The following is a 44,463-nucleotide window of genomic DNA, read 5'->3' as shown; positions in this document are numbered from 1 at the left end:
GGTGCTTTGGGACATTCTTTTCATTTTGGAATTGCAATTTGTGGAAACTCAAGCCACCCTTTAATCTGTTTTATCTGTTCTGCCCGTTCGGGATCTCTGTGATACTGTAGCTTGAATTGAATCGTCTCTACTACTTCTTTCCGTGCTTCATCATCTAACTGATAAAAGGAAGTCAGTAAATTATCCACATCCGGCATACTGTTTTTCCCGAAGAGATACATAAGCGGGTACATGGAATTTTTTAAATACGTTTTTACACGATTTTCGTCAAGAGCACCATTCAATCCGCTTGGTAATGTAGGATATATTTCTTCTTCTGTGATTGCACCGGAAAAGGGACTGGCAGAGCATATCTCATTTACGTCAATTTCTAATTCATTTGCCAGTCTAAGTGCAAAGTCAAATCGGATATTAGAATCCTTTTGAATAATAGAATAAAAGCTGAGCAGATACGCACAGATAATCGGTACCGTATCATGTGGAATCAGACGGTGGACAGGGCACTCGTCAGCGGTGTGCCGGAGAAACAGATTTTAGAAGTAAAACAGAATGAAATCGGACAGAAAGCAAAGGCTTCCATTCAGAAGTCGGGGAGAAATCCGGCACTGTTCAAAAGCCTGATTATGACGGCGATATATGCTTTGGAGCTACTGATTAGTAAGGTATTTAGAATGGCTTTGGAAAAGGCTGATAATGTGACGGAAGCGTTTGTAAAGTCAGAGCCGGAGCAGACGAAAGTTCGGGTAGTTAATGAGCCTGTGATGGCGAAAACGGAACTGATTCCGGAAATGCCAAAGAAGACCGAGCTTGTTTCCAAGTATCCAAGGCTTGCGGATATTTATAATAAGATGGAAAAGCAGAACAAAGTCATTTGTCAAAGGGATCAACAGCTTGCAAGTGTTGAGAAGGAGATTGCCGTAACAAAAGGGATTTTCAAGGGAAAACAGCGTAAGGAGTTGCAGGAGCAGGCAGAACAGTTAATGATACAGATAGCCAATATGAAACAGTATTTGTCAAGTATCGTGCAGAGTTATGGATATAAGAATGTGAAGGAGTTCTTGGTTAAATTTAAGGCTTCTAAAGCAGAATATACCTATTATCAGTCGGCGATTGCAAAGTGGGAACAGCAGGCCGGAAATAAGGCAGAACCGGACAGCTTAAAGGCAAGGATTCAAAGAAAGGCGCAGGAAGTAAAGGAACGAGAAAACAACAGACAGAGCCATCATTACAGGAGCGATAGAGGTGGCAGATAGGAAATTATATAATCATATTGACAGGCAAGACCACAAGCGGTAGTCTATAAATAAGACCACTGCTTGTGGTCTGTTGCGTTAAAGGAGGATACTTTATGGAAATTCAATTAGGTGTGATTGAGGCAAGATATGCAGATATGATTTGGGAGCATGAACCGGTTACTTCATCGGAACTGGTAAAGATGACGGCAGTGCAGTTTAACTGGAAGCGCACAACTGCACACAATGTTTTGAGAAGATTGATTGATAAGGGATTGTTTCAGAATGAAAACGGACTGGTAACAGCCGTAATATCCAGAGAGGAATTTTATGCCAGACAGAGCAGACAGTATATAGAAGACACCTTTGCGGGTTCTCTTCCGGCATTTATTGCAGCATTTACGCAGGATGCAAAACTGACACCGGAAGAAGCTGAGGCAATTCGTAAGATGATTGACCAGGCGGAGGAAAAGTGAGTATGGGAGATATTTTTTTAAAACTGCTGAATATGAGCATCACAGCCAGTTGGCTGATTTTAGCAGTATTATGCATTCGCCTTTTATTCAGGAAAATACCTAAGTGGATTACCTGTTTATTATGGGGTGTGGTAGCAATCCGACTGATATTTCCGCTTTCCATAGAAAGTGCATTTAGTCTGCAACTAAGTGCAGAGCCTATCAGAACCAGTACTATGGTAGAGGGAGAACTGATACCTTATGTACCGTCCGTAGACAGTAACATAGGTGTTGTAGAAAATACTGTAAATCCCTTATTGGCAGAAGCCTTTGCATATCAGGAAACAGAAAGTGTGGCTCCATTACAGATAGCGACAGAAATCGCAGGAAGTGTCTGGCTGTGCGGAATGGTAGTACTTCTTATTTTTGCACTGGTGAGTATGATAAAATTGCGCCTACGTGTAAGGGAAGCGGTGCGCTACAAAGAAAACATCTATATTTGTGATGCAGTAAAGTCCCCATTCATTTTGGGTATTATCAAGCCAAGGATTTATCTTTCCTCTGCTTTAAGTGAGGAAGAGATGGATTATATTATTGCACATGAAAGGGCGCACCTAAAAAGAAAAGATCATTTATGGAAGCCTTTTGGATACCTGCTTTTGTGTATCTATTGGTTCAATCCGTTGTGCTGGATTGCCTATATTATGCTGTGCAAGGATATTGAACTGGCTTGTGATGAAAAAGTAATTAAGGATATGAGTTTTGGGGATAAGAAGGAGTATTCCAGAGTATTGTTGTTTTGTGCAACGCAGAGACATCTGGTAATGGCGTGTCCCTTGGCGTTTGGAGAAGTGGGAGTAAAGGAAAGAGTGAAAACAGTATTGAATTATAAAAAGCCGACCTTTTGGATTACGATTGCCGCAATCGTGGTATGTGCTATTGTAGCAATTTGTTTTCTGACGAATCCTGCAAAAGAATATCAAATCAGAATCACGATTCCGGCAAGAAGCGAAACAGGCTTTTATTATTCTGATGAAGAAATATGTCCAAAGAGAAATACGTTGACAATTGCAAAAGGTGGACATCTTGGAGATACGGAAGTGATTCTTTTGCCGGTCGAAGTAAAAGAAGAAAATGCTTATGATGAACCTATTTATATTACAGCGGTCGCACCGGCAAAAATGGATGTAGAGAAAGGTGCGTGGTTTAAAATTGGTGTAAATATGCAGAATCCCACAGCAGAGGATATCGATGTTTATGTTATGGTTCGCGGTGTAGAGGTAAGAATTGCATCTAAAACAAAGGGTGATAATGATTCCAATGGAGAAAGTGCTGAAGAGCAGAATTCAGTAACACCTCAGAATTTGGAAGGACCACAAGAACCGGATGCGAATGAGGACGCAGTTTATGAAGAATTGAACCGGGTGGTTAGTACCATTGGTTTGGAGAATGCTTATCCATGGAATAATACAGTAGAGTTTAAACCGAATGCGGATGTTCTCATTAAAATGGCAAGTGATGGGTCAGGTCGGTTTGAAATCTATGGTATTATGAGTGAAAAATATGGAAGCTACGGGCTTTTGCTGAATGATTGGATAGGTGGAGAGCAGAATTGGAACTTCGCCCTTGTTCCCTGGTATTATTCAGGTGCTCCTTCTGATCAACCCATTTTAGAATCAGACGGAAAGGGAAGATACATCTTTGCATATGTGTATGATTACGATGATGTCCCATTGTGGCATGAGTGTGTTTTGGATTGCGGATATGATACCGGGCATATGCAGTTAATTCCTGAGAATGAATATCGTACCATGTTGTTGGAAGAAGAGCAGACAGCATTACCTTTTGAAAGTCAAGGAGAAAATGGTAATAATCCAGAAGAAAAACCTATAGCCCAAACTGCTATGGTAGATACTTCTAAAGTTTTCAGTATTGTAGTGACAAACGGGAATACGGGAGAACAGATAACACTTACTGCAGAAACTTCTGCATATAATGATTTAATCAAACTCTATTCGCAGTTGGATTTTACAGCAGAATGTGCAGAAAATGCAAGGGTTGGTTATCAATATAGCATGAAACTGCAGGATGCAGAGGAAAATAAATTGCAGTCGGTAACGCCCTATAAGGATGGTTTGACAGTTGACAGCTTTTTTTATCAGTACGGTCTTGCAGACAATGGGGCAGATGCTTCGTTAAGACTAATGGAGTATTTGGAGCACATTTTCTATCCGGAGAAAACATCAATGGCAATGTCTTTCAACGAAGCTCCGGTGAATACTTTGCCGGATGTGACTATGATAATGATCAAATATAAAAATTATGAGGGAGATATTGAAATTATTAATGGAAGTGACAGTGAACTTCAAACAGGTGAATGGTTTTGCATTCAGAAGTGGGAGGAGGGATCTTGGCATCGGGTAGATGAACTGATAGACGGAATATGGAAAGAGGTTGCCTATATTTAGGTCATATTTAGGGCACACTTCCGTGCCAGATATTTCAATATTAGAACTTGGTTTGGACAATCATACTGCTCTCGGCTTGCTTGCTACCTAATCGTACTGCTCGAAACACGAAAGATAAGCAAAAGCAGTAAAAATTAGTCAGAAAAGCATAAATAAAGCTTTTACTGCCTGAAACAGAAAAAGTAATTGTGAGGTGGTATAAATAGGGTGTTAAATAGAACAGGTACCCTGGGGATATCAAATATATACTGCCTATAAAGAGAGAAGGAGTAGATAAGCAGTAATAGTGTTAGAGCATATATATGTAGGGCAAGAATATTTACTGCCCCAGAAATAAATGAAGAATAAATAGCCGTATTCTTCTTGACAAGTAAATATGTCTTGAAAATGAACTTAAGGGTTTGCCAGGCGGAACGCTACGGTGTACAAGCAGTAATGGAACAGATCAATTTTTTATAAACGGGAAATATGCAAATAAAAAGCAGATGAATACAATACAGGGAATCATACAGAGAGAATATGATGAAAAATTGCAGGTGGCGCTAAAAAAGAGGCTGCAGATTTTACGTGAACTTGAGAAAAACTATAGTTCCAGAGAACTTGAAAAATGTTTTGAAAGCTTATGTAAGGCTCGTAAAAAGCATGTGAAACCGCTTTTCAAGACTGTGGAAGAGCAGATTGAGGAGTTTTTGAACGAAGAATAGTGACATGCAGACCTGATTTTACTGTTATAAATAAAAGGACAGGAAAAATGTTTCTTTATGAACATCTTGGGAAAATGGATGACGAGAATTATGTTGCTTCCAATATGCGTAAACTTGATTTATATGAAAAGAACGGATACTTACTGGGAGAGAGCCTGATTATTACACATGAAACGAGTACAGCTCCTTTAAATATCAAAGTTGTAGATTCCTATATCAAAACCTATTTTCTTTAATGATTCAAAGGACAAAGAATTCAGGACAGGAGAAATTGGCAAGGAAATTGACAATAAAAAGTGGTAAGAAAAATTGACGAGAGAAACCGGGCAGGATATTGAGCAGATACAGCAGAAATGATAATATAAAAAAGAGTTATGACAATTGGTAAGACGTAAGAAAGAAATAAATACATTCAAGTCTGTTTAAATATATTCGAATACACTCAAATATAAGCATGTAGGAGGTTACTATGGGCACAAAGTTAAACTGGGTAGTTCTTGGAACGGGAGTTATTGCAAACCAGATGGCACAGGCACTGCAGAAAATGGGAAAACCGTTATATGCGGTAGGCAACAGAACCTACGAAAAGGCAGTAGAGTTTGCAAAGAGGTATGGCATTCAGAAGGTGTACCCGCAGATCGCTGATATGTTTGAGGATGAGGCAGTGGATATCGTTTATATCACAAGCCCTCATAATACCCATTATGGATTTATGAAAAAAGCACTGGAGCATGGAAAGCATCTCCTGGTGGAGAAATCCATTACCCTGAACAGCGAAGAGCTGGATGAGATGATCGCCCTTGCCAGAGAAAAACATCTGATTCTGGCAGAGGCTATGACAATCTGGCATATGCCGATCTATAAAAAGCTTTGGGAGATTGTGGAAAGTGGTGAGCTTGGCAAAGTCCAGATGATCACTGTGAACTTTGGAAGCTTTAAGGAATATGATATGAAGAACCGTTTCTTCAATATGAATCTGGCAGGAGGTGCTCTTCTGGATATTGGTGTTTATGCCCTTTCTATCGTGAGGAGCTTTATGACAGAGAAGCCTGCTGATATCGTAAGCCAGTGGAAACCGTCTCCGGCAGGGTCGGATGAGCAGGCGGCGATCCTTCTGAAGAATAAAGACGGGCAGATGGCGACAGTTGCCCTTTCCCTGCATTCCAAGCAGCCCAAGCGTGCTATGATCAGCTGCGAAAAGGGATATATAGAAATCATGGAATACCCAAGAGCGGACAGGGCAAAGATCGTGGATGCAAGTACCGGTGAGAAGAAAGAAATCTCCTGTGGTAAGACCGAGGATGCACTTTTTTATGAAATGACAGATATGGAAAGAGCTGTTGAGAGTGGGGATGAAACAGAAATGTATCTGAACTATACAAAGGATGTAATGGATATTATGACAGGACTCAGAAGGGAATGGGGACTTAAGTATCCAGAGGAGATGTGATGAAGATACAGGAACAGTTATTTGCACTGCAGGATAAGGAATACAGGGATTTTCAGAGTAAACTGATTCCTGAAATTGACAGGGAAACGATCATAGGGGTAAGAATACCTACGATGAGAAAGCTGGCAAAGAGCTATGCAAAGGAGCAGGAGAGTAGAGAGTTTCTGCAGTGCCTGCCGCATACCTATTATGATGAAAACATACTGCACGCACTGTTGGTTTCGGATATAAACGATTATCAGGAATGTGTAGAGGCAGTAGACAGATTCCTGCCTTTTGTGGATAACTGGGCAGTCTGCGATATTTTTTCTCCAAGGGTATTTAGAAAGAACAGAGAAGATCTGATAGGCAGGATCAGAAAATGGTCCGCATCCAGGGAACCTTATACGTGCCGGTTTGGCATGAAAATGCTGATGACGCATTTCCTTGAGGGGGATTTCAGAGAGGAGTATCTGGAGATACCTGCCGCAGTCCACTCTGATGAGTATTATGTGAATATGATGACAGCCTGGTTTTTTGCAACAGCACTTGCCAGACAGTGGGAAAAAACAATTCCCTATATAGAGGAGAAAAGACTGGACCGGTGGGTTCAGAATAAGACAATACAGAAGGCAAGGGAAAGCTACCGGATTACAGATGAGCAAAAGGAGTATTTGAAAAAGTTTAAGATAAAATGTCAAAAGTGCAACGCTATATTGAAAAATGACGGTCAATATAGTATTCTTAAGAAGAAGTAAATCATGGGGGGTAAGAATCATGAAATCAATTAAAGCAAAAATTATTGCAGGCATTATCATATGCACATTGCTTTCTTCTGCTTCTATTGGATTTTTGAGTATCAAGGATATTTGTCAGACTTCCGATCAGGGTGCAGAAAAAGAAATGACACTGACATGCCTGAATGGACAAAGCGAGATCAATGCACAGATCGCCCAAATCGCCCAGTCAGTGGATACCTTAAGCAGCATTGCAATGGAAAGACTGGATTTTTCAAAATTTAAAGGAAATAATACATATGTAACACAATATACAGAATCTCTGATGAGTGATGTGGTTAAATTTGGAGAAAACACCAATGGTGCAATTTGCGTTTATGTACGGTATAATCCTGATTTCACAGCTCCTACATCAGGGATTTTTCTGACTAGAAACAGTACAGAGGAGCCATTTACCAGTTCAACACCAACGGATTTCACTATGTATGAGAAAACAGATCTGGAACATGTGGGCTGGTATTACATACCGGTGCAGAATGGTGCGCCGATCTGGATGGAGCCCTATCTGAATGGAAATGTTAATATTTATATGATTTCCTACGTGGTTCCACTATATGCTGACGGGGAGTCTGTAGGTATCATAGGTATGGATATTGATTTCTCCAAGATTACCGGAATGGCAGAAAGTGTAAAAGCGTTTGAAACAGGATATTCCTTCCTGTACAATGCGGATGGAAAGATCATGTATCATCCGGAGCTTGATAATGGGACAGGGCTGGACCAGCTCGGATTTACACAGGCAGATCAGGAATTCCTGTGTAATCCTGAAAATGCCGGTAAGATCATGGATTATACTTCCCAAAAAGAAAAAGAAAATATTGTTTTCTATGAGCTTAGTAATGGCATGTATCTGGCACTGACGGCACCGCGCGCAGAGATCACAGAAGGTGCTGTAAGCCTGTCAGCAGGTCTTAGTGGGATTGTACTGGTATGTCTGCTGCTCAGTATCGTACTTGGAGTGATCATAAGTATAAATATTGGCAAACCGATTTCGGGAATTACAGCAGTCATAAGGCAGACTGCGGATCTGAATTTTAAAAAGACTGAAAACGGAGAGAAGCTTACCAAAAGGAAGGATGAAACCGGCATGATGGCCTGTGCTGTCGGTGATATGAGAAAGGTATTCCGCAGCTTTGTGAGTGATATTACAGAAACTGAAACGGCTATCCTGACAGATATGGACAAGCTGAATGAGATTATGCAGACAAACAGTGAAATGGCAGAGGATAATTCAGCCACGACACAGGAAATGGCTGCCGGAATGGAAGAAACTACTGCAAGTACCTCGATGATCACAGAGAATATCAACGGGATTAAGCAGAGTACGGAGGAGATCAGAAGTCTGTCAAAAGAAGGAAAGGAAACCTCCGGAGAGGTAAAGGGAAGAGCAGACAGACTGCAGCGTACTACCGTGGATTCCAGCAACAAGGCAATGGAAATCTATCAGGAAATGAAAGGTAAGACGCAGGAAGCCATAGAAAGATCAAAGGCAGTGGAACAGATCAATAATCTGACTGATAATATCAGACAGATTTCCTCTCAGACAAATCTGCTTGCACTGAATGCAAACATTGAAGCAGCGCGTGCAGGTGAAGCGGGAAAAGGATTTGCAGTCGTGGCAACAGAGATTGGTAATCTTTCCAACCAGACCTTTGAAACAGTAAACGGTATCAATGAAATGGTGGAAGAGGTTAATGGTGCGGTTGAAAATATGACGGACTGCATTACGAGGATCATGGACTTCCTTGAGAACACAGTTGTGCTGGACTATAATTCCTTCAGACAGATTGGAGAAGAATATCAGACAGATGCCAATACCTTTGCGGAAGCAATGAGCAGGATCAATCAGGAAATTGCAGATCTGGATAGTAAAATAAGCGATATAGCAGAGTCTATTGAAAACGTCAGTGAAACGGTAAGCCAGTCTGCAGAGGGGGTAAATCAGATTGCAGAGAAATCTACAGAAGCAGCGTCCAAAACAGCAGAAGGATATGCACTGCTTAATGAGTGCAGGGAAAGTATCGGCCAGCTCCGCAAGATAATAGAAAAATTCCAGATGTAGAAACAAGATGGGAAAAACCGTATCTGAAAGAGTATTGTATTTTTATATTTTTCTTGACGGAAGATGAGGAAGAAATTAGAATAGAATCTATAGATGAAGCTAAGACAAAAGGAGCGATGACAAATGAAAAAAATTGAAAAAATGATAAAGGACAGGCCGATAGCGAAGAAGCTCAGTCTTATATTCCAATTTATATTGATTGCATATCTTATGCTGGCAGCAATTGGATTTGTTGGTATGATCCAGGCTAAGAATTATGTAGGAATGGCAATTATTGTCGTGATCGTGTTGGTAAGTATCTGGTTTAACAATGTGCGGTTACAGAGTATTCTGAGTAAAACACTGGTTGAACCGATCAAAAATCTGGTTGTGGCATCCGAGAAAATTTCTTCCGGTGATTTTGAAATAGGAGTTCCCTATGAGGCCGAGGATGAGCTGGGAGAACTGTCAGACAGCTTTGAAACAGCAGCAGGGGTTCTTGATAAGGTTGTTCTTGATCTGTATAGTATTGTCAGACAGTTTTCTGATGGAAATTTTGATGTACAAAGCTCCTGTCCGGATGCTTATGTAGGAAGGCTGCGTAGCGTTCTGGATGAACTGAATGCAATGGTTGATAAGGTAAGCTCTACGATGCACGGTATTCAGGATTCTGCTGAGCAGGTATCCGCAGGAAGTAACCAGCTTGCTGAGAGCGCACAGGATATTGCAGAGGGGGCTACAAACCAGGCGGCAGCGGTTGAAGAACTGGTAGCAACCGTTGATGAGGTAACCAATCAGGTATTAGAGAACACTAAATCTACTGATATTGTACATGATAAAGCTAAGCAGGTAGGGGTGGAGGCTGCTAACAGCCAGAAGAAGATGGACGAGCTTGTTGATGCTATGAAGAAGATCAACATCACTACCCAGAATATTGAAAAGATCATTGCTGATATTGAAAATATCGCATCTCAGACCAATCTCCTTTCCCTGAATGCTTCTATCGAGGCAGCACGTGCAGGAGAGGCAGGACGTGGATTTGCAGTAGTAGCTGACCAGATCAGACAGCTTGCAGAAGAAAGTGCAAATTCTGCAGTAGAATCGAAGAAACTGATTGAAGAGTCATTAAATGAGGTTGAGGTTGGTAATAAGGTTACCAAGGAAACCGGTGATGCCATGAAGGAAGTCATGAATGAGCTCGACAAGATCATTCAGGAGGTTGCCAATATCAGAACTGCATCTGACAGACAGGCTGTATCTGTTAAGGAGATCCGTAAGGGTGTAGAGGATATCAATGATGTTATCCAGTCTAATTCAGCAGCAGCTCAGGAAACTTCAGCAACCAGTGAAGAGCTTTCCGCATCAGCAGCTACCTTAAATGAACTGCTTGACAAGTTTAAGCTTCGTGCTTAATGAAAGATAAAATAAGATGGAGAGACCTGGAGAGATCCGGGTCTTTCTTTTTTTGTACACAAAATGAACTGGTTGATGTCCAGAAATGAAAAAAGCTTCAGCGACCTTGATATGGGTGGAAAGCATATCCGGAACAGAGAGAATTCTTTACGGCGGGAGAGGATAGATTCCACGAAAGAGAGAGTAGCTCTCCCAACTGTAGGTTGATTCTATGGTCAGCTGCCGTTATACTGACAGCAGAAGCAGAAAGAGAGGAAAAGCAGATGGATCAGAAAAAGATAGGAAACTTTATTGCAAAGCTGAGAAAAGAAAAGGGGATGACACAAAGGGAACTTGCAGACAGACTATGCGTCAGTGACAAGACGGTTTCTAAGTGGGAATGCGGCAACAGTCTGCCTGAGATCACGCTGCTTGGAACTCTCTGTGAAGCATTGGACAGTAATGTTAATGAATTATTGTCCGGAGAAAAAATTGTGGATACGGAGTATTCAAAGAAAGCGGAGGAAAATATGATGAATTTAATTGCAGACAGCAGGAAGAATGGAAAGGCAGAATTTATTTTTGGAATTATCCTGGCAGTTGTACTGATCATACTGCTTGGACTTGGTGTACAGAGCGTTGGGGGTGGAAGTGGAGTTAAAATTGGATATTATATCGATGTGCCAAGCCTCTTTTTTCTGGTACTTGGATGTCTTGCCTTTGGGATGATCGCAGTGGAAAAGACACTGATGGGATTTCTGAGGGTAGCAGAAGCGCTGGTGATCCCGTTTAGTGTCATGGAAACAATGATTCAGATGCTGTATGTCCTGCATCATGTGAATGAAATTACCAAGCTTGGACCAAATGTGGCTGTCGCACTGTGCTCGACTCTGTATGCATTGATTATTTATGTGGTCGTAAGACTGATCAGGTTCCGGAAGGAAAGACAAAAGGTATGCTAAGATTCACAAAACAGCGTAACAGAAGTGATAACGACTTTGCAAAACACGAAATGAGAAGCACAGATCTGCTTGATGAAAGAACTTCAATGACTTATAATTTTTGTTGAAGTTCTTTTTTGTATAGGAAAGTTGATTCAGGAAGATAATTTCTGATCTGTCATACAGAAAGGCAGAAGAGGTGAAGAATGATAACCATAGATTTAATTACGGGCTTTTTGGGATCTGGAAAAACAACCTTTATCAAAAAATATGCCAGGTACCTGATGGATCAGGGACTGAAGATAGGTATTCTGGAGAATGATTTTGGGGCAGTAAATGTAGACATGCTGCTTTTGCAGGAGCTTCTGGGAGAGCAGTGTGATCTGGAAATGGTGTCCGGCGGATGTGATAAAGACTGCCATATCAGAAGATTCAAGACTAAGCTGATCGCCATGGGAATGAGCGGCTATGACAGAGTGATCGTAGAACCGTCCGGCATTTTTGATGTGGATGAATTTTTTGATTCTTTAAGGGAGGATCCACTGGATCAGTGGTATGAGATCGGAAATGTGATCACGATCGTAGATGCCCTGTTAAATCTGCGGCTTTCCGAGGAGTCAGATTATCTGCTGGCTTCTGAGGTGGCTGATGCAGGAAAGGTTATCATAAGCCATGCAGATGAAGCTGATCCGGGGCAGATTGACGGAACGGTGCAGCATCTGAATCAGGCGCTTGCGAAGATCAAATGTAAAAGACAGCTGACAAATGAGGATGTCATTGCTGAAAATATGGAACAGCTTTCTGAAAAGGCACTGGATGCTGTTTTTCACTGCGGCTACCGGTTGGAAAGCTATTGCAAGCTGGATGCTGGGGATTACAGGGGATTTGATTCTGTTTACTTTATGAATGCAGAGATTTCAGAGGAAAAGCTGAAGGAAGCAGCAGTGAAGATCCTTTTGGATCCAGCCTGTGGCAACGTATTCCGTATTAAGGGATTTATTAGGAAAGGCAGTGGATGGCTGCAGCTGAATGCTACACGTAGCGTGGTCGAACTGAGGCCGATCGGAACCGGACAGGAGGTTCTTATTGTGATCGGTGAAAATCTGAAGGCGGAAGTTATCAGCGATATTCTTGGAGCGAAGCCTGCTGTATAGGAAGGTATAGGAAAAAGAAAGGAAAATACAGATGATTAAGATATTAGAGGCACTTCTGCCGGTTCTGCTGATGATGGGACTTGGTGCCTTCTGCAAGGCCAGAGGCTGGCTGAAGCAGGAAAGTATAAATGGATTGAAATTTCTTGCCACAAAGATTATTCTGCCGGTAGCAATTTTTCATGCACTGTCTACGGCAGATTATAGCAGCAGTATTTTTAAAATTGTACTGATCATGTTCTGCATGCTGCTTATCTCCTTTGGGGCAGGTTTTCTGGTTAAGGGGTTTGTAAAGCCGCCATACCGGAAGTATGTACCGTTTCTGGTCAGCGTGTATGAGGGCGGCATGATGGCATATCCGTTGTATACGAATCTGTGCGGTACAGAGAATCTGTCACAGATTGCAGTACTGGATATTGCAGGACTGTTGTTCGGGTTCAGCGTTTATATGAGTCTGCTCCGGGCAGTAGATGGCTCTGAAAAGATGGGAGTGCGTGACATATGTCTGGACGCTGTGAAGAATCCGGCATTTATTGCTACCGTACTTGGTATTTTGTGTGGGCTTACCGGCATAGTCAGAGAACTTCTGGAGAGCAGTGCCGGAGACCTGTACCTGATATGTGAGTCCATGATTACCAGTCCTCTGTCAGCCATTATCCTCCTGATTGTAGGATATGAGCTGAAACCGGACAGGGCACTTATGATCCCCTGTCTGAAAACACTGCTGCTGCGTATGGCTGTGCAGGCGGTGATGATTCTTGGAGTTCTGGCTGTAGTACACCGGTTCGCAGGAAGAAATCAGCTTCTTGATCTGGCAGTTCTGATCTATATGTCAGCACCGGCGACATTCAGTCTGCAGACTTTTGTGAAAACGGAGGAAGGGTCTACTTATATTGCAACGACCAATTCTCTGTACTGTTTCATCAGCATTGCTGTTTATGCCATAGCGGCATTTTTTGTGAGATAAACACAGGATGTGATTACCTGTGAGAGGGGTTAACTGACAGTGAAAAAGAAAGCACTGAAGGCAGCTTTTCCTTATGCGCTGTCTATTTGTATCGGATTTTTATTTCTGGGGATATCCTATGGATTTCTGAGTATTGCAGGCGGCACCATTCTTTATATGGTACTGGTGCAGACTGTTTTTCAATGAAAAGGAGAAGCTTTATATGAGTACAATGAACACATATACGGGGAAACAGTTTGATCCCATGCTAATGACAGAGGAGGATGTAAGTCTCCGGGACATTGCCCATGCCTTAAGCCTGCTTTGCCGGGGCGGCGGACAGGTGACCTACTTCTATTCGGTAGGACAGCACAGTGTGAACTGTGCCAGAGAGGCAAAGGCACGTGGATGGTCAGATAGACTGGTGCTTGCCTGCCTTCTGCATGATGCCAGTGAGGCTTACCTTTCTGATATTATCAGGCCGGTGAAGGAGCATCTGCAGGGATATCGTGAGATTGAATCGCAGATCATGCAGGTGATTTTTGAAAAATTTGGTCTTGGTGATCTGACAGCAGAAGAGAACCGGTGCTGGAAGCAGATTGATAATGAAATACTCAGTAACGAGATGCCGGCTATGCTAAATGGAAGGATGCCCATAGAAAAGGTAGCAATCTGCTCGGAGCCGGATCTTGCAGAGCATCCGTTTCGGGAAGTAGAGGAGGAATTTTACTCCATGGCAGAAGAATTGCTTTCTCTCAGGGAATAGAAAATGAAATTCTGATCCATAATATCATTGTAAAAACAGGTGAAGGAGTGGAATGCAATGATATTAAAGGAAAAAGAAAGAACAGCGATCGAAGATCTGCAGACACAGGAAAAAAGCTGTGTGGAAAAGTATGGAAAATATGCAAAGGAAGCCAAAGACCCGGAGCTGAAGAACCTCTTTTCCAGACTACAGAAGGAGGAGCAGAAGCATTATGATTCCCTTTCGCAGGTACTGAATGGCAGTGTACCGGACTGTGACTGCAATGACAGTCAGGGAAGGGATTACACACCCAAGGCGGCATATTCATCCATGAGCAGCAATGCTGACAAAGAGCATGATGCATTTCTGGCTACTGACTGTATTGGCACGGAGAAGCTGGTATCTGGAGAATATAATACAGATGTATTTGTCTTTGGAGAGAGCAAGATCCGAAAACTGCTGGCCGATATCCAGATCGAAGAGCAGAATCATGCGGAGATGCTGTTCAAATACAAGATGGCAAATGGAATGGCATAAAGAGAAAAACACTTCTGCAAAAAGAAGAGGGCTGTCAGATGGGTAAATTTACCTGGACGACAGCCCTGTTTTATACCTGCTTTTACGTCATTTCTTCCGTTTTTTGTTCCTAATTTATTGTTGGTTTGATGATAATATTGTTATTATATTACGGTTTACAGGCTGAAACATGTCTGATATAATGCTAATTAAGGAAAGTCAGAGAGCAAAGGTGGCACCCTCTAATATGGAGGGGCTAATCCCTCCAGACGAAAGAAAGGAGGGCGATGCCAATGGTTACATATTCAGAGCTTATAGAGTTCAGTATGTTCATTGTTACCCTTATTGGATTGTGTTATGCAATCTTCAAAGGTAGAAAATAGCCGCCAACTACTCGCACTAGTTGACGGCTTGGTATAAAAGCTAAACTATAGAGGGTAGGCCGCTTCTCTGGCTTTTTCCTCTACTCAAGGATAGCATATAAATCAGCAAAAAGCAAGAATAGTTCAGCCTGTTCTGATACCATCCGGCCTTAAATCAGCTTTACATAAACAGCGGTTCCACCGTCTACAGAAACACCACCTTTTTCAAGGACAGCATTGCCGCCAACCGTAGTCAGGATCTCGCCGGCAGTGTCAGGAACAAAGGCAGGCTTCCCGGCAGGATTGATGATCACAAGGATGGTTTCTTCCCCGCAGCTTCTCTGGTAAACCATAGGATAGTCATCCTTCAGGAATGTAACGGCAGCCTTGCTCTGCAGTGCAGGATGCGCCATACGAAGAGCGATCAGATGTTTTACGGTGCTGCGGAGGGAAGAGGTGTCGTTCATCTGGCTTTCCGCATCCGGACGGTCTTTGCTTTCATCCTGCTTAATATAAAGCTTTTCTGCTGCGGCAGTGGAGAAACCGGCATTGGTCATCTTATTCCACTGCATGGGGGAACGGGAACCGGTACGCTCATAGCCGCCTTCAACAGAAGTCAGCCCTTCCACATAACGCATACCGATCTCATCACCATAGTAAATAAAAGGTGCGCCCGGCATGGAAAGGAGGAACGCAAAGGCAACCTTCATTTCTTCCGGCTCCAGCCGTCTTGCCATTCTATCCATATCATGATTACCGGAAGGAATACAGATCAGTCCTTTTCCATTTGTCTTTTCATAGTTACCCTGATAGGTTTTAATAAACTCTCTGGCACTGCCAAGTCCCCTTCTTGAAAAATAAGGCTCCTCACAGCGGAAAAGATCATTGTAATGGGAAGGACCAAAGTGAAGCAGAAAGTCCATGTGGAAGCCGCCGATCAGGCTCTTGTCAGGTTCGCCCCATTCGCTGACCATGGCAGCCATAGGAAATTCTTCATTTAAAAAGGTACGGATATCCTGCCAGAGTGCAATCGTACCCTTGCCGTCTTCATCATTTTTGACAAGGGAGCCGGCCATATCCACACGGAAGCCGTCACAGCCCATGGAAAGCCAGAAACGCATGATATTTTTCAGCTCTTCCCGGGTGGAAAGAGGACCCTCATCATTCATGGACTGCTGCCATTTTTTATCCGGATCCGGCTTGTAGAAGCCGTAGTTCAGGGCAGGCTGATGGGAGAAGAAGTTGACGATACAGGAACCGTCACGGGGAGAAATGCCACGGATACAGCCCATATTGTCAGGGGATTCCCAGACGCTGTCTGTCCATACATAGCGGTCTGTATAGGCATTCTTTTCTGCCTTCATGGATTCCTGAAACCATTTGCAGGTAACAGCGGTATGGCCGGGAACCAGATCCAGGATTACATGCATATCACGCTTATGAGCCTCGGCGAACAGATTTGCCAGATCTTCATTGGTACCATAACGGGGTGCTACGGTATAATAATCCTCTACATCATAACCAGCATCGCCAAAAGGGGACTGGAAGCAGGGATTCAGCCAGATGGCAGTACATCCAAGTTCTTTGATATAATCCAGCTTACTGATGATACCGTTGATATCACCGATACCATCGGCATTGGTATCGCAGAAAGACTGGGGATAGATTTCATAAAAAACAGCATTGTCAAGCCATGCGGGCTGTTTTACAGTTGTGCTCATGAGAGATTCCTCCTTAAAAATAGTGTTTCCGTTTTTGCGGAAATGTGTTTCGACCGAAGATGAAAAAGAAGTTGTTTCTTCTTCCTTATAACGATACAATACTATTAGAAAAGGAATCATTCAACTGAAATTCTACGAAAAACTGGTATGATTCTACTGCGGATATCCAAAAGAAGATTCCATCACATTGCAGAACAAACAAAAGCAGGATGACAGAAAGCAGATATGGAAAAAGAGAAGAGAGTACACAGTTCAATATTGATCCCCTACAGTTATTACTCCAGCCGGATCCCTGATTACTTCCCCTTTGTGCCCCTGCACTGGCACAGGGAATGGGAGCTGAATGTGATCACAGAAGGAAATGGTGTGGTACGTCTTGGGGAAAAGAAAACAGAGGCAAAGGCTGGTGATATCGTGCTGATCCAGCCAGAATTGTTGCATGCCATTACCACTGATGACAGACTGTTCTATGACACCGTAGTGTTTAGTAGTGATATGTTCGGAAACGGGGAGGACCGGAGTTACCGAAAGATGGTGCATCCTCTTTGCCTTGGCAGGGCCTGCCTGCAGATCGCTGAGGAGAAAAATGTGTGTTACAAGGAAATCAGAGAATGTGCAGATACAGTGATCCGCTGTGCAAGAGAGAACAGTGCGGAGGCAGATCTTCTGATGAAAGGAGAACTTCTGCGGCTTTTATGGTTCTTTTATGAAGGTGACCTGGTGTCCGGAAACAGGGAGCCTGTGCAGAACGTGGAGATCAAGGCGGCCATTGATTATATGTCGATCCACTATGCTGAAAATATTACCATTGCAGATCTGGCAGGGCAGGTGAATTTAAGCCAGAGCTACTTTATGCAGAAATTCCGGGAGATGGCCGGAATGGGAGCGGCAGAGTACCTGAACAGACTGCGGATCCAAAAGGCCTGCGAAGAGATTCTTTCCGGAAGCAGCATCTCCGGGGCAGCTTTCGACTGCGGATTCCGGAATCTTTCCAATTTCAACAGACAGTTCCGCATGATGGTAGGGTGTACCCCGAGGGAATACAGGGGAAGAAACCAATGTCCGCCTGCAGAAATTGCAGGAAGAGGTATCTTTCAAGCAGGGGATATGCTATGATAGGAAAGACAGGTAACTGGATGAGGAGGAACGAATATGAAAGCATTGAGCAGCAGAACAGCAGATTTTACAGATTCCGTTATCAGACGTATGACCCGGGTTTCCAATCAGTATGGTGCCGTGAATCTTTCACAGGGATTTCCTGATTTTGATCCCCCAAGAGAGATTACAGACCGTCTTTCTGAGGTGGCAAAAAGCGGTCCTCATCAGTATGCACTGACCTGGGGAGCACAGAATTTCAGAGAGGCTCTTGTCAGAAAGCAGGAGCATTTTTCCGGCATGAAGTTTGATCCGGATAAAGAGGTCGTGGTGACCTGTGGCAGTACGGAAGCCATGATGGCGTCCATGATGAGTGTATGCAATCCGGGAGACAAAGTAGTGATCTTTTCTCCTTTTTATGAAAATTATGGCGCTGACACCATTTTAAGTGGTGCGGAGCCGGTTTATGTACCGTTAAAGCCGCCCACGTTCTGCTTTGATGCGGATGAACTGGAAGCGGCCATGAAGCAGGATGGCGTGAAAGCACTGATCCTCTGTAATCCTTCCAATCCCTGTGGTAAAGTATTTACAAGGGATGAGCTCCTGGTGATCGCTGATCTGGCGAAGAAATACGATCTTTATGTGATCACTGATGAAGTTTATGAGCACATTTTATATAAGCCTCACGTACATACTTATATGGCATCTCTGCCGGGCATGAGAGAACGCACGATCATGTGCAATTCCCTGTCAAAGACCTATTCCATTACCGGCTGGCGTCTTGGCTATGTGATTGCTCCGCCGGAAATCGCAGACCGTGTGAAAAAGGTGCACGATTTCCTGACAGTAGGTGCGGCAGCTCCGCTGATGGAGGCAGCTGTGGTCGGCCTGAACTTCGGAGATGACTATTATCAGCAGCTACAGGCACATTATACGCATATGAAGGAGCTGTTTGTGGGAGGACTTAAGGATATCGGACTTACCTTCACAGAGCCCCAGGGCGCTTACTATGTACTGATGGATATCAGTGAATTTGGATATGACAGTGATCTGGTATTCTGCGAGGAACTGGCAGAGAAGGTTGGCGTTGGCGCTGTGCCGGGCTCCAGCTTTTTCAGGGAGGATGTAAACCATCTGATCCGTTTCCACTTTGCAAAGCAGGATGAGACTCTTAAGAAGGCTCTTGACAGACTTGCCGATATTCGTACAAAGATGAAAAAATAAAGGACGGGAATACCGATGAAATATAAAATACTGGTAGCAGAGGATGATACAGATATTGCAGATTTTATCAAGCTTTATCTGGAAAATGAAGGCTATGAGGTGATTCCTTCGGCAGATGGGATGACAGCTTATGAGAAACTGAAGGAAAGCAGGGCAGATCTGGCAGTTGTTGACATCATGATGCCAAAGTTAAACGGCTATGATCTGATCCGGCGGATCCGGGAGGACAGTAATATTCCCATTATCATTTTGTCTGCGAAAAATCTGGACAGTGACAAGATCCTCGGTCTTGATCTCGGTGCAGATGATTATCTGACAAAGCCCTTCAATCCTCTGGAGCTGATTGCCAGGATCCGGTCCAATATCAGAAGATATTACAGTCTTGGCAGCCAGGCAGAGGCTGAGGCGAAAGAGAGCAGACAGATCCGTGTAGGTGATCTTGTACTGGATGAGGATTCCGTTACTCTGAAAAAGGGTGATCAGGTGATCACCATCACGCCTACAGAATATAAGATGCTTTCTCTGTTTATGAAGTCTCCCGGTAAGGTGTTTACCAAGATGCAGATCTATCAGGCAGTTAACGGAGAGTGCTATGTCAATGATGACAATACGCTGATGGTGCATATTTCCAATCTGAGGGACAAGATCGAGGATAATCCGAGGGAACCCAGATATATCAAAAACATAAGAGGTATCGGTTACAAAATTGAAAAGCTATAAGAAGAAAGAAAAAAGTCTGTATACCCTGCTGATCAAAAACTATGTGATTTTTGCTGCCGTCCTGCTTCTGGCAGTTCAGATCCTTGGGCTGCTGGAAGAGCTTATGGATCAGAAGATCGCACGGCTGCCCAGAATCGATCACCCCGTCGGAGAGCAGGAAAAGCTGGCAGATGAAGACTATGGAGCCCTTTCCATGAAAGCTTTGCTTGGAACGGAAGGCTATTTTGATATATATACAGCAGCGGGAGAAAGGTTATACACAGACTATGATGCTTTTGGGAGCAGCTATACACTGAAGGAGATCAGTCTGATCCCGGAGTGCAATACACATGTCAGCTATGAAACAAAGAATTATGAAATGGAGGATGGCAGCAGGCAGATCCTGGTGATAGAAAGTAAAAGAGAAGAGACTACCGGATATCAGGAGAACATTGCCTATTATCTGTTTGATGGAGAATTGAGGCTTCTGGAAAGCAGTGTCTCATTTCCGTATAAGCAGATCACGGAGCGGGAGCTGCGTCTTTTCACAGCTGCAACAGATAACGGATACAGTACCTATAAATATTCCTACAGAACAGGAAATGGGGAAGACAGGATCCTTCTCATGCATGTGAAAGGAATGGACAGGCAGAGGGTTAAAAGACTGATGGTATTCAAACAGATCTTTATTCCTGCTTATGTGTTGATCCTGATAGGAGCTACGCTGTTCTTCGCATTATGGATGCACAGGCGTGTAAGGGAGCCTCTTTTTATCCTGAAAAACGGGATCCAGGATTTTGCTGATGGCAAAAGGGATACCGTCCTTTCTTATCAGGGTCCCAGGGAATTTGAGGATATTTTCAGCAGCTTTAACCGGATGGCGGTGCAGCTAAAGGAAAGTGAAAGTGCCAAAGAATATCTGATCATGGAAAAGCAGCGCATGCTGGCAGATATTTCCCATGATCTGAAAACACCGATCACGGTGATTCAGGGATATGCCAAAGCAGTGGCAGATGGCCTGACGGATGAGGAGATGCAGAAGCAGTATCTGAATACAATTGTTAAAAAGGCTGAGAGCCTGACAGATATGATCAATACCTTTCACGATTACAGTAAGCTGGAGCATCCGGAATTTTGTCTGGTAAGGGAAACACAGGATCTGGCTGAGTATCTGCGGGAATATCTGGCGGAGAAATATGATGAGATCGATCTGGGCGGATTTAACCTTGAGGTGGAGATCCCTGAAGAAACGGTATCCTACAGCTTTGACCGAGTACAGATGAAGCGGGTATTTGATAATATCATTTCCAATTCCCTGCGTCACAATCCGCCTGGAACTGTTATTTATGTAACACTGCAGCAGTCAGATAAGGCGGTCCGTATAGAGATCGGAGACAGTGGCGTTGGCATTCCGCTGGAACTGCAGGATACACTTTTTGATCCTTTTATTGTCGGGGATGAATCACGGAATACAAGACAGGGTTCAGGGCTTGGACTAGCCGTGGCACATAAGATCATAGAGCTTCACGGAGGAGCTCTTTTCCTTGAAAAAGGGGAGCAGCATGGCAATGGCATCAGCACACTGTTTGTGATACGGCTGCTTAAATAAAAAAAGGCATAATGGAAATCAGAGCTTCTGATCCATTATGCCTTTTTAGCGCGAAATGGTTATTCAGCCTTATATCTGTCGGCCTGCTCTGCAATCAGGGCATGGTCATCAAAGTAATTGATCTTCATGGACTTTTTGACATCATCAAGAGTCTTGGCGGCAACTTCTTCAGCTTCCATGCTTCCCTTGTGCAGAATCTCGTAAATATCAGGGATACGCTGTTCCCATTCCTTACGGCTTGTTCGGATAGGGGAGAGCTGCTCCTGAAGGACGTTGTTCAGGAATTTCTTAACCTTCACATCACCAAGACCGCCTCTTGTATAGTGATCCTTTAATTCCTGAAGGCAGCTGTACTCAGGCAGATATTCAGCAAACATATCATCCTTACAGAAGGCGTCCAGATATATGAAGACAGGATTGCCCTCTACCTGGCCGGGATCAGATACCTGTAAGTGGTTAGGGTCTGTAAACATGCTCATAACCTTCTTACGAACCTCTTCTTCAGGATCGGAAAGGTAAATGCAGTTATTCAGGGATTTACTCATCTTGGCCTTTCCATCGGTACCTGGCAGACGAAGGCATGCCTTGTTGTCAGGAAGCAGGATATCAGGCTCTACCAGAGTGTCACCGTAAACGGAATTGAACTTTCTTACAATCTCCTTGGTCTGCTCCAGCATGGGAAGCTGATCTTCACCGACCGGAACGGTAGTTGCCTTGAAGGCTGTGATATCAGCAGCCTGGCTGATCGGGTAGGTAAAGAATCCAACCGGTATGCTGGCTTCAAAGTTTCGCATCTGGATTTCAGATTTAACGGTAGGGTTACGCTGCAGTCTGGAAACAGTAACCAGATTCATATAGTAAAAAGTAAGTTCAGTCAGTTCTGGGATCTGTGACTGGATCAGAAGCGTGGATTTCTCAGGATCAAGACCACAGGAAAGGTAGTCAAGAGCCACCTCAATGATATTCTGGCGGACCTTCTCCGGATTTTCTGCGTTGTCTGTCAGTGCCTGTGCATCTGCGATCATAATAAAGATTTTATCGAATTCACCGGAATTCTGAAGCTCCACTCTTCTGCGGAGGGAACCGACATAGTGACCCACATGAAGTCTTCCGGTAGGTCTGTCACCGGTCAGTATGATTTTTGACATAATTTTGTTCCTCGTTTCTTCTGTGTACGGCAGGAAACCGTCCTTTTCATTATACACTATTGTGAAGCATTTTCCATATAGATTTCAAAAATAAATTCATGTACAATGAAAACAGGGAAAAGGATCTGGAATATGATCAACGGGAATAGAAGGTAGACACAGTGATGGGGAATGACAGGAAAATGAACTGGAAGAAGACGGGCAGAAGAATCAGAGAGGATGCGAAATGGGCATTTCTTACGGGAATTGTCTTTTTCGTTTATTATGAAATCGTACATTATTTTTATGGGGCATTCTGTCCTATGCTGGTGACCACAGGATTTCCCTGTGCGGGCTGTGGACTGACAAGAGCCTTTCTATATCTTGGAAGCGGACAGCTTGAAAGAGCCATGTATATGAATCCCATGGCTCTGCTTGTCATTGTCTTTGCCCTGTACTGCGGATATTACCGATATATCCGTCTGACCGCAGTAAAGCATTTTTCACTGGCGCTTGGATTGCTGATCACTGTCATGCTGGTATTTTACGGTGTCCGGATGTATTTGTATTTCCCGGACAGGGTTCCATATGTCTATACAAGGAGAAATGTGCTGGCAGAGCGCTTCCCCGGCTATCAGCAGCTGGTGGATCAGCTGTTGAACCGGATCCGTGAGAGCAGGTTATCATAATTTGCCGGAAAGCAGGCAGTTTTCTGGTACATATCCTACAGGGAAGACCATCTTCCTGATGCACCACAGGGCAGCACCAGTCCGTTTGCAGAAACCGGAAGACCGATCTCAGAGGACACCACATGGCCGCCTCTCCTTCTGGCAACAGCCGTATTCAGCATATAAGTCAAAACAGCGGGCTGCAGACCTGTTGTGTAAGAGTTGACAAGGAAGAACAGCGGTTTGTCAGAAAGGAGCTTTTCTGTCAGCTCGATAAAGGGATAAATGCTGTCTTCAATTTTCCAGATCTCTCCTTTTGGACCTCTTCCATAAGAGGGAGGATCCATGATGATACCATCGTAGGTATTGCCTCTTCGGAGCTCCCGTTCCACAAACTTCACACAGTCATCCACCAGATAGCGGATGGGGGCATTGGCAAGACCGGAGGCTGCTGCATTTTCTTTTGCCCAGGCTACCATTCCCTTGGAAGCATCCACATGGGTAACACTGGCACCGGCCTTAGCAGCAGATATGGTAGCACCGCCGGTGTAGGCAAACAGGTTCAGCACCTTGACAGGACGGCCAGCCTTCTGTATCAGGTCAGAGAACCAGTCCCAGTTCACAGCCTGTTCCGGGAAAAGACCGGTATGCTTGAAGCTGAAGGGCTTTAAATGAAAGGTCAGTGAATGATAATGAATGCTCCATTCCTGCGGAAGGTCAAAAAACTCCCATTCTCCACCGCCTTTGCTGCTTCTGTGGTAGTGGCCATTTAAATGCTTCCATTCTTTCCGTTCTTTTTTTGTATTCCAGATGACCTGCGGATCCGGGCGGAGGAGGATGTATCTTCCCCAACGCTCCAGCTTTTCTCCACAGGAGGTATCAAGTACTTCGTAATCTTTCCAGTTATCTGCGATCCACATAATCCATTTCTCCCAAACGGCCGGTAAGGCCGGTATTCTTCTATATAGATGATAGTGAAAGCAGAAGGAAAAAGCAAGCAAATACTGAAATTCCCATGTAAGGACGGGGAAAAGTGTGGTACACTGACAAAAGGAAATATGTCATTGGCAAAGGGAAGCATATATGGAAAATAAAGCAGGCAGACGGTGCGCAGGCTGCAGGAAGGAAAGCTGCAATGGCTGCAGTCTTTTTAACAGAATACAGAATCCGAAGGATCGGGAGGTGATCTTCCCGGAAGACTTTGTACCGGATCCCCGGCAGGGCTTTGGGATCGCTTTTGACGTGGGAACGACCACACTGGCAGCACTTCTCTTTGATCTTACAGACGGTCATCAGCTTGGGGCACTGACCGGTGTGAATCCGGGACGGTTTGCCGGAGCAGATGTGATCAGCCGGATCACCTATGCGGCAGGATCAGAGGAAAATGCCAAAAGGCTGCAAGGCACTCTGATCCGCAGGTTGGATGAAATGGCCGAGGCACTTGCAGATGGAAAAGAAATAAGCAGAGTTACAGTGGCAGGCAATACGGCTATGTGTGAGAGTCTTCTTGGAATCTCCGTTGAGGGCCTCTGCAGGGCACCCTTTCATAAGGACTATCAGGGCTGCTGCAGCAAAAAAGGAGAGGAGCTTGGATTTTCCTTTTTAAAGGCTGCAGAGATATTAGTACTGCCTTCTATAGATGGTTATGTCGGGGCAGATGCTCTTTCTGTGTATACATGGGTGAAAGCCATGGATGGGAGAAAAAAGATATTGGCAGTGGATATTGGAACCAACGGAGAGGTTCTGCTGTTTGGGGAAGACAGGGATTTTGCCTGCTCAGCGGCAGCAGGACCGGCACTGGAGGGAGCTGCGGTCCTGCAGGGAATGGGGGCTGTAGAAGGTGCGATCCGGAAGGTAGCTCTGACGGGAAGGTTTCCCATGCAGGATCTGGCATGTCAGGTGATCGGAGGAGGGGAAGCGAAGGGAATCTGTGGTTCCGGTCTTATCAGTGCCCTTTCTCAGCTTGTCCGGATCGGGGTGATTGATGAAAGCGGATATATCAGAAATGCAAAGGAGCTGCGAAGGATGGGAGTTCCCGTAAGGATCTGCCAGAGAGTCAGAGAAGATGGAGAAGCAGGTGAGAGAAGGATCCTGCTTTCGGGAGAAGTGCTTCAAAAGCCTGTTTTTCTTACAGCCTCAGATATCAGGCAGCTTCAGCTCGCCAAGGGAGCTATCCGGGCAGGGATCGAAACCCTGCTTCAAAAGGCCAAGATCCCGGCTAAGGAGCTTTGGCGGATCTATCTGACCGGTTCCTTTGGAAACAGTCTTTCAGCGGAAGATGTGACGGGAATAGGACTTCTGCCGGAAATAGAGAAGGAGAAGATCACCAGTGTCAGCAGCTGTGCCGGCATGGGGGCAGCCATGGCGCTTCTTTCCGGTCAGGTGCAAAGAAAGATGGAAGAGGATGCGGAAAAGATCTGTCATGTGGAGCTTGCCGGCGAACCGGATTTCCAGGAAAGATTTCTGAAGGAGATGAATTTTCCCGGCAATGAGGTTCACTGAATTTCCACCGGATTTTCAGGCAGAGATTGACGAAGCTTTAACGCGGGAGTATGATAAAGCGTGGTGCAGTGCAGACCTGAGGACAGGTTGAAAACAGAGAAAAGAGGATGGAAGAGTGGACAGAAGCTTTTTGAAGGATAAAAAAAGAATTGTTGTGAAGATTGGTACTTCCACGATCACGCATACCAGTACCGGAAATTTAAATCTTGGCAAGCTGGAAAGACTGGTGCGGATGCTGACTGATATCAGGAACCAGGATAAGGAAGTGGTAGTGGTTTCCTCCGGAGCCATCGGCGCAGGAAGAAAAGCACTGGGAATCAAGGAAAGACCGAAGACTCTTTCTGTAAAGCAGGCATGTGCTGCAGTAGGACAGGCAAGACTGATGATGATCTATCAGAAGCTGTTTGCGGAATATAACCAGACCATTGCGCAGATCCTGATCACCAAGAGGATCATGCTCAATGAGATCAGCAAAGCCAATGCGGAGAACACCTTTGCTGAGCTTCTTCGTATGGAGGTTATTCCTATTGTAAATGAAAATGACCCGATTTCTACAGATCAGATCCAGGAAGAAAATTTTGGTGATAATGATACGCTTTCTGCTAATGTGGCTGAGCTTGTAAAGGCGGATCTGCTGATCCTGCTGTCAGATATTAATGGGCTGTATACGGATGATCCAAGAACCAATAAGAACGCAAAGCTGATTCCATATGTAGACCATATTGATGCTGCACTGGAAAGCATGGCCAAGGGGGCAGACAGTAATTATGGAACCGGCGGCATGACGACCAAGATCGCAGCTGCCAAGATTGCTGCAGAAGCAGGCGTTGACATGGTGATCGCCAACGGTGAGCATCTGAGCAATATCAGCAGGATCTTAAATGGTGAAGAGATAGGAACTCTATTCAAGGCTATGTAGGAAGAGACCGCTTCGGAGCTTTGGCTCAAACCAGGTGGATTTGGGCGGCATCAGAAGACCGGCATCCGCTACCTGGAACAGCTCCTGCATGGAAGTGGGATACATGGAAAAGGCAATTTCCATATCAGAGGAAGCCCTTTTTTCCAGCTCCTGTAAGCCACGGATACCCCCAACAAAATCAATGCGTTTGTCTGTCCTGGGATCTCCGATCCCAAGGATCGGTGCAAGAAGATGATCCTGCAGAATAGAAACATCCAGCCCTTTGATCGGATCCTCCGAGAGAAGGGCTTTTTTTGCGGTCAGCAGATACCAGCTTCCATGCAGATACATACCGAAGGTGCCTTTTTCTTTGGGAGATACGGCGTTCTTCTCCATATCGCAAATGGAAAAGCCGGCATCATGGACAGCCTGCAGGAATTCTTCATCAGTATGGCTGTTCAGATCCTTTACTACACGGTTATAAGGCAGGATCTTAAGCTGATCATCCGGGAAAAGAACAGAAAGGAAACGGTTGAATTCTTCCTGCCCGGTGTAGCTTTTCTTTTCTTCCCTGCGCTTTAATCCAACCTTGACAGCAGAGGCACAGCGGTGATGCCCATCAGCAATATAGGTACAGGGCAGCTCCTTAAATAAGGAAGAAAGGGCTTCTGTAACAGCAGGAGAAGCAGCTTTCCATGCCCGGTGTCCGATCCCGTCAGGGGAAACAAAATCATAAAGAGGGGCATCCTTTTTGCACAGGTCTACGATCTCGTTGATCTCTGCTTTGGATCTGTACGCCAGAAAGATAGGACCGGTATGGGTATTGGTCGTATCTACATGACGGATCCGGTCAATCTCCTTTTCTTCCCTGGTGTTTTCATGCTTCCTGATCGTTCCGGCCAGATAATCGTCAATGGAAGAGCAGCCAACGATACCGGTCTGGCTGCGTCCGTCCATGGTCAGCTCATAAATATAGAAGCAGGGCGTTTCGTCCTTTATAAAATGACCATCCTTAATTTGGGAATCCAGAAGCTCTCTGGCTTTTTGGTATACCCGGTCATCGTAGGTATCAATATCAGCAGCGAGCATGGTCTCTGCCCTGTCGATGGCAAGGAAAGAAAGAGGTTCCCTTCTGACCTCCTCAAGGGCTTCGTTTCTGTTATATACATCATAGGGAAGGGCGGCAATCCGGTCTGCAAGAGCAGGATCCGGTCTGATTCCCTTAAAGGGGGTAACTGATGGCATATAGATTCTCCTTTTTCTTCCGGTTAATTTTTAACTATTATATAATGGGTCCGAAAGAAAAACAAGCAACGGAAGGTTATACTTGACGCATGCCGTCAATTCGTTTATATTTGTATACATGTATATTGCATAAATATACGGGCAAAAGACAACAGATTATGAGGAGGACATTATGACAGGAAATTCACTTGGATTTGTCATTCTGGCATTTGTACTGTATCTTCTGATGATGGTCATCATCGGCGCATTATATGCGAAGAAGAATAGTACCACAGAGGATTATTTTTTAGGAGGCAGAAGCCTTGGCGGCTTTGTGGCAGCACTGTCTGCGCAGGCATCTGATATGAGCGGCTGGCTGCTGATGGGACTGCCGGGTTCTATTTATGCACTTGGAACGGGACAGGCATGGATCGCTATCGGACTTTTTATCGGAACTGTACTGAACTGGATCTTTATTTCAGGAAGACTCCGCAGGTATACGATCAGGGCGAACAATTCACTGACCCTTCCGACCTACTTTGAGAATAGATTTCATGATAAGAAAAAAGTACTTCTTTTCATTTCGTCTGTGACAATTGTTATCTTCTTTCTGGTATATACAGCATCAGCGCTGGCAGCGGGAGGCAAGCTTTTTACTTCCGTATTTAATGTAGATTATAAACTGGCGCTGACGATCGGCGCCGTTGTTATCCTGACCTACACCTTTCTTGGCGGTTTTATGGCTGTTTGCGTTACTGACTTTGTTCAGGGAACACTGATGCTGATCGCACTGCTTGCTGTACCGATCATGGCATACAGTATCGTAGGCGGTGGAAATGTCATGAGCACACTGGATGCCAGTGGCGTTGCAGGCGGCAGTGCAGCGTACTTAAGCCTTTTTTCCAATGGCGGAGAGGCCTATAAGGCAGTAGATATCATTTCAGGACTTGCATGGGGACTTGGTTACTGTGGTATGCCCCATATCCTGGTCCGCTTTATGGCTGTACGAAATGAAAAGGAACTGAAGAAATCCAAAGGCATTGCTATTATATGGGTATTTATTTCCCTGGCATGCGCGTGGGTCATTGGTATTCTCGGAAGAGCTTACCTGTTCCCGGAGGTACTGACAGGTGGAGAAGAAGAAAAAGTATTTATCAAAATGATTATCAAGCTGTTCAGCGAAGATGTGAAGCTTCCTCTGATCGGCGGATTCTTCCTCTGCGGAATCCTGGCAGCAATCATGTCAACAGCAGATTCTCAGCTCCTTGTCAGCGCTTCCAGTGTAGCGGAGGATATTGTGAAGGGTATTATCAAGAAGGATGCAGATGAAAAGCAGATCTTCAGGATCAGCCGTTATACTGTGCTGGTGATTGCAGTATTGGCCTACATCATCGCCCTGAACCCGAATAACTCCATTATGGGACTTGTTTCCAATGCCTGGGCAGGTCTTGGTGCAGCCTTCGGTCCTACTGTACTGTTATCTCTTTATTGGAAGAGAACCAATTTCCAGGGAGCAGTAGCAGGTATCGCCAGCGGAGCCCTGACTGTTATCGCGTGGGATTATCTTCCTATTATAAGTGGACAGACCATCGGGGCAGCTACCGGGTTATATTCCCTGGCAGTTGGATTTCCTGTGAGCCTTCTCTTCATTATTATAGTGAGCCTCTTAACACCTCCTCCGACAGAAGAGATGGTTACAGAGTTTGAAGATGTCAGTAAGAGAAAAATTGATTTTGATCAGGAGTAGAAACAGTTCAGCTCTCTGAAAAATTGCTGAAAAAAATTTAAAAATGGTATTGCATTCTCATGCCACATCGTTTATACTAATAGACGCTGTGGCATGATAGCTGTGAAGCGTGAGGTTGCTGCGGATCCGAAAGGAAGCGCAGGTTTTCCGTGGAGCGAATGTCAAGAGTTCTGCCAGGTGGCAGAACGAAAGAACCTGACGGCAAGTCACTGTACAAACGTAAGTCTGTAAAGAAACAGAAACACGTGTGTTAAGAATGCAGAACCTTAAGAAGCTGAGTCCTTTGGATCCGGCATTTTGCGTGGGAGAGCAGGACACACACGGAAGAGTGTACAGTCACCGCTTGTCGTACTTATCAATAAAAAGTGCGAAAAGGAGGCGACTTTTTTTATGGCAAGTCAAGTAATGAGAATCACACTCAAGGCTTATGACCATCAGCTTGTTGATGCGTCTGCCAAAAAAATCATCGAAACAGTTAAGAAGAACGGAGCACAGGTGAGCGGCCCTGTACCGCTTCCTACTAAAAAGGAAGTTGTTACAATCTTAAGAGCAGTTCATAAGTATAAGGACTCCAGAGAGCAGTTCGAACAGAGAACTCACAAGAGACTGATCGATATCATTACACCTACACCCAAGACTGTAGATGCTCTGCAGAGACTTGAGATGCCTGCCGGTGTATATATCGACATCAAGATGAAGAACAAGTAAGAAGCAGGCAGAAAACTCTAATCACTAGAATGGCCCGATAGCGGCCCGCTGTAGAATCAAATGGAGGAAAAGAAATGAAAAAAGGTATTTTAGCTACCAAAGTCGGAATGACTCAAATCTTCAATGAAGATGGAACATTAGTTCCTGTTACAGTACTTCAGGCTGGACCCTGTGTAGTAACACAGGTTAAGACCGTAGAAAATGACGGTTACAGCGCAGTACAGGTTGGATTTGTTGACAAGAAAGAAAAGGCTGTTAACAAAGACAAGGCTGGAAAGAAGGAAGTAATCCACAGACACGGCGTTAACAAAGCATTAAAGGGACACTTCGAAAAGGCTGGCGTATCCTGCAAGAGATACATCAGAGAGTTCCGCTTTGAAAATGCAGAGGAGTATACACTCGGAAGCGAAATTAAAGCCGATATGTTTGCAGCCGGAGATAAGATTGATGCATCTGCTATTTCCAAAGGTAAGGGATTCCAGGGCGCAATCAAGAGACTCGGTCAGCACAGAGGTCCCATGGCTCATGGTTCCAAATTCCATCGTCATCAGGGTTCCAACGGTGCATGTTCATCACCGAGCCGTGTATTCAAAGGCAAAGGAATGCCCGGTCACATGGGCTGCGTAAAGGTTACCGTACAGAACCTTGAGGTTGTACGTGTAGATGCAGAGAACAATCTGCTTCTGGTAAAGGGTGCAGTACCCGGACCTAAGAAAGCCTTAGTGACAATCAAAGAAACTGTAAAGGCTAATGCATAAGCAGCCTGAAAGATGAAAGGAGGACCATTCAGAAATGGCAAACGTATCTGTTTATAATATGGAAGGCAAGGAAGTTGGCACAATCGAATTAAACGATGCGGTATTTGGTGTTAAAGTAAATGAGCACCTGGTACACATGGCAGTTGTACAGCAGCTTGCTAATAATCGTCAGGGAACACAGAAAGCAAAGACTCGCTCTGAAGTTTCCGGTGGCGGAAGAAAACCCTGGAGACAGAAAGGAACCGGTCATGCAAGACAGGGTTCAACAAGATCTCCCCAGTGGACAGGCGGCGGTGTAGTATTCGCACCCGTACCGAGAGATTATTCCTTCAAGTTAAACAAGAAGGAAAAGAGAGCAGCTCTTAAGTCCGCTCTTACAAGCAGAGTAGAGGCTGGCAAGCTGATCGTGGTTGACGAGCTGAAGTTCGATGAGATCAAGACAAAGAAGTTCCAGGCAGTTCTTGATAACTTAAAGGTAAGCAAGGCTCTGGTTGTTCTTGCAGAGAACGATGAGAAGGTTGTTATGTCAGCAAGAAACATCCCTGCTGTAAAGACAGCACTCACCAATACAATTAATGTATATGACATTTTAAAGGGCGATACACTGGTTCTTACAAAGGACGCAGTCGCTAAGATCGAGGAGGTGTATGCATAATGGCAGCAATTCAGTATTATGACGTTATCCTTAAGCCGGTTGTTACCGAAAAGAGTATGGCTGGCATGAGCGAAAAGAAATATACTTTTCTTGTTCACCCCGAAGCAAATAAGACAATGATCAAAGAAGCTGTTGAGAAGATGTTCGAAGGTGCAAAGGTTAAGAAAGTAAACACCATGAACCTCGATGGAAAGACCAAGAGACGTGGAATGACCTTCGGCCAGACAGCAAAGACAAAGAAAGCTATCGTATGGCTTACAGAGGACAGCAAGGACATCGAGATCTTTGCAGGACTGTAAGATCCGGTAACAGGTAAAAGTCAGTTAAATATGCACAAACAAGTGCGATAAGAAATGTAGAACTCGAAAGGAGAAAAAGAAATGGGAATTAAGAGTTATAACCCATATACACCTTCCAGAAGAAATATGACCGGTTCTGATTTCTCAGAGATCACAAAGAAGACTCCTGAAAAGGCTCTTTGCGTATCCCTTGACAAGAACGCTGGTCGTAACAATCAGGGTAAGATCACAGTAAGACACCGCGGAGGCGGTTCCAGAAGAAAATACAGACTGGTAGACTTTAAGAGAAACGCTAAGGACGGCGTTCCCGCAACAGTAATCGGAATCGAGTACGATCCCAACAGAACAGCAAACATCGCACTGATCTGCTATGCAGACGGTGAAAAGGCTTATATCCTTGCTCCCGAAGGACTGACAGATGGCATGAAGGTCATGAACGGTCCTGAAGCAGAAGTAAGAGTTGGTAACTGCCTTCCTTTGGCAGCTATCCCGGTTGGTACCCAGGTACACAATATCGAGCTTCATCCCGGCAAGGGCGGTCAGCTGGTTCGTTCTGCTGGTAACAGCGCACAGCTGATGGCAAAAGAAGGTAAGTATGCAACACTTCGTCTTCCTTCAGGCGAAATGAGAATGGTTCCTCTTGAATGCAGAGCAACCGTAGGTGTTGTTGGTAATGTAGACCACAGCCTGATCAACATCGGTAAGGCTGGACGTAAGCGTCATATGGGTATCCGTCCTACAGTCCGCGGTTCCGTTATGAACCCGAATGACCATCCTCATGGTGGTGGTGAAGGTAAGACCGGTATCGGACGTCCGGGTCCCTGCACACCTTGGGGCAAGCCTGCTCTTGGCCTTAAGACCCGTAAGAGAAAAGCTTCTGACAAGCTGATTGTAAGAAGAAGAAACGGTAAGGCTATTAAATAATTAAGGAGGAGAGAAGAAAATGGCTAGATCACTGAAAAAAGGACCTTTTGCAGATGCAAGTCTGCTGAAAAAAGTAGATGCAATGAATGCAGCAGGACAAAAGCAGGTCATCAAGACCTGGTCCCGTCGTTCTACAATCTTCCCCTCTTTTGTGGGACACACATTTGCAGTACACGACGGAAGAAAGCATGTGCCTGTATATGTAACAGAAGATATGGTTGGACATAAGTTAGGCGAATTCGTGGCAACCAGAACCTATAGAGGACACGGAAAAGACGAAAAGAAGTCAAAAGTAAGATAAGGAGGTTTTTGGCAATGGCAAAAGGACATAGATCCCAGATTAAAAGAGAAAGAAATGCGCAGAAAGATACAAGACCTTCAGCTAAGTTATCTTATGCAAGAGTGTCTGTACAGAAAGCATGTTTCGTTTTAGATGCCATCAGGGGCAAAGATGTTACAACAGCCCTGGCAATTTTAGAGTATAATCCCAGATATGCTTCCAGCATCATCAAGAAGTTGCTTGAGTCTGCTATCGCAAATGCAGAGAACAACAACGGAATGAATGTAGAAAACCTTTATATTGCAGAATGCTATGCAGATAAGGGACCTACTATGAAGCGTGTAAAACCGAGAGCACAGGGAAGGGCTTACAGAATCGAGAAGAGAATGAGCCACATCACAGTTGTGCTTGATGAAAGATAGGAGGAAGAGTAAATGGGACAGAAAGTTAATCCCCACGGCATGAGAGTCGGTGTTATTAAGGATTGGGATTCTAAATGGTATGCAGATGCAGAGTTTTCTGATTACCTTGTTGAAGACTATAACATCAGAAAATTCCTGAAGAAGAAATTATACAGTGCCGGCATTTCCAAGATTGAGATCGAAAGAGCAGCAGGCAGAGTAAAGGTTATCATCTACACAGCTAAGCCCGGTGTTGTAATCGGTAAGGGCGGTGCAGAAATCGAAGTTACCAAGAAGGAACTTTCCAAGCTGACCGGCAAGAAAGTACTTGTTGATATCAAAGAGATCAAGAGACCTGACAGAGATGCACAGCTTGTTGCAGAGAATATCGCACAGCAGCTTGAGAACCGTGTATCCTTCAGACGTGCTATGAAGTCCTGCATGGGCAGAACCATGAAGGCTGGCGCTCTTGGTATTAAGACTTCCTGCTCAGGACGTCTTGGCGGAGCTGATATGGCCCGTACAGAATTCTACAGCGACGGAACTATCCCGCTTCAGACATTACGTGCTGATATCGAGTATGGTTTCGCAGAAGCAAATACAACCTACGGTAAGGTAGGCGTTAAAGTATGGATCTACAAGGGTGAAGTACTTCCTACTAAGAAGAATGAAGAAAAAACAGTGCAGGAAGGGAGCGATAAATAATGTTAATGCCTAAAAGAGTTAAACGTCGTAAACAGTTCCGTGGCACCATGAGAGGAAAAGCAACCCGTGGCAACACAATTTCTTACGGTGATTTCGGTATTGTAGCATTAGAGCCTTGCTGGATCAAGTCAAACCAGATCGAGGCAGCCCGTATTGCTATGACACGTTATGTAAAGCGTGGCGGTAAGGTTTGGATCAAGATTTTCCCTGACAAGCCGGTAACAGCTAAGCCTGCTGAAACTCGTATGGGTTCCGGTAAAGGTGCATTAGAGTACTGGGTAGCAGTAGTAAAGCCCGGCCGTGTAATGTTTGAAATCTCAGGAGTAGCCGAAGAAACAGCTAGAGAAGCATTAAGACTTGCAACTCACAAGCTTCCCTGCAAGTGCAAGATCGTTTCTAAGGCAGACTTGGAAGGCGGTGTATCAAATGAAGACTAACAAGTATGTAGAAGATTTAAATGCGAGATCAGCTGCAGAATTAGCACAGGATTTAGTAGCTGCTAAGAAAGAACTTTTCAATTTGAGATTCCAGAATGCAACCAACCAGCTGGATAATACAGCAAGAATTAAAGAAGTAAGAAAAAACATTGCAAGAATTCAGACCGTTATTACAAAGAAGCAGAAAGAAGCTTAAGGTTGTAAACTGAATTTCAAGAAAGGAAAGGAGACTTAAGTCGTGGAAAGAAATTTAAGAAAAACACGTACCGGTAAAGTTATCAGTGATAAGATGGATAAGACAATCGTTGTTGCTATCGAAGAGCACGTTAAGCATCCTCTTTACAAGAAGGTTGTTAAGAATACCTACAAGTTAAAGGCACATGATGAGAACAACGAATGCCATATCGGAGATACTGTTAAAGTTATGGAAACAAGACCTTTATCCAAGGATAAGAGATGGAGACTTGTTGAGATCGTAGAGAAAGCCAAATAGCATAAGGCTATGGATAGTAATTTTGGAAGGAGATTAGCATGATTCAACAGGAAAGTAGACTGAAGGTCGCTGATAACACAGGTGCTAAGGAAATCCTCTGCATCAGAGTTATGGGCGGTTCTACAAGAAGATATGCACAGATCGGCGATGTGATTGTTGCTACTGTTAAAGATGCAACACCAGGCGGCGTTGTAAAGAAGGGTGATGTAGTAAAGGCTGTAGTTGTCCGCTCTGTAAAAGGCGCACGTCGTAAGGACGGTTCCTATATTAGATTTGACGAAAATGCTGCTGTTATCATTAAAGATGATAAGACTCCCAGAGGAACCCGTATTTTTGGACCGGTAGCAAGAGAGCTTCGTGAGAAACAGTTCATGAAAATTGTTTCCCTGGCTCCCGAAGTATTATAGGAGGATACAGGCATGGCAAGCTTAAAAATTAAAAAGGGCGATACCGTTAAGGTTATCGCCGGTAAAGATAACGGAAAAGAAGGCAAGGTGCTTTCTGTAGACGCTAAGAACCATAAGGTTGTTGTAGAGGGTGTTGGCGTTGTTACAAAGCACACAAAGCCTTCAGCAGCTAACCAGAATGGTGGAATTATTCAAAAAGAAGCTCCCATTGATATTTCAAACGTAATGCTTGTTCACAACGGAAAGACTACAAGAGTAGGCTTCAAGATTGAAGGCGACAAGAAGGTACGTTTTGCAAAGTCAACTGGCGAAGTAATTGACTAATTCTTGGAAAGGAGAACTGGAAGCGTGAGCAGACTGAAAGATTTATATAATGATGAGATCGTAGATGCTTTAACCAAAAAGTTTGGTTATAAGAATGTGATGGAAGTACCCAAGCTTGACAAGATCGTAATCAACATGGGCGTAGGCGAAGCTAAGGATAACGCAAAGCTTCTTGAGTCCGCTGTTAAGGATCTTGAAACCATTACCGGTCAGAAGGCTGTACTTACCAGAGCAAAGAAATCTGTTGCTAACTTCAAGATCAGAGAAGGACTGGCAATCGGATGTAAGGTTACACTCCGCGGCGAGAGAATGTATGAGTTCCTTGATCGTCTTGTGAACCTGGCACTGCCTCGTGTACGTGACTTCAGAGGTGTTAACCCCAATTCATTTGATGGAAGAGGAAATTACTCCCTTGGTATCAAGGAACAGCTGATCTTCCCTGAAATCGAATATGATAAGGTTGACAAGGTAAGAGGTATGGACATCATCTTTGTTACAACAGCAAAGACTGATGAAGAAGGACGCGAGTTATTGAGATTATTCAATATGCCGTTTGCAAAGTAAGAAGGAGGTAAATAGAATCCATGGCTAAGACTTCAATGAAGATTAAACAGCAGCGTAAACCTAAATTCTCTACAAGAGAATACACACGTTGCAAAATTTGTGGACGTCCCCACTCTGTTTTGAAAAAGTACGGAATCTGCAGAATTTGCTTCCGTGAACTGGCATATAAGGGTCAGATTCCCGGTGTTAAGAAAGCAAGTTGGTAGGCAATAATTTAAGGAGGAAAAAAGAATGACAATGAGTGACCCTATTGCAGATATGCTTACAAGAATCCGTAATGCAAATACTGCAAAACACGATACAGTAGATGTTCCCTCTTCCAAAATGAAGCTCGCAATTGCAGATATTCTTGTAGAGGAAGGATACATTAAGAAATATGACCTGATCGACGAAGGAAGCTTCAAGACGATCCGCATCACATTAAAGTATGGTGCAGACAGAAATGAGAAGATCATTTCCGGATTAAAGAGAATCAGCAAGCCTGGTCTTCGTATTTATGCAGGCAAGGATGAACTCCCAAGAGTACTTGGCGGACTCGGTATCGCTATCATCTCCACCAATCAGGGTGTCATCACAGATAAAAAAGCAAGAGAGCTTCAGGTAGGCGGGGAAGTACTCGCATACGTTTGGTAATAAGAAACTCAAAGGTTTGTTTCATTAATTTATAGGAGGTACGGGCATGTCACGTATAGGAAGAATGCCAATCGCAATTCCTGCAGGAGTTACTGTAGAGGTTGCAGAAAATAATAAAGTGACTGTAAAAGGTCCTAAAGGAACACTGGAAAGAGTGCTTCCGGCAGAAATGGAGATCACGGTTGAAGGCGCAGAAGTAATCGTTAAGAGACCCAATGATCTGAAGAAGATGAAGTCCTTACATGGTCTGACAAGAACACTGATCCACAACATGGTTGTTGGTGTTACTGATGGCTATGAGAAGAAACTGGAAGTAAACGGTGTTGGTTACAGGGCAGCAAAGTCAGGTAATAAGCTGACCTTATCTTTAGGATATTCTCATCCGGTTGAGATGATCGATCCTGAAGGAATCGAGACAGTTCTTGACGGACAGAACCTTATCATCGTAAAGGGTATTGATAAAGAAAAAGTTGGCCAATTCGCAGCTGAAATCAGAGATAAGAGAAGACCTGAGCCTTACAAGGGCAAGGGAATCAAGTATGTTGATGAGACTATCAGACGTAAAGTTGGTAAGACTGGTAAGAAATAAGAGATAAGGAGAGTGTAAAAATGGTTAGTAAGGAATCAAGACAGAAAGTTCGTGTTAAGAAGCACATGAAAATTCGTAACCGTTTCAGCGGAACAGCGCAGAGACCACGTTTAGCTGTGTTCAGAAGTAATAATCATATGTATGCTCAAATTATTGACGATACAGTTGGCAATACTTTAGTTTCAGCATCTACTCTTGAGAAGGATGTAAAGGCTGAGCTTGAAAAAACCAATAACGTTGATGCAGCAGCATATCTTGGAACTGTAATTGCTAAGAGAGCAATTGAAAAAGGTATTGATACCGTAGTCTTTGACAGAGGCGGCTTTATATACCAGGGTAAGATCGAAGCATTAGCAGATGCAGCCAGAGAAGCTGGCTTAAAATTCTAGGAAAGGAAGACGTGTAATCATGAAGAATATCATAGATGTAAGCCAGTTAGAGTTAAATGATAAAGTTGTTACCATCAAGCGTGTAACAAAGACCGTAAAGGGTGGACGTAACATGAGATTTACCGCACTTGTAGTTGTAGGTGACGGTAATGGCCATGTTGGTGCAGGACTTGGAAAGGCTGTAGAAATTCCCGAAGCTATCCGTAAGGGAAAAGAAGATGCTATGAAGCACATCGTCAGCATTCCTCTTGATGAGAACAATTCTATCACCCATGACTTCATCGGTAAGTACGGTTCCGCAAACGTTCTTTTAAAGAAGGCTCCCGATGGTACCGGTATCATCGCTGGTGGTCCTGCACGTATCGTTTGCGAACTTGCAGGTATTAAGAATATCCGTACCAAGTCACTTGGATCCAACAACAAGCAGAACGTAGTTCTTGCAACAATCGAGGGATTAAGCCAGTTAAAGACTCCTGAAGAGGTAGCAAAGAACCGCGGTAAGTCTGTAGACGAAGTATTAGCATAGGAGGGAATGTAAGATGGCAGAACAGAAAATGTTAAAGATCACATTAGTGAAATCTCCTATCGGGGCTGTTCCCAAGCAGAAGGCTACTGTAGCATCCATGGGACTTCGTAAGCTGAATAAGACAATCGTACTGCCCGACAATGCAGCTACCAGAGGACAGATTCAGCAGATCAGACATTTAGTTAAAGTAGAAGAAGCATAAATTATAGATAAGGAGGTGTCACAATGAGTATTGAATTATCCAACTTAAGCCCTGCAGAAGGTTCTGTAAAGAGTGATAATTTTAGAAGAGGTCGTGGACACGGTTCAGGAAACGGCAAGACAGCTGGTAAGGGCCACAAGGGTCAGAAAGCTCGTTCAGGAGCACCGAGACCTGGCTTTGAAGGCGGTCAGATGCCTTTATACAGAAGAATTCCCAAGAGAGGCTTTAATTGCCCCAGCCACAAGGAAATCGTGGGAATTAACTTATCTGCACTCGACAGATTCGAAGATGGCGCAGTCGTAGACGTAGACGCATTAGTAGAGTCCGGAGTTGTAAGAAACCCTAAGGATGGCGTTAAAATCCTCGGAAATGGAGATATTACCAAAAAGCTTACAGTCAAAGCAAATGCGTTCAGCGCATCCGCAAAGGAGAAGATTGAAGCTGCTGGTGGAACTGCAGAGGTGATTTAATGTTAGAAACCTTAAAAAACGCATTTAAAATCAAGGAAATTAGAAATAAGATATTATTTACATTTGCCATGCTGGTTGTGATCCGTTTAGGATCACAGCTGCCTGTGCCGGGTGTAGACAGACATTATTTTTCTAACTGGTTTGCACAGCAGACAGGTGATGCGTTCAACTTTTTTGATGCCTTTACGGGTGGATCATTCTTAAATATGTCCATTCTGGCACTCAATATCACACCCTATATTACATCCTCCATTATCATGCAGCTTCTTACCATTGCAATTCCGAAGCTGGAGGAGATGCAGAGAGACGGGGAAGAGGGAAGAAAGAAAATGGTTTCCATTACCCGTTATGTAACCGTAGGGCTTGCTTTATTTGAATCTACCGCAATGGCAATCGCATTTGGCGGCAACGGTCTCCTGGAGAATTACAATGCACTGAATGTGATTACAGTTATTGCAGCTTTAACAGCAGGTAGTGCCTTCCTTATGTGGGTAGGTGAAAGAATTACTGAAAACGGTGTTGGAAATGGTATTTCCATCGTCCTGGTAATCAACATCATTTCCCGTATTCCACAGGATCTGGCAAGTCTGTTCCAGCAGTTTGTTATCGGAAAGCCGATTGCAACCGCTGTCTGTGCAGCAGCACTGATCCTTGCGATCATTATAGGAATGGTAGTACTTGTTATTATACTGAATGACGGCGTTCGTAAGATCCCCGTTCAGTATGCGAAGAAAATGCAGGGAAGAAAAATGGTCGGCGGACAGACATCCTCTATCCCGCTGAAGATCAACACCGCGGGTGTTATCCCGATCATCTTTGCATCTTCACTGATGCAGCTTCCGATTATTATCTGCAGCTTCTTTAAGATTAATGGTACCGGAATATGGGCACATATCTTAAGAGGACTGAATTCCTCTTACTGGTGCAATCCCAAGGAACCGGTGTATTCCATAGGACTTCTGGTGTATGTTGTACTGGTTATCTTTTTCGCCTACTTCTATACATCCATTACCTTCAATCCACTTGAGATTGCAGAGAATATGAAAAAGTCCGGCGGCTTTATTCCGGGTATCAGACCTGGAAAGCCTACCAGCGAGTATCTGTCAAAGATTTTGAATTATATCATTTTCATCGGTGCAGTTGGTCTTACCATTGTTTGCATTATTCCTTATTTCTTCAATGGTATCTTCAATGCTTCCGTATCCTTTGGTGGAACAAGTCTTATCATTATCGTTAGCGTTGTGCTTGAGACAATGAAGCAGATCGAATCTCAGATGCTGGTTCGTAATTACAAAGGTTTTTTGAATGACTAAGATGAATTAAAATTTAGAGGTTGTGGGGAAGGGATTCCCCTGACCTCTATATTGCGTAATGGAGGGTAAAGATGAAGATCATCATGTTAGGCGCACCTGGAGCCGGAAAAGGCACACAGGCAAAAATGATAGCAGAGAAGTACAGTATTCCCCATATTTCTACGGGAGACATTTTCAGATACAACATCAAGAACGGTACAGAGCTTGGAAAAGAAGCTAAGAAGTACATGGATCAGGGTCTTCTTGTTCCCGATGAACTGACAGTTAAGATCCTTCTTGACCGTGTTGCCCAGGATGACTGCAAGAACGGTTATGTTCTGGATGGCTTCCCGAGAACCATTCCTCAGGCTGAAGTACTGGAAGAGGCACTGACAAAGCTTGGTGACAGGATTGATTATGCTATCAATGTAGAGGTTCCCGATGAGAACATCGTTAAGAGAATGAGTGGAAGACGCGCCTGCGTAAACTGTGGCGCAACCTATCATATTGAGCACGTTCCTCCGAAGAAGGAAGGCATCTGCGATAACTGCGGAAGTGAGCTGATCCTTCGTGATGACGATAAGCCGGAGACAGTAAAGAACCGTCTTTCTGTTTATCACAAGCAGACACAGCCATTGATCGATTTTTACAATGGCAAGGGCGTACTCAGAACTGTAGACGGAACGGTAGACATGAAGGATGTATTCAATGCTATCGTTGCTATTTTAGGTTAAGCTTCCCCGTTTTGTGAAGATGCAGACTGAAAACGGAGGCGTGTATGGCGATAACAATTAAATCTGCAAGAGAAATTGAGCTGATGCGGGAATCCTGCAGGCTGCTTTCAGAGGTTCATGACAGACTGAAGGAAGCGATCAAACCGGGGATTTCAACCTATGAAATCAATGCACTGGGAGAAAGGCTGATCAGAGGATATGGATGTGAGCCGAATTTTTTGAATTATAACGGATATCCGGCTTCCATCTGTGTATCTGTGAATGATGAGGTTGTCCATGGCATCCCGAAGAAGGAACGGATCCTTGAGGAGGGCGATATCGTCAGCCTGGATGCGGGACTGATCTATAAAGGCTATCATTCCGATGCGGCAAGAACCTATCCGGTAGGAACGGTTTCTGCAGATGTGCAGCAGCTTATGGATGTAACAAGACAGAGCTTTTTTGAAGGAATTAAATTTGCAAGGGCAGGCTGTCATTTATATGACATTTCAAGAGCCATTGATGCCTATGCAAGCAAATTTGGATATGGGATCGTCCGTGACCTTGTCGGACACGGAATCGGAACTCATCTGCATGAAGATCCACAGATTCCTAACTTCAAACAGTGGAGAAAGGGAATTAAGCTTCAGCCGGGTATGACACTTGCTATCGAGCCCATGATCAACCTTGGAACCTATGAGGTCGGATGGCTGGATGACGACTGGACCGTGGTAACTGCGGACGGACTGCCGTCAGCACATTATGAGAACACAGTCCTGGTCACAGAGGGTGATCCGGAGATACTGACACTGCCAGCCGGGGCGAAGGGCTGATGGATGAGGTGAAGAATGACAGAGATGTTTGCAATTTCCAAAGCAGGACACGATAAAGGCCAGATGTATGTTATTTTGAAAGAAGAAGGCGAATATCTTTATCTTGTGGATGGAAAGACCAGAGGTGTGGATAATCCGAAGAAAAAAAAGAAAAAGCATGTACAGCCTGTGAAAACGGGTGCTGACGAGAAGCTTGCAGAAAAAATAAAAGACATGCGCACTATATATAATGAAGAAATCAGATTTGCGATCAAAAGCAGAACAAATAAGGAGGTAGACAATGTCTAAGTCAGATGTAATCGAAATCGAAGGAACTGTAGTAGAAAAGCTTCCCAATACCATGTTCCAGGTAGAACTGGAAAATGGACACAAGGTGCTTGCCCATATCAGTGGTAAGCTGAGACAGAATTTTATCCGTATTCTTCCCGGAGATAAGGTAACTCTGGAGCTTTCTCCCTATGATTTATCCAAAGGAAGAATTATTTGGAGAGATAAATAAAAAAGCTATTGTATTTATTATAAACACATGCTATAATGTAAAACGGTCTTTTTTGAAAGGAGGGTTTAACATGAAGGTTAGATCATCAGTAAAACCGATTTGCGAAAAGTGCAAAATCATCAAGAGAAAAGGACGTATCAGAGTAATCTGCGAGAATCCGAAACACAAACAGAGACAAGGATAATCCACTGCGACAGCAGAAGGGTTCTTGTCCATTTATTATGAAAGCGGCTGCAGTGTCAGAAGACACTGATTATTCTAATAAATTGTACCAAGGAGCCTTAGGTGATTACTTGTTGATACTGGTGCGCAGTCTTTCTTCTTAATATAGAAAGAGAAAGATGCATCGGAAAGATCGGAACGTCCGATTGGGCAATAGACCTGCCCCAATCAATTAGTATCAGGTATCTGTCATGAACAGATGCCGGCAGACACGAAAGCTGTGATCTGCAAAAAAGGAAAATGGAGGAAACGTAAATGGCTCGTATTGCAGGTGTTGACTTACCCAGAGAAAAACGTGTAGAGATTGGCCTTACCTATGTCTATGGAATCGGCAGAGTAAGCGCTAACAAGATTCTGGAGAAAGCAAAGGTAAATCCCGATACCCGTGTCAGAGAGCTCACTGATGATGAAGTTAAGAGAATCAGCGAAGTAATCGACGCAGAGTACATGGTAGAAGGTGATCTGAGAAGAGAAGTGGCTCTTAACATTAAGAGACTTCAGGAAATCGGATGCTACAGAGGAATCCGTCACAGAAAGGGACTTCCTGTTCGTGGTCAGAAGACAAAGACCAATGCAAGAACAAGAAAAGGTCCTAAGAGAACAGTTGCAAATAAGAAGAAGTAATTCAATTTTGAGAAAGTAGGTTAGTTTAAAATGGCAGCAGCAAAAAAAGTTACAAAAAAGGTGACAAAGAAACGTGTCAAGAAAAACGTTGAACATGGACAGGCACATATCCAGGCTTCATTTAACAATACCATCGTTACTTTAACAGATAGCGAAGGTAATGCACTGAGCTGGGCAAGTGCTGGTGGTCTTGGATTCAGAGGTTCAAGAAAATCTACTCCCTATGCAGCTCAGATGGCAGCAGAAACAGCAGCAAAGGCTGCTCTGATTCATGGTCTTAAGTCTGTAGATGTTATGGTTAAGGGACCTGGATCAGGACGTGAAGCCGCAATCCGTGCGCTGAATGCATGCGGAATTGAGGTAACCAGTATCAGAGACGTAACTCCTGTTCCTCATAACGGATGTCGTCCGCCCAAGCGTCGTAGAGTATAGTCTGCGATTCAGTCAGAAGTAAATCGTAAATCAAGTTGGAAGAAGGCGCCAGGTGCGCTGTAAACAATAATTTCAGGAGGAAATTTAAAATGGCAGTAAACAGAGTCCCCGTATTAAAGAGATGCAGATCACTTGGTCTTGAACCCGCATATCTTGGTTATGACAAGAAGTCTAACAGAACAAATGCAAGAGCAGGCAAGAAGGTAAGTGAGTACGGACTTCAGTTAAGAGAGAAGCAGAAAGCAAAGTTCATCTATGGTGTACTTGAGAAGCCTTTCAGAAACTACTATGAAAAAGCTGATAGAATGAAAGGTATGACCGGTGAAAACCTTATGGTTATGCTTGAGAGCAGACTTGACAGCGTAGTTTTTAGAATGGGATTTGCAAGAAC

General features: G+C 44.1%; 59 protein-coding genes. 54 read left to right on the top strand and 5 right to left on the bottom strand.

All coding sequences use genetic code 11. The features are described 5' to 3' along the window. Positions 1 to 20: 20 nt before the first annotated feature. Positions 21 to 197: a hypothetical protein gene (locus tag WJQ40_RS13340; RefSeq protein WP_337540808.1), complete on the bottom strand. Its 177-nt coding sequence runs from the start codon at positions 195 to 197 to the stop codon at positions 21 to 23. 279 nt (positions 198 to 476) lie between these two features. Between WJQ40_RS13340 and WJQ40_RS13335 the strand changes: the two genes are divergently transcribed. The 16 genes from WJQ40_RS13335 (at position 477) to WJQ40_RS13260 (ending at position 15,200) form a co-directional block, all read left to right on the top strand. Further along, positions 477 to 1,253, top strand: coding sequence for a hypothetical protein (locus WJQ40_RS13335; protein WP_337540806.1), 777 nt, complete (start codon positions 477 to 479; stop codon positions 1,251 to 1,253). Between the two features lie 95 nt (positions 1,254 to 1,348). Continuing rightward, entirely contained in the window at positions 1,349 to 1,708 is a 360-nt protein-coding gene (locus tag WJQ40_RS13330) for a BlaI/MecI/CopY family transcriptional regulator (RefSeq protein ID WP_337540803.1), read from the top strand. Positions 1,709 to 1,710: 2 nt separating this feature from the next. Continuing rightward, complete coding sequence (locus WJQ40_RS13325) at positions 1,711 to 4,155, top strand: M56 family metallopeptidase (protein WP_337540801.1); 2,445 nt, start codon at positions 1,711 to 1,713, stop codon at positions 4,153 to 4,155. Positions 4,156 to 4,640: 485 nt separating this feature from the next. Then, positions 4,641 to 4,859, top strand: a complete 219-nt coding sequence (locus WJQ40_RS13320; protein WP_147371235.1) for a hypothetical protein — start codon at positions 4,641 to 4,643, stop codon at positions 4,857 to 4,859. A 47-nt stretch (positions 4,860 to 4,906) separates the two neighbouring features. Further along, a complete protein-coding gene (locus WJQ40_RS13315) occupies positions 4,907 to 5,095 on the top strand; it encodes a hypothetical protein (RefSeq protein ID WP_147371236.1) in 189 nt (62 codons plus the stop codon). A gap of 233 nt (positions 5,096 to 5,328) precedes the next feature. Next, the gene (locus WJQ40_RS13310) at positions 5,329 to 6,309 is read left to right on the top strand and encodes a Gfo/Idh/MocA family oxidoreductase (protein ID WP_337540798.1); all 981 of its coding nucleotides are present in this window, start codon (positions 5,329 to 5,331) and stop codon (positions 6,307 to 6,309) included. Beyond that, positions 6,309 to 7,046 carry a DNA alkylation repair protein gene (locus WJQ40_RS13305; RefSeq protein ID WP_337540796.1) on the top strand — a complete coding sequence of 246 codons (738 nt, stop codon included), beginning with the start codon at positions 6,309 to 6,311 and terminating at the stop codon, positions 7,044 to 7,046. The genes WJQ40_RS13310 and WJQ40_RS13305 overlap by 1 nt, the downstream gene beginning before the upstream one ends. A 19-nt stretch (positions 7,047 to 7,065) precedes the next feature. Beyond that, the gene (locus tag WJQ40_RS13300) at positions 7,066 to 9,147 is read left to right on the top strand and encodes a methyl-accepting chemotaxis protein (RefSeq protein ID WP_337540794.1); all 2,082 of its coding nucleotides are present in this window, start codon (positions 7,066 to 7,068) and stop codon (positions 9,145 to 9,147) included. A gap of 123 nt (positions 9,148 to 9,270) precedes the next feature. Next, a complete protein-coding gene (locus tag WJQ40_RS13295) occupies positions 9,271 to 10,539 on the top strand; it encodes a HAMP domain-containing methyl-accepting chemotaxis protein (protein WP_337540792.1) in 1,269 nt (422 codons plus the stop codon). 263 nt (positions 10,540 to 10,802) lie between these two features. Continuing rightward, positions 10,803 to 11,480, top strand: coding sequence for a helix-turn-helix transcriptional regulator (locus WJQ40_RS13290; protein ID WP_337540790.1), 678 nt, complete (start codon positions 10,803 to 10,805; stop codon positions 11,478 to 11,480). Between the two features lie 185 nt (positions 11,481 to 11,665). After that, positions 11,666 to 12,613: a GTP-binding protein gene (locus tag WJQ40_RS13285; RefSeq protein ID WP_337540788.1), complete on the top strand. Its 948-nt coding sequence runs from the start codon at positions 11,666 to 11,668 to the stop codon at positions 12,611 to 12,613. Positions 12,614 to 12,644: 31 nt separating this feature from the next. Continuing rightward, a complete protein-coding gene (locus WJQ40_RS13280) occupies positions 12,645 to 13,577 on the top strand; it encodes an AEC family transporter (protein WP_337540787.1) in 933 nt (310 codons plus the stop codon). A gap of 39 nt (positions 13,578 to 13,616) precedes the next feature. Further along, complete coding sequence (locus tag WJQ40_RS13275) at positions 13,617 to 13,763, top strand: hypothetical protein (RefSeq protein WP_337540785.1); 147 nt, start codon at positions 13,617 to 13,619, stop codon at positions 13,761 to 13,763. Between the two features lie 16 nt (positions 13,764 to 13,779). After that, on the top strand, positions 13,780 to 14,322 hold the full coding sequence (locus WJQ40_RS13270; protein ID WP_337540783.1) for a phosphohydrolase: 543 nt from the start codon (positions 13,780 to 13,782) through the stop codon (positions 14,320 to 14,322). 57 nt (positions 14,323 to 14,379) lie between these two features. Next, on the top strand, positions 14,380 to 14,838 hold the full coding sequence (locus WJQ40_RS13265) for a ferritin-like domain-containing protein (protein WP_262575555.1): 459 nt from the start codon (positions 14,380 to 14,382) through the stop codon (positions 14,836 to 14,838). A gap of 266 nt (positions 14,839 to 15,104) precedes the next feature. After that, complete coding sequence (locus WJQ40_RS13260) at positions 15,105 to 15,200, top strand: putative holin-like toxin (protein WP_337402636.1); 96 nt, start codon at positions 15,105 to 15,107, stop codon at positions 15,198 to 15,200. Positions 15,201 to 15,349: 149 nt separating this feature from the next. Here the strand turns inward: WJQ40_RS13260 and WJQ40_RS13255 are convergent, their stop codons facing one another. After that, positions 15,350 to 16,900, bottom strand: coding sequence for an alpha-amylase family glycosyl hydrolase (locus WJQ40_RS13255; RefSeq protein WP_337540781.1), 1,551 nt, complete (start codon positions 16,898 to 16,900; stop codon positions 15,350 to 15,352). Positions 16,901 to 17,125: 225 nt separating this feature from the next. Between WJQ40_RS13255 and WJQ40_RS13250 the strand changes: the two genes are divergently transcribed. The 4 genes from WJQ40_RS13250 to WJQ40_RS13235 are packed head-to-tail and all read left to right on the top strand — an operon-like array spanning position 17,126 to position 21,527. Further along, positions 17,126 to 18,016, top strand: a complete 891-nt coding sequence (locus WJQ40_RS13250; RefSeq protein WP_337540780.1) for an AraC family transcriptional regulator — start codon at positions 17,126 to 17,128, stop codon at positions 18,014 to 18,016. A 36-nt stretch (positions 18,017 to 18,052) separates the two neighbouring features. Continuing rightward, positions 18,053 to 19,219 (top strand): aminotransferase class I/II-fold pyridoxal phosphate-dependent enzyme, encoded by a 1,167-nt coding sequence (locus WJQ40_RS13245; RefSeq protein ID WP_337540779.1) that lies wholly within the window; start codon positions 18,053 to 18,055, stop codon positions 19,217 to 19,219. A gap of 15 nt (positions 19,220 to 19,234) precedes the next feature. Then, on the top strand, positions 19,235 to 19,939 hold the full coding sequence (locus WJQ40_RS13240; RefSeq protein ID WP_262575560.1) for a response regulator transcription factor: 705 nt from the start codon (positions 19,235 to 19,237) through the stop codon (positions 19,937 to 19,939). After that, positions 19,926 to 21,527, top strand: coding sequence for a HAMP domain-containing sensor histidine kinase (locus WJQ40_RS13235; RefSeq protein ID WP_337540778.1), 1,602 nt, complete (start codon positions 19,926 to 19,928; stop codon positions 21,525 to 21,527). Before WJQ40_RS13240 ends, WJQ40_RS13235 begins: the two co-directional genes overlap by 14 nt. 59 nt (positions 21,528 to 21,586) lie before the next feature. On the opposite strand, the gene trpS is transcribed toward WJQ40_RS13235, so the two are convergent. Further along, positions 21,587 to 22,675, bottom strand: coding sequence for a tryptophan--tRNA ligase (gene trpS, locus WJQ40_RS13230; protein WP_118799123.1), 1,089 nt, complete (start codon positions 22,673 to 22,675; stop codon positions 21,587 to 21,589). Positions 22,676 to 22,857: 182 nt separating this feature from the next. Here trpS and WJQ40_RS13225 point away from each other — a divergent pair, with 182 nt between their 5' ends. After that, positions 22,858 to 23,343 (top strand): DUF2752 domain-containing protein, encoded by a 486-nt coding sequence (locus WJQ40_RS13225; protein WP_337540776.1) that lies wholly within the window; start codon positions 22,858 to 22,860, stop codon positions 23,341 to 23,343. A 35-nt stretch (positions 23,344 to 23,378) separates the two neighbouring features. Here WJQ40_RS13225 and WJQ40_RS13220 read toward each other — a convergent pair whose 3' ends face one another. After that, positions 23,379 to 24,242, bottom strand: a complete 864-nt coding sequence (locus WJQ40_RS13220) for a class I SAM-dependent methyltransferase (protein WP_337540775.1) — start codon at positions 24,240 to 24,242, stop codon at positions 23,379 to 23,381. A 163-nt stretch (positions 24,243 to 24,405) separates the two neighbouring features. Between WJQ40_RS13220 and WJQ40_RS13215 the strand changes: the two genes are divergently transcribed. Then, positions 24,406 to 25,824 carry an ASKHA domain-containing protein gene (locus WJQ40_RS13215; protein WP_337540773.1) on the top strand — a complete coding sequence of 473 codons (1,419 nt, stop codon included), beginning with the start codon at positions 24,406 to 24,408 and terminating at the stop codon, positions 25,822 to 25,824. 115 nt (positions 25,825 to 25,939) lie between these two features. Beyond that, positions 25,940 to 26,743 (top strand): glutamate 5-kinase, encoded by an 804-nt coding sequence (proB, locus tag WJQ40_RS13210; protein ID WP_337540771.1) that lies wholly within the window; start codon positions 25,940 to 25,942, stop codon positions 26,741 to 26,743. Here proB and WJQ40_RS13205 read toward each other — a convergent pair. Then, positions 26,726 to 27,967 (bottom strand): DUF1015 family protein, encoded by a 1,242-nt coding sequence (locus WJQ40_RS13205; RefSeq protein WP_262575568.1) that lies wholly within the window; start codon positions 27,965 to 27,967, stop codon positions 26,726 to 26,728. The genes proB and WJQ40_RS13205 overlap by 18 nt on opposite strands. A gap of 172 nt (positions 27,968 to 28,139) precedes the next feature. Between WJQ40_RS13205 and putP the strand changes: the two genes are divergently transcribed. The 31 genes from putP to rpsD form a co-directional block, all read left to right on the top strand. Next, complete coding sequence (gene putP, locus WJQ40_RS13200) at positions 28,140 to 29,693, top strand: sodium/proline symporter PutP (RefSeq protein WP_262575569.1); 1,554 nt, start codon at positions 28,140 to 28,142, stop codon at positions 29,691 to 29,693. 390 nt (positions 29,694 to 30,083) lie between these two features. Further along, positions 30,084 to 30,401, top strand: coding sequence for a 30S ribosomal protein S10 (gene rpsJ, locus WJQ40_RS13195; protein WP_118799088.1), 318 nt, complete (start codon positions 30,084 to 30,086; stop codon positions 30,399 to 30,401). A 74-nt stretch (positions 30,402 to 30,475) separates the two neighbouring features. Beyond that, positions 30,476 to 31,159 carry a 50S ribosomal protein L3 gene (gene rplC / locus WJQ40_RS13190; protein WP_118799089.1) on the top strand — a complete coding sequence of 228 codons (684 nt, stop codon included), beginning with the start codon at positions 30,476 to 30,478 and terminating at the stop codon, positions 31,157 to 31,159. 34 nt (positions 31,160 to 31,193) lie between these two features. Beyond that, positions 31,194 to 31,814: a 50S ribosomal protein L4 gene (gene rplD / locus WJQ40_RS13185; protein WP_118799090.1), complete on the top strand. Its 621-nt coding sequence runs from the start codon at positions 31,194 to 31,196 to the stop codon at positions 31,812 to 31,814. Then, complete coding sequence (gene rplW, locus WJQ40_RS13180) at positions 31,814 to 32,113, top strand: 50S ribosomal protein L23 (protein WP_118799091.1); 300 nt, start codon at positions 31,814 to 31,816, stop codon at positions 32,111 to 32,113. Before rplD ends, rplW begins: the two co-directional genes overlap by 1 nt. Before the next feature lie 81 nt (positions 32,114 to 32,194). Next, positions 32,195 to 33,037 (top strand): 50S ribosomal protein L2, encoded by an 843-nt coding sequence (gene rplB / locus WJQ40_RS13175; protein ID WP_118799092.1) that lies wholly within the window; start codon positions 32,195 to 32,197, stop codon positions 33,035 to 33,037. Positions 33,038 to 33,056: 19 nt separating this feature from the next. After that, positions 33,057 to 33,338: a 30S ribosomal protein S19 gene (gene rpsS / locus WJQ40_RS13170; RefSeq protein ID WP_022350138.1), complete on the top strand. Its 282-nt coding sequence runs from the start codon at positions 33,057 to 33,059 to the stop codon at positions 33,336 to 33,338. A 14-nt stretch (positions 33,339 to 33,352) separates the two neighbouring features. Further along, positions 33,353 to 33,739 carry a 50S ribosomal protein L22 gene (rplV, locus tag WJQ40_RS13165; protein WP_118799093.1) on the top strand — a complete coding sequence of 129 codons (387 nt, stop codon included), beginning with the start codon at positions 33,353 to 33,355 and terminating at the stop codon, positions 33,737 to 33,739. Between the two features lie 12 nt (positions 33,740 to 33,751). Next, positions 33,752 to 34,423 (top strand): 30S ribosomal protein S3, encoded by a 672-nt coding sequence (rpsC, locus tag WJQ40_RS13160; protein WP_118799094.1) that lies wholly within the window; start codon positions 33,752 to 33,754, stop codon positions 34,421 to 34,423. Then, positions 34,423 to 34,860: a 50S ribosomal protein L16 gene (gene rplP, locus WJQ40_RS13155; RefSeq protein ID WP_118799095.1), complete on the top strand. Its 438-nt coding sequence runs from the start codon at positions 34,423 to 34,425 to the stop codon at positions 34,858 to 34,860. The genes rpsC and rplP overlap by 1 nt, the downstream gene beginning before the upstream one ends. Next, complete coding sequence (gene rpmC, locus WJQ40_RS13150; RefSeq protein WP_118799096.1) at positions 34,850 to 35,056, top strand: 50S ribosomal protein L29; 207 nt, start codon at positions 34,850 to 34,852, stop codon at positions 35,054 to 35,056. The genes rplP and rpmC overlap by 11 nt, the downstream gene beginning before the upstream one ends. A gap of 42 nt (positions 35,057 to 35,098) precedes the next feature. Beyond that, positions 35,099 to 35,353: a 30S ribosomal protein S17 gene (gene rpsQ / locus WJQ40_RS13145; protein WP_118799097.1), complete on the top strand. Its 255-nt coding sequence runs from the start codon at positions 35,099 to 35,101 to the stop codon at positions 35,351 to 35,353. A gap of 38 nt (positions 35,354 to 35,391) precedes the next feature. After that, positions 35,392 to 35,760, top strand: a complete 369-nt coding sequence (gene rplN, locus WJQ40_RS13140; RefSeq protein WP_118799098.1) for a 50S ribosomal protein L14 — start codon at positions 35,392 to 35,394, stop codon at positions 35,758 to 35,760. Between the two features lie 12 nt (positions 35,761 to 35,772). Next, entirely contained in the window at positions 35,773 to 36,084 is a 312-nt protein-coding gene (gene rplX, locus WJQ40_RS13135; RefSeq protein WP_118799099.1) for a 50S ribosomal protein L24, read from the top strand. A 24-nt stretch (positions 36,085 to 36,108) separates the two neighbouring features. Further along, positions 36,109 to 36,648, top strand: coding sequence for a 50S ribosomal protein L5 (gene rplE, locus WJQ40_RS13130; RefSeq protein ID WP_118799100.1), 540 nt, complete (start codon positions 36,109 to 36,111; stop codon positions 36,646 to 36,648). A 20-nt stretch (positions 36,649 to 36,668) separates the two neighbouring features. Continuing rightward, positions 36,669 to 36,854, top strand: a complete 186-nt coding sequence (locus tag WJQ40_RS13125; RefSeq protein WP_118799101.1) for a type Z 30S ribosomal protein S14 — start codon at positions 36,669 to 36,671, stop codon at positions 36,852 to 36,854. 25 nt (positions 36,855 to 36,879) lie between these two features. After that, positions 36,880 to 37,281: a 30S ribosomal protein S8 gene (gene rpsH, locus WJQ40_RS13120; protein ID WP_118799102.1), complete on the top strand. Its 402-nt coding sequence runs from the start codon at positions 36,880 to 36,882 to the stop codon at positions 37,279 to 37,281. A gap of 46 nt (positions 37,282 to 37,327) precedes the next feature. Then, on the top strand, positions 37,328 to 37,870 hold the full coding sequence (gene rplF / locus WJQ40_RS13115; RefSeq protein WP_118799103.1) for a 50S ribosomal protein L6: 543 nt from the start codon (positions 37,328 to 37,330) through the stop codon (positions 37,868 to 37,870). Positions 37,871 to 37,890: 20 nt separating this feature from the next. Continuing rightward, complete coding sequence (rplR, locus tag WJQ40_RS13110; protein WP_118799104.1) at positions 37,891 to 38,259, top strand: 50S ribosomal protein L18; 369 nt, start codon at positions 37,891 to 37,893, stop codon at positions 38,257 to 38,259. Positions 38,260 to 38,275: 16 nt separating this feature from the next. Next, a complete protein-coding gene (rpsE, locus tag WJQ40_RS13105) occupies positions 38,276 to 38,785 on the top strand; it encodes a 30S ribosomal protein S5 (protein WP_317246640.1) in 510 nt (169 codons plus the stop codon). 13 nt (positions 38,786 to 38,798) lie between these two features. Then, positions 38,799 to 38,987: a 50S ribosomal protein L30 gene (gene rpmD / locus WJQ40_RS13100; RefSeq protein ID WP_118799106.1), complete on the top strand. Its 189-nt coding sequence runs from the start codon at positions 38,799 to 38,801 to the stop codon at positions 38,985 to 38,987. Between the two features lie 29 nt (positions 38,988 to 39,016). Then, a complete protein-coding gene (rplO, locus tag WJQ40_RS13095; RefSeq protein ID WP_118799124.1) occupies positions 39,017 to 39,457 on the top strand; it encodes a 50S ribosomal protein L15 in 441 nt (146 codons plus the stop codon). Continuing rightward, positions 39,457 to 40,770, top strand: coding sequence for a preprotein translocase subunit SecY (gene secY, locus WJQ40_RS13090; RefSeq protein ID WP_262575575.1), 1,314 nt, complete (start codon positions 39,457 to 39,459; stop codon positions 40,768 to 40,770). The genes rplO and secY overlap by 1 nt, the downstream gene beginning before the upstream one ends. A 71-nt stretch (positions 40,771 to 40,841) precedes the next feature. Beyond that, positions 40,842 to 41,483 carry an adenylate kinase gene (locus WJQ40_RS13085; protein WP_337540763.1) on the top strand — a complete coding sequence of 214 codons (642 nt, stop codon included), beginning with the start codon at positions 40,842 to 40,844 and terminating at the stop codon, positions 41,481 to 41,483. A gap of 44 nt (positions 41,484 to 41,527) precedes the next feature. Then, positions 41,528 to 42,295 (top strand): type I methionyl aminopeptidase, encoded by a 768-nt coding sequence (gene map / locus WJQ40_RS13080; protein WP_262575576.1) that lies wholly within the window; start codon positions 41,528 to 41,530, stop codon positions 42,293 to 42,295. A 15-nt stretch (positions 42,296 to 42,310) separates the two neighbouring features. After that, complete coding sequence (locus WJQ40_RS13075) at positions 42,311 to 42,583, top strand: KOW domain-containing RNA-binding protein (protein WP_118799110.1); 273 nt, start codon at positions 42,311 to 42,313, stop codon at positions 42,581 to 42,583. Then, positions 42,576 to 42,794 (top strand): translation initiation factor IF-1, encoded by a 219-nt coding sequence (gene infA, locus WJQ40_RS13070; protein WP_118799111.1) that lies wholly within the window; start codon positions 42,576 to 42,578, stop codon positions 42,792 to 42,794. Before WJQ40_RS13075 ends, infA begins: the two co-directional genes overlap by 8 nt. A 70-nt stretch (positions 42,795 to 42,864) precedes the next feature. Further along, positions 42,865 to 42,978 (top strand): 50S ribosomal protein L36, encoded by a 114-nt coding sequence (gene rpmJ / locus WJQ40_RS13065; RefSeq protein WP_031271335.1) that lies wholly within the window; start codon positions 42,865 to 42,867, stop codon positions 42,976 to 42,978. 293 nt (positions 42,979 to 43,271) lie between these two features. Then, positions 43,272 to 43,640 (top strand): 30S ribosomal protein S13, encoded by a 369-nt coding sequence (gene rpsM / locus WJQ40_RS13060; protein ID WP_118799112.1) that lies wholly within the window; start codon positions 43,272 to 43,274, stop codon positions 43,638 to 43,640. Positions 43,641 to 43,670: 30 nt separating this feature from the next. Then, positions 43,671 to 44,072, top strand: a complete 402-nt coding sequence (rpsK, locus tag WJQ40_RS13055) for a 30S ribosomal protein S11 (protein WP_118799113.1) — start codon at positions 43,671 to 43,673, stop codon at positions 44,070 to 44,072. An 89-nt stretch (positions 44,073 to 44,161) separates the two neighbouring features. Beyond that, positions 44,162 to 44,463 (top strand): 30S ribosomal protein S4 (gene rpsD / locus WJQ40_RS13050; protein ID WP_337540760.1); only part of this gene is annotated, 302 nt, incomplete at its 3' end.

This window comes from Suilimivivens sp., from assembly GCF_037359455.1.
Classification (GTDB): domain Bacteria; phylum Bacillota; class Clostridia; order Lachnospirales; family Lachnospiraceae; genus Suilimivivens; species Suilimivivens aceti.
Note: the sequence above shows the minus strand (reverse complement) of the source record. Positions and strands in the feature narration are given on the sequence as shown.

Bases quoted from the DNA above. Each gene is read 5' to 3' on its own strand.
- WJQ40_RS13310 (WP_337540798.1), top strand. From the start codon at position 5,329: ATGGGCACAAAGTTAAACTGGGTAGTTCTTGGAACGGGAGTTATTGCA.
- rplC (WP_118799089.1), top strand. From the start codon at position 30,476: ATGAAAAAAGGTATTTTAGCTACCAAAGTCGGAATGACTCAAATCTTC.
- WJQ40_RS13085 (WP_337540763.1), top strand. From the start codon at position 40,842: ATGAAGATCATCATGTTAGGCGCACCTGGAGCCGGAAAAGGCACACAG.
- WJQ40_RS13335 (WP_337540806.1), top strand. From the start codon at position 477: ATGTGGAATCAGACGGTGGACAGGGCACTCGTCAGCGGTGTGCCGGAG.
- rplR (WP_118799104.1), top strand. From the start codon at position 37,891: ATGGTTAGTAAGGAATCAAGACAGAAAGTTCGTGTTAAGAAGCACATG.
- rplN (WP_118799098.1), top strand. From the start codon at position 35,392: ATGATTCAACAGGAAAGTAGACTGAAGGTCGCTGATAACACAGGTGCT.
- WJQ40_RS13315 (WP_147371236.1), top strand. From the start codon at position 4,907: ATGTTTCTTTATGAACATCTTGGGAAAATGGATGACGAGAATTATGTT.
- WJQ40_RS13285 (WP_337540788.1), top strand. From the start codon at position 11,666: ATGATAACCATAGATTTAATTACGGGCTTTTTGGGATCTGGAAAAACA.
- rpmJ (WP_031271335.1), top strand. From the start codon at position 42,865: ATGAAGGTTAGATCATCAGTAAAACCGATTTGCGAAAAGTGCAAAATC.
- WJQ40_RS13255 (WP_337540781.1), bottom strand. From the start codon at position 16,900: ATGAGCACAACTGTAAAACAGCCCGCATGGCTTGACAATGCTGTTTTT.
- WJQ40_RS13300 (WP_337540794.1), top strand. From the start codon at position 7,066: ATGAAATCAATTAAAGCAAAAATTATTGCAGGCATTATCATATGCACA.
- rpsS (WP_022350138.1), top strand. From the start codon at position 33,057: ATGGCTAGATCACTGAAAAAAGGACCTTTTGCAGATGCAAGTCTGCTG.
- WJQ40_RS13340 (WP_337540808.1), bottom strand. From the start codon at position 197: ATGCCGGATGTGGATAATTTACTGACTTCCTTTTATCAGTTAGATGAT.
- WJQ40_RS13305 (WP_337540796.1), top strand. From the start codon at position 6,309: ATGAAGATACAGGAACAGTTATTTGCACTGCAGGATAAGGAATACAGG.
- rpsK (WP_118799113.1), top strand. From the start codon at position 43,671: ATGGCAGCAGCAAAAAAAGTTACAAAAAAGGTGACAAAGAAACGTGTC.
- rplF (WP_118799103.1), top strand. From the start codon at position 37,328: ATGTCACGTATAGGAAGAATGCCAATCGCAATTCCTGCAGGAGTTACT.
- WJQ40_RS13240 (WP_262575560.1), top strand. From the start codon at position 19,235: ATGAAATATAAAATACTGGTAGCAGAGGATGATACAGATATTGCAGAT.
- rpsM (WP_118799112.1), top strand. From the start codon at position 43,272: ATGGCTCGTATTGCAGGTGTTGACTTACCCAGAGAAAAACGTGTAGAG.
- WJQ40_RS13220 (WP_337540775.1), bottom strand. From the start codon at position 24,242: ATGTGGATCGCAGATAACTGGAAAGATTACGAAGTACTTGATACCTCC.
- WJQ40_RS13320 (WP_147371235.1), top strand. From the start codon at position 4,641: ATGAATACAATACAGGGAATCATACAGAGAGAATATGATGAAAAATTG.
- rpsJ (WP_118799088.1), top strand. From the start codon at position 30,084: ATGGCAAGTCAAGTAATGAGAATCACACTCAAGGCTTATGACCATCAG.
- WJQ40_RS13270 (WP_337540783.1), top strand. From the start codon at position 13,780: ATGAGTACAATGAACACATATACGGGGAAACAGTTTGATCCCATGCTA.
- rpsH (WP_118799102.1), top strand. From the start codon at position 36,880: ATGACAATGAGTGACCCTATTGCAGATATGCTTACAAGAATCCGTAAT.
- WJQ40_RS13260 (WP_337402636.1), top strand. From the start codon at position 15,105: ATGCCAATGGTTACATATTCAGAGCTTATAGAGTTCAGTATGTTCATT.
- WJQ40_RS13280 (WP_337540787.1), top strand. From the start codon at position 12,645: ATGATTAAGATATTAGAGGCACTTCTGCCGGTTCTGCTGATGATGGGA.
- WJQ40_RS13075 (WP_118799110.1), top strand. From the start codon at position 42,311: ATGACAGAGATGTTTGCAATTTCCAAAGCAGGACACGATAAAGGCCAG.
- WJQ40_RS13225 (WP_337540776.1), top strand. From the start codon at position 22,858: ATGAACTGGAAGAAGACGGGCAGAAGAATCAGAGAGGATGCGAAATGG.
- rpsC (WP_118799094.1), top strand. From the start codon at position 33,752: ATGGGACAGAAAGTTAATCCCCACGGCATGAGAGTCGGTGTTATTAAG.
- WJQ40_RS13250 (WP_337540780.1), top strand. From the start codon at position 17,126: ATGGAAAAAGAGAAGAGAGTACACAGTTCAATATTGATCCCCTACAGT.
- WJQ40_RS13245 (WP_337540779.1), top strand. From the start codon at position 18,053: ATGAAAGCATTGAGCAGCAGAACAGCAGATTTTACAGATTCCGTTATC.
- rplB (WP_118799092.1), top strand. From the start codon at position 32,195: ATGGGAATTAAGAGTTATAACCCATATACACCTTCCAGAAGAAATATG.
- rpmD (WP_118799106.1), top strand. From the start codon at position 38,799: ATGGCAGAACAGAAAATGTTAAAGATCACATTAGTGAAATCTCCTATC.
- WJQ40_RS13215 (WP_337540773.1), top strand. From the start codon at position 24,406: ATGGAAAATAAAGCAGGCAGACGGTGCGCAGGCTGCAGGAAGGAAAGC.
- WJQ40_RS13325 (WP_337540801.1), top strand. From the start codon at position 1,711: ATGGGAGATATTTTTTTAAAACTGCTGAATATGAGCATCACAGCCAGT.
- rpmC (WP_118799096.1), top strand. From the start codon at position 34,850: ATGAAGACTAACAAGTATGTAGAAGATTTAAATGCGAGATCAGCTGCA.
- map (WP_262575576.1), top strand. From the start codon at position 41,528: ATGGCGATAACAATTAAATCTGCAAGAGAAATTGAGCTGATGCGGGAA.
- rplW (WP_118799091.1), top strand. From the start codon at position 31,814: ATGGCAGCAATTCAGTATTATGACGTTATCCTTAAGCCGGTTGTTACC.
- WJQ40_RS13205 (WP_262575568.1), bottom strand. From the start codon at position 27,967: ATGCCATCAGTTACCCCCTTTAAGGGAATCAGACCGGATCCTGCTCTT.
- infA (WP_118799111.1), top strand. From the start codon at position 42,576: ATGTCTAAGTCAGATGTAATCGAAATCGAAGGAACTGTAGTAGAAAAG.
- secY (WP_262575575.1), top strand. From the start codon at position 39,457: ATGTTAGAAACCTTAAAAAACGCATTTAAAATCAAGGAAATTAGAAAT.
- rplD (WP_118799090.1), top strand. From the start codon at position 31,194: ATGGCAAACGTATCTGTTTATAATATGGAAGGCAAGGAAGTTGGCACA.
- trpS (WP_118799123.1), bottom strand. From the start codon at position 22,675: ATGTCAAAAATCATACTGACCGGTGACAGACCTACCGGAAGACTTCAT.
- WJQ40_RS13125 (WP_118799101.1), top strand. From the start codon at position 36,669: ATGGCTAAGACTTCAATGAAGATTAAACAGCAGCGTAAACCTAAATTC.
- WJQ40_RS13295 (WP_337540792.1), top strand. From the start codon at position 9,271: ATGAAAAAAATTGAAAAAATGATAAAGGACAGGCCGATAGCGAAGAAG.
- putP (WP_262575569.1), top strand. From the start codon at position 28,140: ATGACAGGAAATTCACTTGGATTTGTCATTCTGGCATTTGTACTGTAT.
- rplX (WP_118799099.1), top strand. From the start codon at position 35,773: ATGGCAAGCTTAAAAATTAAAAAGGGCGATACCGTTAAGGTTATCGCC.
- WJQ40_RS13330 (WP_337540803.1), top strand. From the start codon at position 1,349: ATGGAAATTCAATTAGGTGTGATTGAGGCAAGATATGCAGATATGATT.
- WJQ40_RS13290 (WP_337540790.1), top strand. From the start codon at position 10,803: ATGGATCAGAAAAAGATAGGAAACTTTATTGCAAAGCTGAGAAAAGAA.
- rplV (WP_118799093.1), top strand. From the start codon at position 33,353: ATGGCAAAAGGACATAGATCCCAGATTAAAAGAGAAAGAAATGCGCAG.
- rplP (WP_118799095.1), top strand. From the start codon at position 34,423: ATGTTAATGCCTAAAAGAGTTAAACGTCGTAAACAGTTCCGTGGCACC.
- WJQ40_RS13265 (WP_262575555.1), top strand. From the start codon at position 14,380: ATGATATTAAAGGAAAAAGAAAGAACAGCGATCGAAGATCTGCAGACA.